We start from the raw sequence: 57,671 nt of genomic DNA on the forward strand, positions 1-57,671 counted from the left end.
CGTGATTTCCATACTCACTCGTTGTTCAGTTTTCAAAGATCAAGCTCGTTGTCAGTGTCGATTATCTCGTCACCAGCAACTCTTATAATATATCACATCCAGCCGATCAATGCAAGCTCTTTTTTCAACTTCTTTTTCGAGCCCGGCGTTGATGTTTCGCGGCCAGAAATAGAATATATCATGTATTTCAGAACAATGCAACACTTTATTTATATTCCCCCTTTTCAGCTTTATTATTCTGAAGATTCGCTGATTAGCAGTTCGTGCACATCTCTTCTCAAGCTTAAAGGCGCTCCCTTTACTGGAATACCGATACGTACGAGCATTTGAATGGTCTCTCCATCCGCTGCATAACTGCGGTGAATATCGCTGTATAGCCGGCTCATTTCGGGATATTCCTCCAACGCCTGGCTTAAGGGCTGTATGGCAAGGCCCAAACGGTGAGCGGACAGAACCAGCCTGCTGTATAACATTCCGCTGCGGACCTGGCTCAAACGGCTGTTGTCGGCAGAACGAATCATGGCAAAGGCAGGCGTATTGTTTACGGAAGTTTCAGTCGATGTGATGAATTGCTTGGAAGCAGCCTCTCCCTTGTTCAGCGAAGGAAACAGTGTAACCAGACCTTGCAGCATATGACGCATAAGCCCATCCGTTCCCTGCCCCTCTACGGAGAAGCCATAACGATATTTATTCTTCTCTTTTTCATTAGATCTGAATATCCTTGCAGACTCTTCCATGACAGGCTCGACGCCCGCCTCAACAATAGATGCTTCTGTTATGTATTTTGCGAGCCGCTTCTTATTATCCGGATCTTGAACAATTTTTATGGAAATATCCTTATTCTCTTGAAGACCCTGCAGCTCATCCACCTGCTCGGCACGCAGTGCATCCGATCGGTAAGCCCCTCTGTTGGTGTCCGAAAGGAATAAATACGTGTAGAGCGGATGGCTCACGGAGTTCATTCTGGTGAGAGTGATGACCGCTACAGGTTTGGTACGCATACTCTGCACAAGTCTCTTCTCATCATAGTCACCTTCCGGAAACAGCTCAATCGTTGTCTCATAACCCAGTTCTTCTCCAGCAACCCTGACATATTCTAAAAAAGTTCCCTGCGAAACCATTAACTGCCGCGCATATGGATCAACTGCAGGCGATAAACGTTCACTATCCGCATACAGAGCAAACTTCAGCGGATTGCCGCTGTCCAATTTGATCTTCCAAGGCTGCATGTTGTGGCTGCTGGCAGCCAAAAGCCCAAGTGCCGCCAATTGCACCCTCGGGTCCGTGATTGCAGCAGAGTAGCTTGGCTTCCAAGGCTGCAGATACTTCTGCTCCCGGAAGAATCCGCTAATGAACATTAATGAAGCAAAAGTTATGACAAGCAAAACGCCAATCGCTGAAAGAATGAGAATCACCCCTCTTCTCCACCTTATCCCTTTCACGTTCTCTCCCCCTTTAGTTACGGATAGACTCAAGCATGAGAGTAAATGCTGCCGAAACCAGCTCATCCGGTGTTGTAGAATGCATGTGGCGGATGTATTTTTCCTTCTTATGTGCAGTATTCAGCACACCAATTACACAAGACCAAAGTACAAGCGCTGTTTTTACCACATCCAGGTCCTTTCGGATCTCCCCCTCATCCATTCCCTGACGCAAAAGTCCAACCAAATATTCCGTCATTTCTTCACCCAGGGCATAACATTCATCCCTCGCCTCGTCCGTCACCCCACTCTCAAAATCGATCTCTGCGGTCTCATATTCAATAATGGCTTTGAAGTATTCCGGATGCTGCCTGCTGAAGCTGTAAAAAACATCTCCCGTTTGCCTCAGACTCTCTATAGCTGTAACTGTAACTGCGCCTGCATTCTGGATCTTCTGCTTCAGCAAACCGATCATCAGCCTATAGCCCCGAATCATAATTTCAAAATAGATTTGCTCCTTGCTGTTGAAATACACGTATACGGTTCTTTTGCTGAACTCAGCCGCTTTAGCCACATCGTCCATGGTCGCCTGATTGTATCCTTTGGCAAAAAAGACATGCTCCGCCGCTTCCAGGATGTCATTTCGGCGGATCTGTTTTTCCTTCTCCCTGCGTTGATCGATTCCCAATGGTTTTTCCGCCCCCATATTACACTGCAGTGTTGTTAAGTAAACTATTAGTTTACTTTGCTCCATTTTAAATGTTTTGTCAACCATTGGATTGCTCCAGAAAAGACCAACTGCATGTTGAACAGACACTTACCGCTCAACGTGAATGATTTGACGCCTATATGGTTACAGTAACAAACAGCAGGTTGGTTAAGGCCTATGCTTCCGAAGCAAGTTATGTACGAAGTGGACCCGAGAAGCGGATGCTCACAATACTTTTAGGAGGTTCAGCATGAATACTCACGAATTTGTGGAGAAGTTTCAGGAGAATCAGCGGAAGGCGGAGAAGAACAAACGCCGGGGGAAAGGGTCACCCGAATCGAAGCTGCCCAATATACAACATAGTACGAATAAATAGACAAGAGGATGTCTGCAAAGCGAGTGGCTTTGACAGACATCCTCTTTTTTTGCCGAAGACCTTTATTGACCTTAGATCCGAAGTACTGGTGCTTACTTGCTCAGTTTCGCCACGCTTACGGCTACATTCTCCAACTGTGCTTTACTCAACGATTTATCCGGGGAACTGATGGTGACATAGCGGTCAGCTACTTTGAAGGTCATCATCGCAAGATCACTAGGTGTGTACCATTTGCCTTCCGTTCCGTTCGACAGCTTCACTGTAGTTCCATCATACGAATCAGAGTAATCACGGGGAGAAATAACCACTCTCATATGTTTGAACAGGAAGCTTACCCCATCCCCGCTGCCGTCAACTTTCTGGAAAGTATCTCCGCTGGTCATTTTGAGTGGAGCATAAGCAGTCTCAAAACCCTGGAAGTTTGCGAATGCCTTGGTGATCTCCTGTTTTTGCTCAGCGCTGTATGGAACGGCGGCCAACGTAACAGCTGAGCTGTTATTGGTACCCAGGATCACCTGGTTGGATGAGGCGTCGAAGGCCACCGGCACCTTCAGCACATCCGCCATCGCACGTACAGGCAAGTAAGTCGTATTATTATAAGTAATAGGAGCCAGTGTTTTGCCATTACCGTCTACCGGCGTATAAGCCGCTCCGTTTACCTGGAAGCCAATGCTGTGGTTCAGATAGGCACTAATCTTTTGCAGATTTGTTCCTGCGTACACACCTGCCGAGCCCGTAACCGCCATACCGAATACCATCGTTGCTATGATCATTTTTTTGCTTTTCATTGAATATCGTCTCCCTTGCGAGTTGGTTTGTTATGTCCTTTGCTATAGTTCAATTTAATCATGAACTTGTTTCTAACTTGTATCCGGATTGTAAAGAAGGATTTCCAAGCAGAACAGCCCGCCTATCTTAGCGATAGCGCGGGCTGTTTATGGGAAGAATCAGTATGGACGGCTGCCTGGTGCTGTAACTTTATACACCTCAGTGTACAGGATTTCCCTGTACCGATGGAATTCCTCCCGGTTTATCGGGCGGGGATACGTCATAATGCGCAGCGGCAGAACAGCCTGTCCTGTACGGAGCGGCGGCTGGTTATACTCATAGGCATTGAGGTGAAAGCCAAGCCGCTCATAAAACCCGATTCTCCGCTGCTCCAGTTCCCCGCTTGGCGGCTCTACCTCCAGCAGAATAGGAATGTCCGAACGGCCGATATAATTGAGCATCAGCTTTTTGCCGAGTCCTCCTCCCCTGATGCCGGGATCTACCGCTATATGCTCGACAAAACGCAGAGCCGGAAACTCCCACGCCGCCAAAAAGGCGAGCGTCCTCCCCTTGGCATCCTGCTCAGTGAACAGGCGGTAGTTAGGGTTATGCAGCAAAGATCGCTGCCCGCTGTAGGTTCTGATTTCATTCACTGGAAAAGAAGATTTCATAATACCAAATATCTCATCAAAGGTTGTAGGGCCCATAATCAACTGCCTGCTTTCTAATAAAGTGTGTATCTAACATAAACTGTTTCATTTGCGTCTTCCGTTCCTGTTCAAAGGAATATACATATACCTCATATTCATAGCTGCCATCGCCGTCAGGACGCTGGCTCACCGATACATATAGCTTGTCCTGTTCCTCGATTCCCCAACTATAGAAGTAACCGCCTGCGGCACGAAAGGAGAGAATCTCAATATTATCCGCCGGACCGCTAAGATAAATGGTGAAAGGCTCCAGCGGAATACCAGCCGGATCAGTACCTTCCCCCTCCATTGGGGGAGCAGGTGACCAGACGATCCCGGTTGAGGTTGCCGCCGCAAAATTATAACGCTTCGTCGCAACATTGTGGCCTGGGAAGAAATAAGTTGTTCCTTTTAATTGAATAGAAAGTGCATTTGATTCCGCCGCTGAGTTAGACGGTCCGGGAACAGCCGGTATGACGGAAGCGCCAGGATTAGCTTGGGCCACCGTGAAACGAAAGGTGACGAAATGGACGAAGAATCAGCTGAAAGATTACCGGCAGCCGCTGGCTGGCTACTGCAGGCTGACAATAAGCAGGACATTGTTAAGAATCCCGTTATAAGAGGGATCGGTTTAAAAAGCATGCTGGAGTCTCCTTATCTTTCGTGAAGTTCTTTAATCTATATATTATAAGTCTTACAAAGCTTGAATAGTCTCAATTTTGATAATTTTCCTCAAATTATGACTATAAATTACATTTTTCTCCTCTCAGATGTCTTTGTAATGCAACTGCAGATGGCGATACACCTAAATCCAGGCTTCCGCTTCGCTCAGGAGGGGATAACCAGAGCACGGATCTGCGAATAACTCTCAAGCCTGCGCAAATGCCGAGCATATTCTGCTGGCCCCAAGCGAATCATAATCCTGCTCACCCTGCCCCAAGGTACTATACACAAACATTAATTCTATGATCGTTTCTCTCAGGCCGTCATCCTTTTTATAGGCATTATAACAAAATAGTCACAGAACCTTCTCTTACCCACCTTCTCATTACCTCTAATTAGCATCTGGTACTAAGTAAAGTGCTATACTATAGAGTATGGATATACCATTACGTTTATATAGGAGAGGTTCATTTGGACAATCAGCATTGGATCGCACCGGAATTCTACAATCTGACTTCGGAAATGGAACAGCATCCTTCCGATAAGATTGCGCTTAAATGGTTGCATGAGGACGGCGGGTACGAGGAAATTACCTACGGGGAGCTGCTAGGACAAGCTAACCGGCTTGCCGGCGGCCTTAAAGAACTCGGACTTCAACAAGGTGACCGCGTGCTGGTCATGGTTCCGCGCCGCATTATTGCCTACGCAATCTATCTCGCCTGCCTGAAGCTCGGGCTCGCCGTTATCCCTTCCTCCGAGATGCTCCGGGCGAAGGATTTATCCTACCGCCTGCGCCATTCGGAAGCGAGAGCTGTAATCGTCTGGTCTGAAGTTACCGCAGAAGTTAACAAAATCGCCGAAGATCTGCCGGCCTTGGATTACCGTCTCTCCGTATCCGGAAATGAAGATGACCTTGGTGAAGGCTGGATCAGTTTGGAGAGCCTTATGGCGGACAAGCCGGATACTTTCCCGGCCGTAGCCAGCCGCCGCGACGATATTGCCATCCTTGCTTATACCTCCGGCACTACCGGCAACCCTAAAGCCGTAGTTCATACACATGGCTGGGGATATGCGCATCTGCGGATCACCTCGTCCCTCTGGCTGGACATCCGCGAATCAGATACCGTCTGGGCAACTGCAGCACCGGGCTGGCAAAAATGGATCTGGAGTCCGTTCTTAAGTGTGCTCGGCAATGGAGCCACTGGTTTTGTCTACAATGGTCCATTCCATCCGGACCGGTATCTGCAGCTGCTTCAGGATCAAGCCATTCAGGTATTATGCTGCACTCCGACGGAATACCGTTTAATGGCCAAAACGGAAGGGCTGCCGCAATATGACCTGTCCAAACTGCGTTGTGCCGTATCCGCCGGCGAACCTCTGAACGAGGAGGTCATCCGCACCTTCCAACAGCATTTCGACATTACCATCCGCGACGGCTATGGCCAGACGGAAAGCACGCTGATCATCGCTGCGCTGAAGGATCAGCCTATCCGTGTCGGGTCCATGGGCCAATCCATCGCGCCGGGCATTGTCGAGGTGATTAACGAGGAAGGGCAGCCGGTTCCTGCGGGTGTTGTCGGCGATATCGCCGTGCATTTGAGCATGCCTGCCCTGTTCAAGAACTATTACAAAGACCCTGAACGCAAGGCGAATTGCTCCCACGGGGAGTATTTTGTCACCGGAGACCGGGCGCGCAAAGATGAGGATGGCTATTTCTGGTTTGAAGGCCGGGGAGACGATATCATCATCAGCTCAGGCTATACCATCGGCCCTTTTGAAGTAGAAGAAGCCCTGATGAAGCATGCCATGGTTAAAGAATGCGCAGTTGTGGCCAGCCCTGACGAGATCCGCGGCTCGATCGTAAAAGCCTTTGTCGTACTGAAGGACAATAGCGCAGGCACACCAGAGCTGATTAAGGAATTGCAGAGTCATGTCAAGGAAATGACAGCCCCTTATAAATATCCGCGCAAAATTGAGTTCATCACAGATCTTCCGAAGACTACTTCCGGCAAAATACGGAGAATTGAGCTGCGGGAGCAGGAGAAGCGGTCTGTGCAGGGGTAATGGATTTAAGTATCGTATCAGTGTGTAAACCTAACAAAGAGCAGCCCGGATCCGGGCTGCTCTTTGTTGCAGGTACAGTATCTTTTTTATCATTCGCACCGCTTAACTCACTGCGACATCAACGATTAACTGAACCGAAACCCTTGCCCATCGTATTCCTCATCCCCGCTCCGCGTTTGACAGCCAATAGCATAAAAACAAAAACCAACCCAAGCACAAGCGTTGTTACAATACTTCCCTCTACTCCAAAATCTCCTCCGGTCATCCAATCGGCACCCGTTAATTTCAGCGAATACAACCCATGTGGTGTATTTCCGCTGACTGCGATGCCCAGTACATACCCTTGAAACAGATTCCACGAGATGTGCAGGGCTATCGCAAAATATAAGTTTCCTGTCCGGATGACCATCGTTGAGAAGATAAGGGCTATCAACACAATATTAAGAAAGCATATCCCGTTGTAGCCCGGATTGGCCATATGCGCCAGTGAGAACAGTACTGAGGTGATGGCTACGGCCCAATAAAGGCCCACGCGACTAGCCAGCAGATGCTGAATAAATCCTCTGAACAGAATTTCTTCGCAGATTCCAGCTATGACTGCGGTGATGACCAGATCAACCATATCTAGCCGCATAAATTGAGGGTTGGCCCACTCCCCCTGAAAGGTTGCTGAGCCGAACCCCCACAGCAGCAGAGAAATACATGTCAAGAGTAGCATTCCGCTAATGAATCCTTGAATGAATCTGGCTCCGTCAGGCCGCGGGAGTCCAATAGAGATTAAGGGAAGTTTATGCAGGACACGTACCGTAAACCATACGGTGATCAACATATAAAGACCATTTGATTTGAATATCCGCACCCAGCCGTCCTGGTCGAACCATTGCCGGGAATCCACCCGCAGCGAGACCCCAAATGAGACAATCATTGTAATAGCAAATATTGCCGCTGTCAGCAGCAGTATCTCCCATCCTGCTCTGATTTGGCGGTTTTTATTTCTAAATAGATTATGCATCTAACCTGCACCTTCCCTTTACCAGTCTGTCCATTAGACGGTAAAAAAGGAAGAAAACCTGCAACAGATTTGGATTATTCCGCCCAATATTCCGCAGCCGGATTGAGGGCTGCACCTACCTCGCCTTCTTTGACCAAATCGCAGTCGAGATAACCTTCCTCATCTAAAAAATAAACTTCCTGCTTATAGAATTCGCATAACGTCTCCAGAAATTTCTGCGGTGAATCATACATCACAACCAGGTCGCCGTAGTCATGCAGCAGGTCGCAAATCCGCTCCGTTCCGTCAGTGGACCGGTAGTAGCAAATAAAGTCGCTGCCGTAATTGGTCAAGATCGGAAGAATCACTCCGTCTGTCCGGTGGCCCTTCTCCTCCAGAATGCCTGCCAGCACCTGCATTTCCTGCTTATATTCCTTGATATGAATCAGCCTGTATCCCGGTATGAACTCAATCAGGCTCGGTTCTTCCTCATCGCTGCCAGTACCGGAAACCGTGCTGTAGATTACTTTTAGAAGCTCCGGCACTTCGGGTACGATACTGCTGATTGAAGAGTTACCGTCTTCCGGACGGCTTCCCAGGCTGGCAATATAATTGGGGCGCAATTCCCCGGAGAGCTTAAGAAATTCCTGAAATTGCTCAAAGAGCGGTTCGGTTGATGGGTTAGTGTTCATGTTGTCATCCTTTGTGTAATTGATATAGGAAAAGATTGCTGCTGCAATGTTCCGTTCTCTTCCTCTTGCCACCTTACTATATATCCGCCGGGCTTAGCAATGGAGTGAGCGGCTGGAACTAAAAACGAAAGAGCCAAGGACTTGTCCAGTCCTTGGCTCCCCGCTATATTACTGCTAACTATTTCGTCGCTGAAATCCACAACTTCTCCAGCCATTGATCGAAATCCTCGCCCTTCTCACCTTCGTAAGCATCGTAGACATCGATTCTCATCTTCTTCAGCTTTTCCTTGAACTCTTCATACGAATGGTCTTTAGGGAGACTCTTCTTGATGCGCAGCGCAATCTTGGATACGCCTCTGAACAGCTCTGCCTTATTCTTCGACGGCACCTTCACATCTTCGCCGAAGGCTTTCAGCTTCTCATACGCAGCTTCTTGAACGGTATATACAGGATCGCTAATCATCAGGCGATTCAGAATATCGATAATTTGTTTGTGCTTCGTCTGTCCCAGCTCTTCCACTGCAGCAAGACGCGCTCTCCAATCCGCCGAACGGCCGGCGGCTTTCTTCAGCTCCTCGTAATTCTCGGGCAGCTCTTGGTTCACTTCTTCATTATTCAAACGATACAATCCCCTTCTTGGTTAAATCTGCTGATAGTGCAATTCTACCGTACTGCACTCCTTGATTTCAATCTTTTGGCCAAACATTAATACGCCGTAAAAAAAAATCCTGCAGAATCGCCTTCGTCTTCTATAGATTGCAGGCATCTTCGATGTGCCTTATGCCTGATACCAGCGCGGAATGACTCTACTGCAATAATCATAATCCTCCAGCGCCATCCTGCCGCGGGTCATCATGCTTTCAATGTCGGCTGCCCCAAAGGGGATCGACCACTTAATCGAAAAAAGCGAGCTGTAGGCCACGTACAGCGCCTGCCTATTCCAAAATTCCTCTGGAGGCGTCCCTTCGAAATATCCTTCAAGCTTGCCTACGGCAAACGGAACGCTCCGGTCTCTGTCAAAAAACTGCAGCTTATAGAACTCTTCAACATAATCACCGTTATCCCAGCGGTTGAAGTCAATTACTCCAATCCCGCCTTCAGGAGTGTAGATGAGATTGCCCATGTGAAAGTCCCCGTGCTGGTAGACCTTTTTCACATTATGGATAAGCCTGATATTTCCTTTCACATAAGCAATAGCTTGCTCATCGCCCTCCAAATGATACGGGCAGTCTTCGTATTCTTTGATCCGGGCCAGAATCTTCGCCTGCATCTGTACTTCCCATTGAGGAAGGTCATTGCTATTCGGGATGGAGTGCATCAGCTTCAATATCTTTCCCGCCTCCACGCCAAGCTCATACTGTTCCTTAGCCGTTAGCGTAAGCAGACAGTCCTCCAGAGGACGACCCTCTACCCACGTCAGCAGCATATAGGTATACCTGCCTTGGCCGCATGTTCCGAAGTCAATCACCCGCGACATCGGAAAATCAAGCTCATTAAACAGCTTAACAACCTGATGCTCTGCCTGCTTCCGTTGGAAGGCTTCAATGTCTGAGATCCTCAGCAGCAGCTTGCGCCCGGCCTCATCCTCGACATAATACTTTTTATCCTTCGACCAGCCCTTAAGTACCGGTTCAACGATTGTCCACGATTCCGCCCCGTGAATTCCGCTTAGTTCCTCATGCAATTCCCTCTCCCCCTTAAGCATTAATGTTCCTCTCCAAGAACCCAGTTTACACATAAGCAGCCTAATCCGGCTCAACCTTTTTTAACCGCTAAGATAATAAGATAAATCTAGAAGACAGAGATTCCCCAAACAAGCTTCTACTTATAACTATTTTTTTCGCCAGTTCAGGCAACATCAGTGTCGCTCTCCTCTTCTTGTGGCATCGGATAAATATCTTAACATAAATGGACGCTACTGGAAATGCAGTATTAACTGGCCAAAATCAGAATTACCCACTCGAAAAGTAGAGGATCTCATTCCCCTGTAATGGATGAAAGTGGTAAAATATTTGCGCAGACGGATTCACTTCAGCCCTAATCTGTTCGAAATAAGAAATAGGAGAAGGTGATACTCATTCCGGCAGTTATTGCAGCAGGTTGCATTGCGGTCCTTGCATTGGTCGGACTAGTCTTGAGATTCCTACAGGTACGGAAGCAGATGAGCGCCTGTGAGATCATATTTTCTGAGCGTTTAGCTAACTTCTATGGTCTTTCTTCCCTAGGCCCAGGTCAATTCCGCGGAAACGGCTGGCTGGCCTTGACCAAAGATTCCCTCATCTTCAAGATGTATTTTCCGGCCAAAAGCTTAACCATTCCTCTCGAAACGATAAACAGGGTGGAGGCCGTACGTACCCATCTGGGCAAAACCGGAAAAGCGGGTTCCTCCCTGCTCCGTATCAGCTATCTCTCTGGAGAGCACGAAGAAGCTGCCGCCTGGAACGTGGAGCATACCGCACAATGGATCGAAGGAATTATGGCAAACGGTAGAACAGACCTCTTTTCCCGGGAAGGATATCGGCAGCCATAAAGAGGCAACCGTGTGCTCTATTACGAGATGAAGAATGGCAAATACGTCCGACAGACCGCTTCCAGTGTTTGAATTTTCATTGTGGATTTGGGCAATCATAGAGTTTCTTACATGCTTCTATTGCACATTGTATGTTTAATTAATGACATGTCCAATGCAAGAACAATACACATCATCCACATAAAAATTGACAAATTTCGGATGACGGTGTTACGCTCACAATGCGTTCTTTAAATAGAACAAATCCGCCAACGGATCTGTTCACATTCCACTAAGGAGAGTCTCTATGACTGACCGGTATACCCTTGATAAAAGGAGCTTATCTAAGGAAGTATTACTTCTTCTTGCACTGCTTACAGCTGACAGCATCGATGATATGGCGGAGCGGAATCCGGAGCGGTTCGCGGATATCGACTGGGAGCTGATGATCCGGCTATCGCTGCATCACCGCGTTTATCCTTTTTTATATCCCAAGCTTAGCCGCATGCAAGGTGAATCTGTACCGTCGTTGGTTACCCAGCGTTTGAAATGGGAGTACCGTAGAAATACCGTCCAGATGCTTCAGCTCAGCGGTGAGATGGGGAATATCGGCGAATCGCTTGCCCGGCTGAATATCCGTTCTCTGTTTCTGAAGGGTCCGGTGCTTGCACAGGATTTATACGGTGATATCTCGCTGCGCACCTCGCGTGACCTCGATTTTATTGTGCCGATGGAACAGCTGACTGAGACAGAAGCATTGCTGGTCTCTCTCGGTTACGTGAAAGAAGAGGAATTCGAGAGCATATTGGGAGACTGGAAGTGGCGCGAACATCACAACACCTTCAATCACCCCGCCAAAAACATCAAGGTTGAGGTTCATTGGCGATTAAGTCCAGGGCCTTCTAAGGAGCCGGATTTTGATGAGCTTTGGAAACATGCACGGACAAGCAGCCAGCTCGGACAAAACGTCCATTACTTGGGCAGGGAGGATTTATTCCTGTTTCTGGCTGCGCATGGGGCAAGGCATGGCTGGTCGAGGCTGAGATGGCTGCTGGATATCAAACAGCTGCTTCTGCAAGAGCCTGACGCCGGCGTGTTGACCGGGCTGCTCCGGCGTTATAATTACGACAGCGTTGGCGGACAAGCCTTGATCCTCGCGGCGGATTTGCTGGAAGCGCCGATTGCTCCTGGTCTGTCCGGGTTGACGGACAAGCCGAAGGCTCGCCGGTTGGCACAGCTTGCACTTTTCTATGTGGCACGTATGGTTAACCTGCACAATCCGCCCCTGGAGCCCGAGGTGGAGCGGCATTACAAATATTATCAGCCGGCGATACTTACGCCATGGCATCAGTTCCTGTATGCAGCGGGCTTCCTTTATCCTTATGCGGTGGATAAGAACACGCTGCCCCTGCCGAAGCCACTGCATTTTCTTTATTTCCCCCTACGCCCCTTCTTATGGACTTGGCGGAAACTAACCGGCAAAGAGAATTAACTTTTTACATAAGTGTGATAAGGCAGCTGCTACAGGGCGGGCCAAATACAATTGTACAACGTGGACGGAGATACACGCCTGTGGTTTGGGTTTGGGTTTGGGTTCATAGTGCGGGTTCGAGTTCATAGTGCGGATTCGAGTTCATAGTGCGGTTCGAGTTCATAGTGCGGTTCGAGTGCGAGTACAGGTGGGAGTTCGGGTTCCACCCTTTGTTTGGTTAGTTGTATTTCGTGCAGTTATAATACAGCTTTTCGTGTTCGATATGGATATAATTGCACTCCTTACATCTATTTTGAGGAATTCAGCTAAAAGTGAGCAAATTCCTGTTTTTAGTTGCACAGACTACATCTAACTCCTAAAAACGGCCGCCGCGGCACCAAATAGCTGCAGTAACTACATCTAACTCGGCTGCTGTCCAAATCAAACCTTCATCTATATAAGCTAACCTTGGGATTGCGGCGGAGTGATGATTTCGCGTGCTTAATCGGAGGACGGCACAAGAGAAGTATGTGTGTGGCGATGGGTGAGCAGGGTATCGCGTGTGTGAGGCGTTGGGTGAACTGAGTTTTGAGTGAGCGGAGTACCGCGTGTGCGGGGCGTTGGGTAAACCGATACATAAGTGCCGAGCATTGGGTGAGTAAGCATTGCGCGTGCCCCAAATTGTGTGTGTCGAACACCCAGTGCCCATATGCGGAAGCTGAGCTCTGTTATAGCGTCGATGGGCTTAGAGAGCATTTTCACTATTTATAGTAAGAACTATCAAGGAATCTGGTGTACTTCATACACTAGATGTCAGGAGAAAATAAAGTTCTATATAGATTGAACTTATAATTCTTCTATTTTGGGATTGGCCGTGACTATAGAGAATGTTTGGACTTCCGGCCGCTGTCACTCCTCCAATTCCATACTTCCCCTCCGCCGCTTTTCCCTAAATGTATATTCTCAAGTTCAATCTATATAGACTGAAAAATAAAGTATTGGACTGACGATGCTTCATTAAGCTAACCGGCAGTTTGAAGTAACAAGAGGCGAACACAATGATAAGTATTTCAGATACATCCCTCTTGGCAGCATCGAAAATATCCTTTGCATCTAAAGTCCACAGATCTGATGACAACGGAAGTCGAAGATGATGAATAGCTTCGTCTATCACTCTACGGAGGGGTATTAAGCAAACTCGCTTATCAAGCTTTATGAGAGGGATATGCGAGTGCGTGGATTAGGAGTTAGGCGAAACCGCTTGAAATAATAAATAATCATGGAGGGACACACTGATGATTGTTCAACAATTCAGATCACATATATATGAATTATTTGGTCAATTGCTTATAGACTTTAAAGAAGATGAAGAGTATGGTTTTTGTAATTTTTCATTGAATAATTATGAAAGAATTGGTTATGCAACAAATATTACTCCTGAGATAGTCTTGCAGGCTGCTGAGAAGAATGTCCATTTAATAGTTACCCATCATGATGCATGGGATTTTGTTTATGGGATGAAGGAGCAGTGCATAGAGTTATTAAAAGAACATAATATTGCACACTTCTATATTCATTTGCCATTGGATTATATTGATTTTGGAACATGCAATTCATTACTTAAACTGCTAGGAGTCAGTAAAGTCGTCCAACAATCTCGTCATTTCGAAGGTCATAGTGCAATAGGTATTGGGGAGTTTGACTCTCCAATACCATTAGAGAAATTGGTAGAAAAAATGACTTGTTTATTGGGTGAAAAAATATATTTTCAAAAGAATAATAACAAAGAAATTAAGAGAATAGGTATGGTCACAGGTGCAGGTAATGGAACAAATCAGTTGAGAGATGCTATGAATAGTAATTGTGATGTTTACATAACTGGTGAAAAGACACTCTACACAATTCAATATGCTAAGTTCATAGATATGAATATTATTGTTGGAAGCCATACCTTTACTGAGATATTCGGAGTAAAGTCTTTTGCTCAAAAACTTCAAGAGAAATTTAAGGATATAGAAATATTACAACTACATGAAGAACATTTCGAAGTGACGGGATAATAAATAGAAGTGCAAGTTAAAGAAAACATGATCGTAATTCAAGGAGCTTGTCCATGCTGTGGATATAAAACTTTAGAACTTAAACCACCAGGAACTTATGATATTTGCGAAATATGTTTTTGGGAAGATGATGGCGTTCAACTAGATTCCTTTCTTTTGGAGCTCAAATAGCATTCTACTGTATTTCGTACATTAGATTTCTCAAATATAGCTGCATATAGGCGGTTCTTCGAAATTTGACTGCACAAAGTGCAGTAGAACCGAAATATACCTGCTTTCGGTGGAATTCTGCTGCACAAAGTGCAATCATTTTCAAGCTTCATGCCAAATTGGCTGATAAATGTGACACCAAAAGCCCCTCCCTGCCGATTTCGGTAGAGAGGGGCCATGCTATTTGTCTATTTGTCTATTCGTTCATTCGTTCATTCGTCCAATTCGTTCTTTCATCCATTCGTTCATTCATCCATTCGTCATTCATCCATTTGTCCATTCGCCCTGTCATCTATCTATCCCTCTAAGATATCCAGTCGTCAACAGGCCTCGCCAGCTTCAACCCGAAACTGTGCGTCGCCTACATCGCCTCTTCCTGACTGCTGAGCAACCGGCTGAACATGCCCCCTTTTTCTGAGGCCAGCCCGCCGAACACGCCCTGCTGGATGACCCGCCCCTGGTCGATGACCAGAATCTGATCGGCTCCCCGGATGGTGGACAACCGGTGGGCGATCACGATTACCGTCACGGAATGCTTTAGCCGCTCGAGCGCTTCCTGAATCCGCTTCTCGTTTTCGGTATCGAGCGCGCTTGTTGCCTCATCCAGGACCAGGATGGAAGGCTTGCGGATAATCGCTCGTGCCAGCACCAGACGCTGCCGTTCGCCGCCGGACAGGCGGATGCCCCGGTCACCGATCAGCGTATCCAGTCCTTCCGGCAGCTTGCGGACAAAATCGGCCGAAGAAGCAAACTCCAGCGCTTCCCACAGTTCTTCCTCGCTGGCATCCGGTTTGATCATCGTCAGATTATCGCGGATCGTCGCGTTGTACAGAAAAGGATCCTGCGCTACATAACCGATGGAGCGCCGGTAAGACAGGAGGTTGTCTCCTGAAATGGACTGACCGTCGGCCCAGATCTCGCCCGATTCCGGCTGCATCAAGCCCATGAGCAGATCGACTAGCGTGCTTTTTCCTGCGCCCGAACGTCCGACAATCGCCGTCATCTTGTTAGCCGGAATCACCACATTTACCCCCTGGAGCGAATATTGCGGCTCCTGCGGATCATAACGGAAGTTCACGTTCCGGGCTTCCAGGCTTTGCTTCAAAGCCATAGGTGTAACTTGCTTCGCACTTTCCCCTTCCGTACCGTGTTCAGCAGCCTGCAGGCATTCTTCCTGTAGCGCCTGAAGCTGCTTGAAGGAAGGCAGTACAGAGGCGAGCTGCTCCATCAGCGACTGAAGGGCAGCAAAGGTCGGCCACAGCCGGGCAAACACGAGGATAACCAGCAGGAAAGATGGGCCTTCCGCGTGCAGAAACCGGAATGACACGAAGATAAACGCAGCGATCAGGAGCGTCGACGACATTTTGTACAGCAGCTGGGAATTCGAGCGCAGTCTTGTATAGTCCAGCTGCTCGTTTTTGACCTCAGCGGTAAACCTATGCAGCCAATCCAACCGGGAATGCTCCAGATTATTGCTTTTGATATCCTTGATTCCGTTCAGTTGGTCCGTGATTCCGGCTAGATACATCTGGCCGAGCTGGGAGCTGCGACTGCCCAGCCTCTTGGCTTTGCGGATGAATCTGCGGGAGAACAAGGACAGCAGGACCGCACATACCAGTACAGAGAGAGTCATCTTAGGGGACAGCCAGAAGGCGAAGCCGATCTGCACTAGTGTGAACAGGAGCGAGGTGAGAAACTGCAGAAAACAGCTGATTCCAGCGAGCACCCTCGCCATTTCCGTGGTCATTACGTTGATAAGGTCCGAGGTGCGCTTTTTGAGGAAAAAGGCCCACTCTGACCGCAAAAGTGCGCTGTAAACATCATACCGCAGCTGCCGGCTGTAGCTCTGCTGAATCTCCACATTACGGACCGCGACGAAACGCGAAATCAAATTTTGACAGAGTACGATAAAGACATACCCGCCGAGCACAATCCCAAGCGCCGTCGTCTGCGGCAGCTCTGACAGAAAACCGAGCATAGGTATACTGTACCCCGCTCCTGTTCCGCCTAGCTGAATCCCGGCCATTCCCAGCATCGGTACAAGCAGCAGAATGGCTGAGCTCTCCAGCAGTCCGCTGATGACCATGCCAAGCAGGTTAAGGTACAGTTTAACTCCGGACAAGCGCTGAAGCTGCCGGATGTAATAGATTATGGCTTGCATGGTCCCACCTCGATTACTCGGCTTGTAACACTTTGGCAAACTTCTCCACAACTACAAAACCCTGCATGGCATCATCGCCGGAGACATAATAAGCTCCGCTGCGCAGCCAGGCATGGGCGATCATTTGACCTTGCTTATCTCTGGCAACCCCCATATAGAGTGTGCTTTCGATCCCGCGTCTCTCTAACATCTGTAGTCCAGCCACTGCACGGACCATACAGGTACTCTTCCAGGGAGTATAACGGCTGATGACACGAATCGCTTTCGTAATATGCTTAATCCGGGGAATATCGGCCGCATTGGACACCTCGGAAGTCTCCTGAGACTGTATCCCCAGCCGTGGAGCCGTTCTTGCAAACGGAAAAAGCAGCTGGATTCTCACCAGAAAAAGCCTCCATAATGCCTCTGGAATCAGCGCCACAGCAGCCTTGTCAACGGTCAGCAACAGGCGGATGCGACGGAGGGTTGTCATGATCCGCTAACATTTACGACGAGATCCTCATCCAGCAGACTTTGCACAAAAGCAACCACATCCTGCTCGGCAAGCTCCGCCGAAACTTCAAAAATCTCCTGAATAGTCTCCACAATCCGTCTTACGGTAACCGGTGATGCCAGGGCCGACCAAATCTCTCCGCCAACCTCGCCCAAATTGTAATACTTGCCGTTCTTCACATTCAGCATGACTTTCTCGCCATCCATGTCGCTGGCGATATTGCCCTCACGCTGCACAAGGACCGTTTCGAGGGACAAAATATTTGTAGTATTCATAGGTTCATCTCTCCTCCACTTGATGCTGGATCGTTTCATATATAAGCGAAGCTTGTGCCGGGGCACTGAAGCCTGCTTCAGGACGGGTAAGCCGGTACATCGGCAGCCGGTTAACAAAAGAGGCCAACATGCCAAAATGCCATTCTCGGATCCCAATCCGGTCAATCATTGCCTTTTGATAAGTGTGATTAAATAGAGTATGAAACCGTTCCAGGCCGCTGATGGTCTGCAGGGTTACCGGACTTTCTCCGGCCGCCGACAATTCAAACACACCTGCGAGCGGCAGCGGTTCAGCCTGGAAACGGTCATGCACGGGAACGGCAAATTTAGTTTCACGTTCGAATAACGGGCGGTAAGAGGACGAATTCATTCCCAAATAGTCCAAGCTCTGCTGCCATAACTTTTGCTGCGGATAGCCTGGAACTGCTAATGGATGTCCATTTTGCACCATAACGGGAATAACGTCGTCGCTGATCAGCAGGTGGCCCTGATCCATCAAATAGGAGGCGAGTGTCGATTTACCTGCCCCTGAACGCCCAACCAGCGCGTAAGCCTTGTTGTCCAGTACAAGCGCACTGCCGTGAAGAGGGAGAATTTTTTTTTGCATCAGCAGAACGCCCATGCAGCTTCCCAGAATAAAGAGCCGTACACAGTCGCCGTCCGCACCTGGTGCAGGTGACACTGTAATCGTACTGCCGTCCCGAATGGAGAAAATAGCGGTGTCCTTGGCTTCAAACATAACTTCGTTCCCTGATACACCCAGGCTGGGTGTGATCTTCGGAATGGCCTGCCAACGCTCCGACAAGTCTTCTTGAATGACCGACACACTGCCGATCAACCCCGGCTGGTCAGTAAGAGGAAGCTCCGGCAAGGGAAATTCACTATGAATTTGCAGGCCAAATGCTTTATAAGCCAAGCCTTGAACGATACTCGCCATACGATTCACTCCATCCTGTAAATTCACATGTTCTAAAAGGTGATGATGAAAAGATAGCCCTTCTCCCCCTTCAGCAAGCATAGGGGGATGAGGGCCGCACGACTAAAAGCAGTCTTAGGAGTAGTGCACGATCTCATCCGGATCATCTTGGAAGGAGTCGGCGAGTTTAAATCCTGGTCCAGCCATAGTCATTTTAACGTCGAGCACTTCCAAAGCAGGCTTGCTGTATTCCTTTTTCATATTCTTTCACCCCCTTTCAGGCGTCTTGCTATCAGGATAATGATTTCAGAAAGCGGTAAAATACAAGTCCCCGTGTAAGGAGGCGGAACTCCGAATTGTAAATCATCTCCGGTTTAGGCTCACTAATCCGGTCCAAACATCCCGCAAGCACATTGTTGTTCAAGTAGGCTGAAGTCCGGGGGTCCTTAATCATTTCCCGAAGCTCTCCGAGGAAGCTGTCCCACTGCGGCTGCATCCGGAGAATCCCGTCTGCTCCCTGCACCCCGCGCTGCTTCCGGTTCATTCTGACTCCATCCGGCAGACGTCCCTCCATGGCTCTGCGAATCAGGGAACGGTCCACACCATTCTGGACAAACTGTCCCTCCGGCACGGACAGGCAGAAGCGGATCACGCGCAGATCATTCGTGGGATCGCGGTCCCATACCCGGTACTTCAGCGACATCTTGGTAGCCACTGTTCCATTGACATTCCAGATATGCGGCTGCTCAAAATGCTTCTGGCGGATATCATAAACCGTCTGCGAGGAGGGTCTACGATCCATATTGAATTCCCGAAGACGTTCATGGACCTCCGTTCGTTTGGCAAAATCGGGATGAATCAGCTCAAGCTGCATCTCCCGTTTGCGCGGCAGCAGCCGTTCAAGCGACGGAAAGGCCTTTTTGCTGACGATCTGCAGCACCTTTCTGCGGTTCGCTTCCATCGACTGATTGTATTGCTTATTCTCACGGTAGAAAGAGAGCCACCGGAATTCACGAATCAGCTTGGCCTGATAATCCAGCGCAGGTCCCCAGGAAACACTCCAATTGCCTCTTTGTCCACTCAGCAGAACACCAAGTCCCTGCTGTTGTGCCTGTTCAAATATGCCTTTAAGCCAGTAAGAATTTTCAATGAACTTGTAGGGCATCTCCAGAATATCCAGCCATTCGTCAATCTCGGTATAAGGACTCTGCTCGGGAAAGTTCAGAAAGCTCGGCTCAATATTCCCTACATAATCAATCGTCTCCTGAATAAAGGGACGCTCATCTGCCACCCTTTTGCCCAGATTAAAACCGGTAAAGCTGTCTACAGGATAATAACTGAAGGTATGCAATGGTTTCCCGCGGCGACGGAGTTCTTCAGCAGCGAAGCTGACTACCGAGCCGGAGTCAAGTCCCCCGCTCAGGTTGGCACCGGCGGCAAGATGGGTCCGAAGCCTGTCTTTGACCGCCTGTCCGAATACTTCGCGGAAGGCTTCCTCGTATTCCCCGTTGGAGCCAAGACGCAGTTTAGGCGGTGCCTGCAATATAAAGTAACGGGAGAATGTAATTTTCTCCCCGGTGATGGTCATGGAATGTGAAGGAGGCAGCTGTTCAATAGCTTGATAAACCGTTGAAAAGCAGTCCGTGGCATCGACTCTATTCTGAATAGCCAGAAACTCTGAGACCCATTCTTCATTCAGCTTATGGCTTACACCCGGCATAGAAAGCAGCGGATGAATAACTGTGCAAAAAGCGAAACTTTCAGTGGATCTATGAAAATAGAGCGTCCGGTTGCCGGAGAAGTCTCTGGCTCCGAAAAGAGATCGCTTGCGCTCGTCCCAGATCATGAAGGCAAAGTCTCCTACCAGATGAACGGGTGTCTGATCTCCCCACTTCTCGTAGGCGAGCAGGATGAGCAAGCTATCGGGTATGGTGTCCCGGTCTTCATAGGGCACCTGAAGCTGCCCAAACAGCTCGCTGCGGTTGTCGATAATGGCATCCGCTGTAATTGCCAGCCTCCGCTCGGGATCATAAAACGGCAGCTTTTCGTTCAAGGATTGTGGAGTAATCCACTGCGCACGGCAACCAAGGAAAATCCCCTGACCCTGCCAGCCCCTGGCATCATCCGCAGGATAACGGCTCAGCTGCTGCATAAGACTCGGTCCCTGATCAGGATTCAGATTATGGCGCTGCAATTGGCAGATACCGGCGATTGCGCTCATTTTGTGGCCTCCACCTGTATAAAAAATCTCCACTCGGCTCTTAAAACCCGGCAGGAGTTTTCCAGCGTTTATATTTTAATAGTTCTTAATAAAGAACACTTCTTAATATATAAGATAACGGTATTGCCATTCATTGTGAATAGCACCTAAGACTACTTTTAGGTATCCTTTAGCGTATTGACCTCAGTAGACTTTTGTGGTAGGACAAAATAACACTTTTGACCGACCGGGTTCTCGATTGCTTGTCAGAGGGAAGACAGGATATTATTTTCACACAGAAAAAACCGTCCAGGAGAGATCCTTGGACGGTGAGAGTACATGTCTCTGTCGGTAGTCAGTTCGATATTACTGCTTCCGGGAATAGTTAGTGCCGTCGGTTGATTGTTGTTCGGCCATTGCTTACTATAATTAATAGTATCGGCAACCTGATCAGTCAGCCACAGACAAGCAATCATCCTAAATATAACGATTAAGGAGTGTCTATTGTGTCAAATAAACTGATCGGCGCGGCAGCAGTCATCCTGAATCTGGAAGGGCATGTCCTTCTGGTTAAACACAGCTACGGGAAATACAATTGGGAACTGCCCGGAGGGTTATCCGAGGCACAAGAGTCGGCAGAGGAAAGCGCGCGGCGCGAAGTGCTGGAGGAAACAGGTCTTAAGGTCACTCCAGAGTCTTTAACCGGGGTCTACTATGACCCGGGTAATGACATGCACCATTTTGTTTTCACTTGTAAAGAAGACTCATATCAAGCACCTAAGCCCTGCTCGCCGGAGATTGTGGAGTGCAAATATTGTGCTGTAGACGATCTGCCCCGGCCCATTAGCGATTTCACAGTGCAAAGAATCCTGCACGCGCTGAATCCCGCCAGCCAGCAACTTTTCCATGTGATCGGACCCAGACAATGGACCGAGTAAAACCAAACAGGATTCATATCATTGGTCCCGTCGGCAGCGGCAAATCCACCTTAGCAAGAAATCTGTCCTCCTCATTTAGATATCCCTTATTACGAGCTCGACAACATCGTATGGAGGCAGACAGAAGGCGGTGATGTCAGGAACAGCGTGGAAGACAGAGACCAGATACTGAATAATATCCTTGCCTCTGACAAGTGGATCATTGAAGGCGTGCATCATAAATGGGTAATGCAATCCTTCGAAATGCTGAAAAAAATGTACATATGGAATTACGGACATCAGCAGAAAGAGCGGCCTGACATTTTTGCAGCCTTGAAGCCGTATCAGGATAAGCTGCTTGTGTTACGGGACAACAGCAAGCTTCACAAGCACATTAAGCTATAAATCCGCCTGTATTATTGCTGGAATCGTCCCGTAACCCTATAGTTCGGTATATCAAGTGATACATTAATGTTGAACGCAAAGTCGATTTTGTTGTCATGGAAGGCTATTGTATAGGTGACCACATATGGCGTTTCGATGTAGAACAGGATGAGTTGAAGCTTGCTGGCATTTTCCCAGAGCGCATACGTGACCACCTCCTGCCGCTCTTGGGATAAGTCTTTAGGGAATACATCTACCCCATGAAGCGGCTTGGAAAAATGAAACAGAATGACCTTATCCCGCTCATCCCCATAGAACATATGAAGTTCAAGTTGTTCGTCTTTCCACTCGAAAATGATTTTTTGGAGACCGTGGGGATTTTCATTGATTAAATAACCTCTGTTGACCAGATTCGGTATATTTTCCGGTATAGGCTTGAAGGCAGGAACAGGATAAGCCATAGCCCCCAACCGGTGCTGGAGCTTGAGCATATCCTCAGAGTGACTGGAAATCCGTTTGACCTCCCCTTGCTCAAATCGATCGATAATGTATTTATAAATCAAGTCTAAAAGATGCTGCAGCTTCGTCATATTCTCAAAGGCCGAGGTGGCGGCAATGACTATTTGCTGTTCAGGAGCCACAAAACAGAGCTGGCCAAACGAGCCGTCCCCCCGATACGCCCCACGCCGGCACAGATGAAATTGGTACCCGTAGCCTTGTGCCGAGTCGACCCGGTCTGCTCTGGGGAGGCGGCGGTTGTCACTTTGTTCCGTAGTAGCTAATTCGATATACTGCTCAGACACAATTCTTTTTCCCGCATAAAGTCCTTTATTCAGCAGCAACTGGCCAAATTTCGCGATACTTTCAATCGATAAGCTTAATCCCATCCCGCCTGCTGTAGTGCCCAGCGGACAAGTTTCCCATGATGGGCGGGGTATGCCCAAAGGCTCAAACAATCTTGGCATCAAATAATCGACCAGACCCTGTCCCGCAACCTGCTCCATAATGGCAGACAGCATATAGGTAGAATGCGTGCTGTACACATAATAACTTCCCGGCTTATGCGGAACGTCCTGTGCCAGAAATGCCCGCACAAAGTCCTGCTCCCTGGCCACAGCAGCATAGATATTATCATGGTGGCCTGCGTTCATGGATAAAAGATGGTGCACCGTCATTTTCGCCAAGTTGGCAGAGATCCGCTGTGGCAGCTTGTCCGGAAAGAAGGAGATCACCGGGGCCTCCAGTTCCATGAGTCCCTCGTCACAGGCGATGCCTACAGCTATGGAGGTGACGCTTTTGCTCAGCGAATACAGCAATTGCGGGCAATCCGGACGATACGGTGTCCGCGAGAACTCAGCCGTTACCACTCCGTTCTGCAGCAGCATAAACTGGTTCACCTCAAGCTTCCGTTGTTCGATCGCAGTGAAGAAATCTAAGAGGTTTCTGGAAGATATCCCGTGATGATCGGGAATACCTCTGGATAATCTCATGATTTACGCCTCCTAATCTAAAAAATCAGTTATTTTATCGTTACTATTTGTTTTCTGAGTGCATTAATTCATAGTATAGAACAATTACGATAGAATATAGTCTAGTGAAATCTAATTAAGGAGTTGGACCTATGGGCACCGCAGATAGCAGCCTTATTATGTTATCCATACCTGAAAGCTTTGAAAGTGAACGGCTGCTGATCCGCGCCCCACATTGGGGAGATGGTCTTGCTGTAAACGAGGCCGTCAAAGAAAGCATTGAGGAATTGCGTCCGTGGATGCCTTGGGCAAACAAAGTGCCTACGGTTGAGGAATCCGAAGCAAGCATCCGCCGCTCGCGGCTGGAATTCCTGGAGCGTACAGATCTGAGGCTGCTCTTATTCCGGAAGGAAACGGGGGAATTGATCGGCAGCAGCGGCCTGCACCGGATCGATTGGCAATCACGCAAGTTCGAGATCGGATATTGGGTTCATTCCTCTTTCGCCAGGCAGGGGTACATCACAGAAGCCGTAGATGCCATTACGAAATACGCTATTCAGGAGCTGCAGGCGAACCGGATTGAAATCCGCTGTGATTCCCGCAATGTGCAGAGTGCAAGAATTGCTGAGCGTTCAGGCTTTACCTTGGAAGGGACGCTGCGCAACGACAAATGTGATGTAACGGGTACTTTAAGACATACTATGATATTTGCCAAGGTACGGGGTGTAGAGTACGGACGGAAGTGAATCCCCCCATTGTTCCTAGCTATAATAACGAAAAAAGCAGACGCCGTTTGCATAACGGCGTCTGCTTTTTGGACTATCCTGATTACGGCGTCGGCATCCCGCCATTGGCATTCAGCGTTTCACCACTGATGTAGCTGGATTCCTGGCTGGCCAGGAATACATAGGCCGGAGCCATCTCGGCGGGCTGGCCCGGACGGTTCAGCGGCGTCTTCGCCCCGAAGTCCTTCAGCACCTCTTCCGGCTGGCCGCCGCTGACCTGAAGCGGGGTCCACACCGGGCCGGGAGCCACAACGTTCACCCGGATTCCCTTGCCCGCCACCTGCTGGGCGAGTGATTTGCTGAACGTATTAATCGCAGCCTTGGTGGTTGCGTAGTCCAGCAAAATCGGTGCAGGCTGATACGCCTGAATCGAAGAAGTATTGATGATCGTGCTGCCCGGCTTCATGTGCTTGATCGCCGCCTTGCAGAGCCAGAACAGCGAGTACACATTCGTCTTGAAGGTGGCGTCGAACTGCTCCGTGGTGAGATCGGCGATATCCGGGACGAATTGCTGCTTGCCCGCAATATTGGCCAGGATATCGACTCCGCCCAGTTGTTCGACCGCTGCGGCAATTACCTGCTCGCAGTAGCCCTCATCCTTGAGATCGCCCGGCAGGGCGACGGCCTTGCGGCCCGCTTCCTCTACAAGCTTGACCACTTCCTTCGCGTCAGCCTCTTCCTCCGGCATGTAGGACAGGACTATATCAGCACCTTCGCGGGCAAAAGCAATCGCCACCGCGCGGCCAATCCCGCTGTCTGCTCCGGTAACAATCGCTTTGCGTCCGGTAAGCCGTCCGCTGCCGCGGTAGGTTTCCGCACCGTCATCCGGCTTCGGATGCATCGCCTTCTCCAGTCCCGGAGCGGGCTGCTGCTGCTGGAACTCCGCCGTGGCTTTCTGATATTGTTTCACAGGATCCTGAATCGTATATTGATCACTCATCGTAAATCCTCCTCAGTCCAAAATGATTCAACTCTTATCTCTTTATGTAACCAGAACTGGGCTCTCTAAACGGAAGATTATTTCCTTTCCAATGCAAAAGGCACAGCAAAAAGGCCGCCCTTACGAATAAGGATGCGGCCTGATGCTGTTAGGGTCGGGAGAGAGTGCCGCTATAATTTGCTGCCTAGTTCACCGGAATCGTATAGAACAGCCGCGAACCATTGCTATTGGTGTACCAGACAATGTTGCCCCCGCTGACGACCGGATTGCATTCGGATAATACAAAATGCTTAATCGTCTGGATCGCACCTGCAGCTTGCCCCGAACCATCGATGAATACATATTTCAAATCACCCGGATGATTGTCCTTATCAAATTCCTGCCACAGCACCATGAATTTGTCATCCGTTATCTTCACCAGTTTCGGTATGGAGGCAATACGATCGGTGCCTACATACTTAGCCAGGGTGATATGGTTAACGGAAGCGCTGGCAAGGCTGTTCTTGGGCAATACATTCAGTATAACATCCCGCTGATCCTTCTCCAGCCCAACCATCTCATAAGAGGTGTAGTCTTTAACCAAGGAATGGTCGATGCTGTTCATAGCAACAATATAATTGCCTGCGGACATTTCGAATCCGCCAACCGAAACCCCGGTGGCATTCGCCCCGGTTCTCCCCGGAATCTGGAACAGGTCCACCTCGCTGTAACTCTTGCCGTCCCCTTTATTCAGGACAATTGAACGGGGATAGGCATCGCCATGATCCACAAGCACATGGCTGCTTCCATCGAACAGCACATATTGATCGAAGGAGTGGCTGACATGATTTTTCTGAAATCTTCCCATATCATTGGTCACGGTCATAGTGCCGGTGTTCACGATAATTGTGAGCTGCGACTGATGGTTTAATCCGTCTTCTGTTGTGTATCTTTCACGGCTGGTGTGGAAGACAAGCGTATCTCCCTGCTCGGCCATCCTTCCGGAGGCTGCATCAAAAGGTACTACCGTGTAGCTCTCCCCGCCATTAACGGACACACTGTCGATACGGTTGAAGCTTTTATCATAACGGACGATGCGAATGACCTCTTTGCTGTTATCCTCTTCACGGTTCTCTTGTCCAAACGCAATATAGTTGTACTTCACACCACTGTAGAAGCCGCCGAACAGCGGAAGCTCATATGCTACTTTTTGAGTTGCTGTCAATTCATATTTGGCATTGTACGTTTCAATCGCAACCTCCTTGCCCGCCTCAATGACGCTTACTGTCCCGTCGCTATTGTTGACAAGGTAGGACTCTACTGTACTTTTCCATCTGGGGAAATTAGACGATTCGGCATTGCTCTCCACCGGAGCCCCCGCCTTCACGCGGTACGCATGGTCCGGAACCTTAGAGAACATCGCCAGCTGGTTCAGCTTATTGTCGTATTCGAGCTCAAAGGGGATCTTGGCGGCCAAATCTCTCAACTGAAAATAATTTCTGCCGTCAATCGTGTAGGCCTTAATAGACTGCAACTGCCCGTCAAGCACCACCTTGGAATTAGACAGTGTAGCGCTATAGCTGCTGCTCTGGCTGTAATATTTGCTGCCTCCGCTCTCCTCAGGCGTATAGGCTTGTCCGGTTATGATCTCAATCGCATTGTTTTTCTTATTCCAGGTAATATCGAACTGGCTGGAGGTTCCCGAGAAATGTTCGGCGATATCACGCAAGCTGTAATAATTATTGCCGAATATTGCGAATCCGTTAGACTGCTTCTCTTCTCCATTAAAAAATGTGCTGCTCTCTGCCACCTTAGCCTTCACCGCATTGTCCGCAAAGGTTGTGCTGCCAAAGGCTGGTGTAACCATTAACAATATAAGCAGCAGACTAAATAGCTTTTTCATTCGTTGTTTCCTCCATCGACTATAATTTTGCTAAGAATACTCCTGCCTGCTCCAACATTGAACCTTACCGAATGCCCCCGTTTCCGCTTGGTCTAAGAACCGCTATACTATGTATGTTTTTGTTGCTTTGGTGCCTTATGAAATAGAATATTTACTTACTTACGCAGTTTCTCCCTTTTTTCTTGGCCCGGTATAAGGCGGTGTCCGCAGACTTCATGACCGTATCCGGCGTTTTGTTTTTTTCATTTTTTTGGGCAACGCCGATGCTTATCGTTATGTATATGGGCCTGGCTGATCTCGTGCTTGCAGATTTCGATTTGCGCTTTGCTTTGCCTTTTCCTCTGCTCTTCCCCCGCAGTGTAAAAGCACGCTTAGCCACTTTCTCGCGCAGCTCTTCCAGATGCGGCAAAGCATCCTGAATGCTTTTACCCGGGAACAGGATCGTAAATTCCTCACCGCCATAACGGAAGGGCCTTCCGCCTCCGGCAACCTCTCTTAAAGTAGAAGCCACCAGCCTTAGCACTTCATCCCCCGTATCATGGCCATAAGTATCATTGAATTTCTTAAAGTGATCGATGTCCAGCATGGCAATCGCATAATTCATCCCCAGCTTCATCATATCCTGCTTCAAGGCCCGCCTGGAAGGAAGTCCGGTCAGCTCATCGGAGAACGCCATCGAATACGAATCCTGAATGATCGAGGTAATCAGAATGATCCCCGACACGCCCCATAATATGGCATACCGGATAGGATCATACTCGCTATGCAGCACATATAACATTCCCGCCAGCACCGCTATGAAAGAAATATCCTGCGATGACTTCTGGGAAACTTGCCTGATGATAAGTCTTATCCCCGCCAGCACAAAAGCAATCAGCGAGGCTTGCGACAATGGGGTGAGATCACGCAGCGTTACAGGCAGCAGATCCTTGCCGATCCGGTGCAGAATGGCGCTTTGGTCCGGGTTCAACAACCATACGGCTGCTGCTGCCTGAGCCAATATAAATGCAATGCGGAGAAGTCCCCATAGACTGAATATCCCGCGCTCCTTAAAGAAAGAGAAGATCAGGACATTAACAGGAATCACCAGGCAAAGAATGGAGTGAAGATCGGACACCGACACCTCGCCACCCGCGCCGGGCAGCTCCCGCAAATATTGCAGTGAGGCCAGACTGAGCGTAAAAATAAGGAGCAGAAAAAACTCCCGGCTGCGGTTGAATTTCCAGGAGAGGACGCCTCCGATCAGAAAGATGGGATAGGGGGCAAGCCTCACAAGCTCCAGCTGCGGCTGGGACAAGGTATGTGTATTATTGGCAAAGAAATACGCCAGCACAAGCAGAGCAAACGGCAGTATGATCGTGGATGCGACTTTGAGTATATTTTTCAACGTTCAATAAATCCTCCGTGTCCATTCAACTATACTTATTTATCGGTTACATGCCCGCGCCCGCTTAATTATGAATCGCACCTTTTTACCCGCCTGCACATAAAAAAACCTATCCATTACCGCGGATAGGTTTGTCCGATCTATAGCATTTGTGAATGCACATGCGTTAAGTACGTTTAGAATTCCTCATAGGTCGCCGGATCTTGATCCGCGATACGCCCGGATGCTGAGGCTAGTCCCGAAATTATCTCCATTTCCGCTTCAGTCAGAGCGAAATCAAACACGTTCAGATTATCCCGCTGATGCTCTACAGATCCTGCTTTGGGAATCGGAACCGCTCCAAGCTGGACATGCCAGCGCAAGATGATCTGGGAGATCGACTTGTTATATCTTCCGGCAATTTCAGCAAGCTTGTCATTCTCCAGAATACTGCTGCCGCGTCCGAGCGGACTCCAGGATTCGGTCACGATTCCGTGCTCTTTATGCCATCGGCGCTGCTCTTCCTGGTTAAACAGGGGATGCAGCTCGATTTGGTTCATGCTTGGTGCTACTCCGGTTTCTTTGATCAAACGCTCTATATGCTCCGGCAAAAAGTTGCAGACCCCTATGGAGCGGATCAGCCCTTGCTTCTTGGCCTCGATCATCGCCTGCCAGGCCTCAACGTATAAATTCACATTGGGGTTCGGCCAATGGATGAGATAGAAATCATAATAGTCCAATCCGGCCCGATATAAGGATTCCTGGATCGTTTCCACCGCTTTGTCATAAGCGTGATGGCGCCCCGGCAGCTTGGACGTAATGAACAGCTGATCCCTCGGCACAGAGCTTTGGCGAACCGCTTCGCCAATCGTTCCTTCATTCTCATAATTAAAGGCGCTATCCAGCAAGCGATAGCCGGCATCAATCGCTGTTGTAAGACTTTTTACACCAGCCTCACCCTTCAAGCGGTAAGTCCCAAATCCAATCGCAGGCACCTTTAGTCCATCGTTCAATTCAATTTCCGGGATTCTTTCAGTCATCGTTACTCTTCTCCTTTGTGTCGTGCAATCCCCAAACGGGCTGCACTCTATTTATGTTGAAGACGCAAACGCGCTTGCACCCAGTTTTATTTTACCTTATTTAGTCTGGAAGTGTCGCCTCTGTAACTCTCTGCGCTTTGAGCGGATCGGGATCTTTCAGCATTTAAATGGACTCGATTCAGCCTGCTCATACATTCAGGTCTTCCTTAATTTTATAACGGACTGCAATGAACGTGAATACTGCAATAGCTGCAACCGCAACAAAAGTCGTATGCATAACTTCGCCGGTATTATTGAAGTCCTTTATGCGGACCAGCGTATTGATGAGCAGGTATTTCGACAGGTGAATTCCCTCAACAAGCGATTCCAGTGCAGCCAGCGACATTCCCACAACATTTAGGGCCAGGATAAATCCAGCGGTCAAACTTACCAGCAGGTTTTTGGCGATCATTGCAATACAGAGAATCAGGATCGAAAATGCCCAATGCAGCAAAAACTGGCCGACCAGCAGTTTAACGAAAAAACCAAGATCACCAAGGCTGGCATTACCAAAGAATAGGCTTCTTCCAATCCAGTCAGACATCAGCAGCGTGATGAACAGAAGGATTATAAACACGGCCAGGATCAACATTTTCGACAAGACAGAATAGATTCTTGCTTTTCTCATCGAGATATAATTTTTGTGGAATCCGGAGTTATATTCACTCATATAGAAATAAATACTGAAGACCGCAATGTAAATCAGCATCCAGGAGGAGGGCTGTGAAATATTATATTGGATAAACTCGCTCTCATTCATGCTGCTGACCACAACGCCTCCCTCTTCAATCGACTGTGAGTATTGCTGCATCATAAAGATGCCGAAGATTTGAAAAGCACAGAACAGCAGCAGCAGCAAATACATGATTTTATTATTTCTGAAGCGGTGAAAATCCATCTTAAGGATATTAATCATAGTGATCACCCGCACTTTCCGTCCGTTCCAGGAAGTATTGCTCCAGGCTCTGCTTATGCTTATAAATTGAATCTACCGATACCCCATGATCCACCAGCACCTTCGTAATTTGCCGGATTTCAATGTTCCGGTCATAGACATACAGCGTTTGACCGTAGGCAACCTTGTACTTTGAGATTTGCAGTTCCCGCTCCAAAACCGGAATGGCCGTTTTGGCTTCATCCACCCCGATCTCAATCCGTTCCTCACATTTCTGCAGCAGTTCTTCTCTGGAGATCACCTCAACAATCTCACCCTGATGAATAATTGCATACTTAGTCGCGATTTTGGATAACTCCTCAAGAAAATGACTCGAAATGATAATGGTTAAGCCGTCTTTGTTCAGCTCCAGGATCAACTGTCTAATCTCAACAATACCTTCCGGGTCAAGCCCGTTGATCGGCTCATCGAGTATCAGGACATCCGGACTTCCGAGTAAAGCAATTGCTATGCCGAGCCGTTGTTTCATCCCCATGGAATAGCTTTTGACTTTAGCTGTATTCTTATGATCTAGTCCAACCAGCTGCAGCAATTTCTCTATCTGCTTGTTCCTATCCTTGAGGCCATAAGCCATGGCCAATAGATTCAAGTTCTCATAGGCCGAATAATGGGGATAGAGTCCGGCATTTTCAATCAGCACGCCCATCCGCTCGAAGAAAGACTGATTCTCACCCGAAGACCGGTTAAAAAAATGAAGTTCTCCCGACGTCGGATAAATTAATCCGCCGATCATTTTCAGCAGCGTCGATTTTCCCGCCCCGTTTTTCCCGATTAATCCTACAATCTCACCTTTGAATATTTTGAGATCGGCATTCAGCACAGCGGTTTTTGATTTGTACCTTTTCGTAAGTCCACTCATTTCAATAATACAATCTGACATGGTAGCACCCTCCTTCACCATAAGTTAACAGGATGAAGGCTAAGACATCGCCAATAAAAGGTTAAGAAATGTCAAAGCGTTTCACTTACTCAGCCTGAAGCCGATTCCCCAGATCGTATCAATATAAGGTTCACTATCATAGCACTTAATTTTATTGCGGATATTGCTGATATGCACCGTTATCGTTTTGTCTTCTCCCATATAGATTTCATCCCATGCCAGCTCGTACAAATCCTGCTTCGTGAATACCCGCGTTGGGTTCCTCACCAGCAGTTCAACAATTTTATACTCCTGTCTCGTCAGACTAAGTGTCTTATCCTTTACTTTGACACTGTATGCCGTGCTGTCCAGCAGCAGGTTTTTATGCTTGTACTCCTTGGAGGATTCATCTGCCGCGTTTCTTTTGATATGGACATGGATGCGGGCAATCAGCTCTTCTATTTCAAAAGGCTTGGTGACATAATCGTCTGCTCCCAAAGCGAACAGGTTCAACTTATGATCCAACTGGTCTTTAGCCGACAGGATGATCACCGGGACCCCAGACTTTAAATCCTTCCGTAAATAATGCATGAATTCTTCCCCCGATAAACCGGGCAGCATCAGATCCAGCACAATGAGTTGGTACTCGCGGTGAGCCAGATTCATCTTCCCTTCACTGCCGGAATATGCTTGTGTGCAAAGAAACTTGTCTGCTGTAAGACCGTCATAAATAATTCCGTTAATATGTTCATCATCCTCAATAATCAGGACCCGCTGATTGTTCCCGTTCCCGCACATCTGCATTCTCCTTCGCTGTTTTCATAAATTCTGTTTTTAGGCAAAAGGTATCGCCGATACATTCGGCCTCCGTATCTCCGTTCATCTTTTCCATAAGTGATTTCACAATTGATAGACCCAAACCGGAGGAATGAACGGTACGTGAAGGATCTTCTTTATAGAAACGGGTGAAAATCCGCTCCATATTGACCTGGGTCCCTGCCTTCAGCAGATTGGTGAAATGGATACACACGGTATCCTGCTTATCCTCATAACCAATAGATAACGAACCTTCCCCATGTATAAAATAGTTGCCGACGATATTCGCAAATACCCGCTCCACGGCATTCACATTCCCCACGATAGAAACGGGCAACTCCGGAAGATTAAGCATGGGTTCATCACCGGCCCGGGAAAAATCATCAATGAAATGAAATAAGTTCCGCTTCAGCACATCCATAACGTCAACGGATTCAAGTTCAAAGCTATATTCCGGATTCTGCAGCTTGGTGTATAAAAACAACTCGTCAACCAACTTGATGATCTGCTGAATTCTGGATTGGGCTAGTGTTACATATTGTGTCTTGTCTTGAAGTTGTTCTGAGCGCAGAGCTAATTGGAGATAACCATCTAATGAAGTAAGCGGGGTTCTGATATCATGCGACAGGCTGATGATCGTAGAATTCATCTCTTCATTTTTCCGGCTGAATTGCTGATCCAGGGCTCTTTGACGGCTTAACAAAGCATTGCAGCGGTGGATTAAGCTATCGATTTCCTTAGGCTTTAATTGTGTTCCTATAAACTTAAAAGAATTATGTTCCATAATAAAAGACAGCTGATTCCCGATATCCCTAATCTGGCTTTTATAATACAGCAGGTAAATAGTTTGGGCCATTAACAAAATAATAGCTATAACCAGGACAATAATCATGGTGTCACTTCCTTCCATATGAATATCATTATATACGATTATAGATTTTTGCTATGATCCTGTTTTGGTTAAATATGACACACTGCCGTCACTGCTCTATGGTATAACTAGAATAAAAACGAGGTGCGCTGCTGTGGCAAGCTATGAATATTCGTCCAAAGAAGAATTAATCGAGACCATTCACTCCAAGTATGTGCTGCTGGATGCAGAATTTGACGGGATCGACAACAGCCGGAGGGATGCAAGAATACCTGAGGTGGATAAAACACCCGCCGAAATTATCGCCTACCAGCTTGGCTGGCTTCCGCTCATCATGGGCTGGGACAAGGATGAACGGGAAGGCCGTGAGGTCCACATGCCGTCACCCGGCTATAAATGGAACCAGCTTGGCGGACTTTACCAGTCCTTCTACGAGCAATATGCCGCATTATCCCTCGCCGAGCTGCGAGACCTATTCCGTCAGAGGGAGCAGGAGTGGCTGGAATGGATCGGTACTTTAACCGAAGAAGAGCTGTTCACCCAAGGCACCCGCAAATGGACTGGCAGCAAGGACAACTGGCCGATGGCCCGCTGGATTCACATCAATTCAGTCGCCCCGTTCACCAACTTCCGCGCCAAAATCAGAAAGTGGAAGAAATACAGTGCGGCGGGGAACCCGGGTAATGTATAAAGATACCTTTGTTATTCTTGAGCTTGTGAATCAGGCTGCAGGATTCTCCATTGCCTCACACGCTGGACTATTTGCTGAAGCCGGATTTTATATTGAAGGAAGAGCGTTAAGCTCGTTATTGGAGCAAGCCATAGAGTCCCGTTTACTCCCCCCAATCGGGTAAGTGGCTAAATGGACATTTGCATCTGACAAGCCGCCCATTATCAGCGGAACACTATCAATTTGCGGAGGATCGGATAACGGTGTGCAAATTTTTACAGTTGCACACAATCGACATTTTTCGTGATAAACTTACATACACTGCCGCGATAAAGCAGGAGTCAGGGCTTAGTTATATTTCCATATTGAAACCGGGGGGAAGTAATGAAAACAGCATTGCTCAAGTGGAACCAAGTGAGCCTGGTACAAAGAATACTTGTGGGGATTGTAGTTGGTATAATTTTGGCTGTATCCATTCCTGATGCAACAGGGGTCAGCATTTTCGGCTCTTTGTTTGTACAGGCATTAAAGGCAGTCGCACCTGTATTGGTCTTGCTCTTAGTCATGTCGGCCATATCCAAACATAAAAAAGGCCAACAAACGAATATGAAAGCGATTCTTGCTCTGTATGGTTTAAGTACATTTTTGGCAGGGCTGATTGCAGTTATCGTAAGTTTTATGTTTCCGGTACGCTTATCACTTGTAACGGGTGTGAGCGGCCTGACTCCACCTGATGGAATTGTAGAAGTACTCAAAGCTTTGCTGTTTAATGTAGCCGATAACCCGGTAAACGCCCTAATGAATGCCAACTATATCGGTATCCTGACATGGGCTATATTACTTGGCTTTGCTCTTAGAAATGCTAATGATAACACCAAAGACACGCTTACTTCTTTTTCAGATGCTGTCTCGCAAATCGTCAAGTGGGTAATCAGCTTGGCACCCTTAGGCATCATGGGTCTTGTCTTTGATTCTGTTACAGCAAAGGGACTTTCATCCCTGCTTGATTACGGTAAACTACTTCTTGTTCTCATTGGATGTATGTTATTTATGGCACTTGTGATTAATCCGTTAATTGTATATCTGAATATTCGTAGAAATCCTTACCCCCTTGTTTTCCATTGCCTGAAGGAAAGTGGGATTACCGCATTCTTCACTCGCAGCTCAGCCGCAAACATTCCCATCAACATGAGATTATGTGAAAAGCTCGATCTGGATGCAGATACGTATTCTGTGTCCATTCCCTTAGGTGCTACGATTAATATGGCGGGGGCAGCTGTTACGATTTCTGTCTTGACCCTCGCTGCTGTTCACACGGTCGGCATTGAAGTGGATTTTGGTATGGCGCTTGTTCTTAGCGTGCTGTCTGCTATATCTGCTGCAGGTGCCTCAGGTGTTGCCGGAGGATCGCTCTTACTGATTCCTCTAGCATGCAGCGTCTTCGGCATTCCGAATGATATTGCAATTCAAGTCGTTGGTGTAGGTTTCATTATCGGTGTTCTGCAGGACTCTTTCGAGACTGCGCTTAACTCATCTTCCGACTTACTATTCACAGCAACCGCTGAATATGCAAAAAATCGCAAAGAAGGCGTGGAATTTGTGATTAATACCCAATAAATAGTGTCAAGTGGAAACGGATACCGTCCTCAAAAGGACGGTATCCGTTTCAGCGAGAAATAGAAGGATAATTTATAGCGTGAAACATATAAATTCTTATCGTTAGATAAAAACAAGCAGGAGACCTTGGGCTCCTGCTTGTTTATTGTTCCCGGTTGGATTGGGTTTCTACGAGAAGCTGCTGAATGAGGAAAACGGTATTCCCAATGGATTTTATTCCTCACGGGAATCTCCATTAGTCAACGTCTTAATGTTTATCCAGCCTCCTCCTGATAATCCTGACGGCAATACTTCTTTCCCATATAAATTCGCAAGCGTGTTCGCAACTTGTATGCGGATTTCATTTAATCCCGGACGCATGGCCTTTGTGATGTCCCAGCGGTATGGCGGCCATAGGCATGTTCCTACGAATTGTCCATTGATTAGCACGGATGCCGATTCCCTTACGTCCTCAAGCTCCAGTTCGATTTGCTGCTGCGCTTCGTCAACCCTGATGTCACTCATCATAAAGTTTTGCATATAAACGGCCCTGCCCGATAAATGAGGATATCCCTGTTCACTCCAGTATCCGGTTATAGGCTGAGGACTGGCAATTAATACGCCTTCTTCATTTAGTGCGAAATCTCCTATCAGAAATAAAGGGGAGGCTACCCGAATCATAGGCTCCAGGAGTGAGATGGTTAGCAGTTCGATCAAATTTTCACCCGCATGCACATAAGGTGTCAAATTCACACTTTTAAAAAAAGGATCCTGCCAGCCCGCAGTCTCAAGCGCCGGCAGTCTATGCCCGTTGATATAAATCTCCACACTGCGGCGCCTGGATAAAAAACCGATATGTGAAGGCACATACTGATCAATATCATCGGTGACCAGTCGTATCTCCTTGCCGATTGCCGAAGCATCAATCATGAGCCGGGTTCGATAGGTGTTGGTTTGGCCGGGCATCACCGCATTCATCCGTGATTCGCGGTCATTAAATGTCACTTCCCAACGATCCAGAACCTTCACGTTGGGATCTTCCAGCTTAAAACCCCAAGATGAGGGCAGCAGGATAGTCTTCTCTAAGGAATACAACCCTTCCAGCATTTTCCCAGGATCGGAATTGACGATACGAACGATCCGCAGTTCGCCAGGCACTAGACGGAATTCATTCGACTCCCTTTGTGTAAGAAGAATTCGCTCGCCGTTTTCCAGCTTCCACTCCTCTACCCTTTCCATTGGTTGGGTCAAGCATTGGATCTCCGCCGTTTCCTCCGACCAATTCATCATCCAGAAGTATTGTTCGCCCTCTACCCACCGGCAAGTCACGATGACCCGTTCTTTCTCTGTTTCCGGTATGAACCAGCGTTCGGTAACTTGATCGACTCCTGGAAACTGCCGCAGCTGTTCACACAAATATCGCGCATCATCGGCAGTCACCTTCGGTTCGGACAGCAGCAGCGTTTTCCCTTGTCCATACACATGCCATTCTTCTTCCCCTGATTGCGGGAAAAGAGGGTTCAAATACTTATTCAGCTCCGGGTCATCTGTCTGGTTAAAGCTATCCGATGGCACTTCTCCGATCGCGATCAGCAGCCCCCCTTGGTCCACGAACTTGTTCAGCTTGGCCGCCGACGCGACAGACATAACCTTCATACGAGGCAAAATAACAGCCCGATACTTCTCCTGCGACTTCGTAAACGTTAAATGACCCTGTTCTGCAAAACTACTCTGGATTTGGCTGTCGTCGGCGTAATCGTAGTCGAGCTGGTTGCGAATTAATCGATCGGACAGTAGAGCATGCAGCACATCCGAAGCGGGCTTAAGCTCTGCCCTTCCATTGTCGAACATTTCCTGATAGACCGTATGCACGGGGCTAAGCAGCAAAATACGGGCATTATGATGACCTATGCTCCCCATGAAGCTGAGTCTGGCGATATAATCGGCAAAAGCTTTATAATGGTCCCAGTGGGGCGCATGATAAAATTCCGTCTGCGGAAAATCCGTCTTGCGGTACCCTTCGAACGAAAAATAAAATGCATGGGGAATAAACAAGTTAACGCCCAGAAACGCCATAAAATTGGCATCAAGTCTCCGTTGACGCATGGAATACCCGTGATCACTGGCTCCAAACGCCTCGCAAATGACGCGATTCTTGCCTTCAATATGGGCGACCGACGACGCGCACTTGACGGACAGAATACGATAGGGATTCTCTTTGGTGCCAATACCTGCTTGCAAATAATCGACACCGGGATAATCAAATTCCCGCAGCACCTGCGTCTGATTCCCCTGCGAACGCGCCTGACCCCAGATCGGTTCTTCCAGCGTATGACCGATATAGGCCAGCCCGCGAGCTTCGCACCATGAGCTTAATCCACGGTGATATGCATCGATATACCAGTGCGTAAGAGCCGCATAATAATCTTCACGTACTTTGTGGCTTGTATCTTCCACCTGAAAAAGCAGGGAGCCGAGATGGGAGAGAAGCGAGTATCCGCAGTGCTGCTCAAAACGCTCCGGAAGGTTTCGCGTCCATGCCAAAATCACCCCCGGCAAGCTTTCCTCCAAATGATCCACGCTTGTTTTCATCGCTTCTACTCCAGAAAATCCGTCGTGAATCATGAGCCCAGGCTCGTCGGTAAATACTCCCTGTATGTTCGTCCCAAAATGTGCAGACAACCGATCGAATGGTGCATAGCCCAGTTCGATAAATTTATTCACAGCTTCCGGATTCATCGTATCCAAGTAATAGCCTCGCGCAAACGTCACCTTCTCAGCGACCTCGCATTCCCAAAACGCGAGGATTACAAAATCCCCGTCTTCCTCCGGTTGCCAGGATCGACCGTATAAATGGGTCAAATCATGCGGTTTATCCTGCAAAACAACCGTTGCCCCATCATTCTGTTTTATGCGGTAGGCTAGAATAGAAATCAATGAATGATGATCTTCTAAGGCAAAATCTATCAAGCATTCCCTCTGCCCATCCGTTGGAGAATATCTCTTCTCTTCCACCCGCAAATAACGCATCCTGTACTCGGGGAATTGCTGGGTCAACTTGCCTCCGAAAGTTCCGCTAGGCCAATTGTCCTCATCATATAGCCAGGTTTGCATACCGAGTCTGCTGCATTCCTCGATGCAAATTTCGAGCATATCAAAGTAAGCCTCGGAGAAATACTCTTCGGTCTTGCCGTGCCTCGAGTGAAGTACAACACCGCCAATGCCTTTCTCATGCATTTCCTGTAATTGCCAGCGCAGCATTTCCGGGTTGTAGTCATGGTTTAGAAACCAGAACGGTTGCGGTCTGTAAGTTATGCCCGGATTTTGAAATAGATTTCCCAGCTCCTGTGTATCTATCATTTCGTACCTCCATGGTTTGATCAGAAACCCGTTGAATTAATTTATCGTTCTCTTGTCAACGGTTTTCCTTCCGCTCAAAGAGCCTTTTTGCCAACTAGCGCCCACGTATCCTTCAGGAGCTTGATATAAATTCCGCCTACAACGCTTCGGTGCTGAAAATTCATCTGCCTAGCGGTATTCGTGTCATACCAATCAGAAAAGGGAACGCGATCTGGCGTTTCATTTAAAGCGTCCCATAGGGGTTCAATCAAGCTTACAAAATCCTCCCGCTCGGAAGCCAGGGAGGCCGCCCAAACAAGCCAATCAGCTTTGGTATAGGCTGCTCTGCTATCCATCGGAACCCCGTATTTATCCTGCTTCTTTAAGTACCAGGAGACTTCTTTTTGAATAATGGTTTCATCAAAAATATGCGTGTCAAAGAGGATATCCCAGATCAGGTTATACTTTAGGCTCCACGTTCCATCCTGGCCGAAAGCAAGCTTATAATGATCCTGATCTCTAGCCAGCTCCTCCCATTTAATCGCCATCTCTTCAGCCGCTTTCTTATAGCGTTCAGCTTCAGCAGAATGTCCCATCATACCTTTAAGAAGGGAATAACTCGCTACGCCCATAATGGCCTTAACCGATAAATTGGCGTTTCGTGCCAGATGGCCGGCAAAGTCATCCGTGCATAACTGATTCTCAGGATCGAGCCCGTACTCAAGCAAATAATCGGCCCAAATGGACAAAAGCTCCCCCTGCTCAGTTGCGAAATCGGCGTGTCCATCCGTCAAACAAACTGCGGCTGCCATAATCAGCATATTGCCGCATTCCTCAACCGGCATTTGCCCTTCTATGGCATTCTCCGAATAAACCTGTCCGTTGGCAATTGGATATTGTCCAACGTCATGTGGAGCAAATTCGAACGGCCAGGCATCGCTGGCTGCATATTTAAAAATCGGCCTCATCATCGCTTTAACGAGTTCCGGATTATAAAGCAAGAACAACGGAATCGAGGGATAACTTACATCCACCGTAGCAATACAGCCATTGCTGTAGCATTCCTTGGACATAAATAAGAGCTTTCCATCAGAATCAGTGACCAGCTTGTGCGCAGCGATTGCCTGCCGGTAAGCCAGCACCAGAAGCTCTGCGTATTTCTCTCCGCCTGAACGTACTCCGTCTGCCCATAACTTTTGGTCGAATGCCGCACACTTCTTGATGAGATCAGGATACTCTGCGAACGCATCCCCAATCATCCCAAGGGCCGTTGTTCCGCTCTTTTTCCAGTAGGCCTGAAGCTTATCTCCGAAATATTCAATGGCATAAACATCATCATAGGCCAGCACGAACAGATTTGAAACTTCAGCAGCACCTACTTCCCCGCAATCCCAAGTGCAGGCCATAACAGGCTGGTGATCACGAACAGCTTGCGGCATATCCCCCTTAAGGCCTGGGACAATCTCATCTTTGCGCACAAATTGCTTTCTGATTTCAGCTGAAGCCAGATAGGTCCGCATTTCAGGGGATTTTTCAACTGCCAAATAGAACTGGCCCCAGTCAATTCTCAAATCGTCACCGGAACGGTTTAAGTAAGCTTGTTCCTCATGACTCATCTCAAGAACAACCAGTTGGCCCTCCTCATGCTGCTGCCATACTACCAGCTGATCACTGGAGTCGACACACCATTCTGCAGTGACATCGAAGTAGATGCGCACGTTATGGGGCTTATCATCCACCGAGCAGACGGAAAGCTGCACATAAGAGGCCGGTCGTGACAGGAGCTCCAGGTTATCCATCAATAGCGGTGTGGTAAAGCGCATCTGCAAGCGGACTCCCGATTCTTCATAACAGTAGGTGCTGGAGAGAGGTGTTAGCTGAACTTCCTGTTGCTTCATCGCCTTCGGTTCGGCATAATAGTTTTCCGCATTCGGCTCGACCCGGCCAGCAAATCGATATGGAGTACCGTCAATAATAATTAATCCCGTCATTGCATTTCTTTTGCCGGTCCAATGTCTCGTAAAGTCATCGCTCAAACGGTCAGCCATAGACCATACGCTAAAGTACGGATCAACCGTCACCAAAGGTATTGCTGGAGGGCGAATGTTTGTCTTCATCCTAATCAATCTCCAATCATTGTTTATTAATCTGAATACGAACACTCCCTGCATCATGCTCGTAACGAATGAGCAGGGTTCGGGTCTCCTCATCCCACACAAAAGGAAGCGCCGCTTCCTGTTCTTTGATATGGATCGTTGCACTCACCGGTTTAGCTGAACAATGAATTCTCGCTGCTGCGTGTACAGCTTTTGGCCCTTTGACGTAAAAAACGATTGAACTCGAATCCTCCGTGAAGCACTCCGTTCTCGAAGAGGCTGCGATAACCCCGCTGTTGCCCGCATGGTCATATTCGAGGTCATACAAGAGAGCCTGTTGGCCCGGCTCTACCTTAACATGTCTAACAATAGGCAACCCTGGATCAAACAGATCCACATAACAGCCCGCTAATTCAAGCGGATGCTCATGGACGGACTCACTCATCACTGAGGCAACAACATAAGGGCCCCGTTGAAGCATGAAGTGATTTGCAGGTTCCCAGCATATTTGAGGATCATTCAAGCCTGCCATCGCTTCCCGAACCGCATCACGGAGCTTGTTTCCCGTAGCCGTACTCTCCGCAAAGCTTTCGGGCCGAACAGGCAAGTACACCAGCAACCCCTTGCCAATCGACGTCATTCTCTCTGAAGAATCAAGAGATAGTCCCAGACCTTCAAAAAGATGCTCGCGCGGGGAATGGTAGTGACGTTTGCCTTGGTTCCACCATTCCTTAACCTGATGATATGGATCACTGTCATCGCCGATATAGATCAAGGCTCCGCCGTCTCTCACCCATTGCGCCAACGTGCTGTGAAGATCGGGGTACTCGGGCTTCATGAATTCATAGCTCAGGATCAACACCCGGTAATCATCCAAATAACCCGGAAATCGTCTTGCATTATCGAGCTGAACCGGTCTTACAGGCAGGCCATGCTTGACAAGCGGAAGCGTTAATCCGTAAAAAGAAGAGAAGTTCAGCAATTCGAGCGCATATTCGTCCGTCAGTTCAACTTCGTTCGTCCCGTCATACTTCATCATAAAGCCAGCAGTTTCAACACCCGGGCGCATGCGTTGGTACATGGCTGAATCAGCCAACAAAACCCCCACCTTGACATCGTTTCCAAAGACCCGAATATCCGGTTGATCCATGTTGCCGAGGGCATGCATAAGTGTGAGCAAAACGGTCCCATAATCCGCAGGAATTCCTTCCTTGCCTGTTCCGTCCGCGCTGGGATACTGCCCCTCGAAGATCCGCTTGGGCCATGGGGCAACCTCATAATGGGACACCCCGGGATGTAGCAGGGATGCCGTCAGCGTCTTGAAATAATTTATCCTGTAGTCCTCCCATGTACGTTTGGGATCATCTTCTATGGGGTCGTGCAGGAACCACACGCGGCGATCCGTTCCGCGTACCAACTCCTGCATAATTCCATATTCCAGAAACGCTGTTTCAAATGTTCTCTCCGCGCGGTTGCCTTCGTAAACATTGGCTGTGCGTGAGGTTCCTGTCCATACTTGGGCGATATACCCATTGATGGAGGGCAGATCAAGCAGTCTTGATTCCGGACTGACAATCCGCCACTGCGTATAATTAATCAGACTGTGTGTCGGTACGAAAAACCGCAGCGGCCGGTCATAGCGAACCAGCGAATATTCCTTGAGAGCTGAACAAAGCCGATCCAAACACCTTGTGTACAAATAGGCTTTCAGCTTGGAGGCGTGATATTGTGCATTCTCTGATTCATGAGGTGGAATCCATGGCTCGTTATAATAATTTCGCCATTCCCGTTTAAATGCCTCAGAGTACCCGCCCTCCACCCAGAATTCCGGCTCCTCCAGATGGATAGCATCAACTCCCGCATCCACAGCAGGACGAATCTGTTGAATCAGATAATCGGAGTAAGCGACTGTCGGTACCATATACGGTATATCGACCGATGTTCCATGGATAATACGCTCTCCATCCTTATATTTTTGCGCTTCGTCCCAGTGAGTGCGACCATCAAAATTACCGTTCAGGTAATCCTGATAGCCTCCCCAGGATACACCTGTCATCAAATGCACCTGATATCCCTGCGCCTTCCATTGCTGAATCCGTAACGGCATTGAGGGATTAATTCCGTAAACCATCACAAAATCCGTCTGCAGATCGTAAGCTTCTCCGTAGGCACCCCCCTCCTGAAAACCGGTACGCTCTTCCTCGCGGCCTCTCTCCTTCATTACTTCATCTCCCTTGTGCTCTGATTATGCAAGCTGAACACGTATGGTCTTAATTTCAAAGGGTGCAAAATGCAGCTCTGCCCGTGAATCGTTATTTTGCAGAACTTGGATCGGGTTTTCCATCAAATCTGCCTCTTCAATTGAAAGGCAATCCAGTCCGATGGAAATCATCCCTTGCGCCATAGTCCCCGCCGTTTCGTACAGACGGACGATCAAATGATCGCTGTCCTCAGCTTTTTTCACGGATTCTACCATTACATAAGGGTGGTCGATTTGGATCAACTGAATAGGAGCATGCTGTGCTGTATCTGCCTGAATCGCCTCCACCACCATCATAGGGGTGTTCAGTTCATAACCTTTACGATAAACACTTGCTTCAATGAAATTCCCCGCATGCGGATATAAGGCATAAGTAAATTTGTGGTTAGCCCGGTCTGCAGTTGGGTCCGGATACGCAGGACTTCTGAGCAAATTCAGGTCGAGAACATTGTGCAGGGCACTAAATCCGTACTTACAGTCATTCAGCAGCGCCACGCCATAATCCGGTTGAGAAAGGTCGATGTACTGATGAGCACAAATTTCATCTTTGGCAAATTCGATCAGGGTATTGCGGGTCGTCGGCCGCTTTAAATAGCCAAATTGGATCTCACAATTGACTTGATCGCTGGACACACTGGTCGGGAAGGACACTCGCAGCATCTTGCCCGATTCGCGCCAGTCCACCTCGGTTTCAAACTCCACCATCGAACCGCCCATGGTCAATATAATCTTCTGTAAGAGTATTGATTCACCATAGCGATATTCTTGCCGGACAACCGCTTGCGGCCCCTCTATATGGGCTGTACTTCTTACCAGCGTCATGGCTCCGGCAACCGTCTCGCGGTAATCATGCGGAAAGTCCCAGGCATCCCCGTCATCATGGTAAATCATAAAGACATTTGCTTTCGTCCCAGAGTGAAGCGCCTCCCGTCCGCAAAGCTTATCGTACACAGAAACAATACTGCCATCCTCATCGAACATGACCTTAAGCTTTTCGTTCTCAAGCTCGCGGCTGCCCGCCATCAAACCTTCAACAACGGACACCTCATGTCCAGCCTTCTCAAGGGTTCTGTAGCCCATGGCTGGGACGGTAACCCAATAGCAATTACCGTTCCATTCCACCCACTCCTGCCGATCCCATGGCAACGAGTTGAACAAGACGGGTTGGTTGGACCATCCGGCTATGCTGGCGATTCGTTCATAAGTATCTTTCGTCATCGTATGGACTTCATCGAGCAGTATGGCATAACGCTCAAGCGATTCATCATAGACTCTCGCAATCGAGGAACCGGGCAGAATGTCATGGAACTGGTACAGCAAGACTTCCTTCCAGATCTCTTCTAGCCTTGCTGCCGGATAGGCTTCACCGTGGGCGGCCCATAACAGCGATGCTGCAAACTCCAGCTCCCGCAAGGCTTTCTCCATCTTGCGGTTATACCATTTATTGCGTCCCTGCGTGGTTAACGTCCCCTGATGCTTCTCCAGGTATAGTTCCCCTTTGAACGTTTGGAAGCGGGAGGCCTCCTTGTCCAGCCGGTGGAAAAAGTTGATTGACGGCTCTTGAATAACCGGTGGGACACCCAACAGATTCTTCTCCCGGGCCAGTCGCTCCAGATGCTCTTCCCCTGGTCCGCCTCCCCCATCGCCAATGCCAAACAGCATGAGTGCATTCTCAGACACATTCCGGTCTAAATAGCTGTTCTCGATCTTGACGAGTGACCTTGGTGCGGCAGGGCTGTTATAGGTATCCTCCGGTGGAAGATGCGTCAGAACCTGAGTTCCGTCAATTCCCTCCCAGATAAAGCTGTGATGCGGGTGTGTATTATATTCGCTCCATGACAACTTTTGGGTCATCATATAATCAACCCCCGACTTTTTCAGTAACTGGGGAAGACTTCCTGTGTATCCGAAAACATCCGGCAGCCATAACACCTTCATTTCCTGACCAAATTCTTGCTTAAAGAAGCGTTTACCATATAAAATTTGCCGCACTAACGCTTCGCCGCCAGAGATATTCGTATCCGGTTCAACCCACATTGCACCCTGCGGCTCCCAACGGCCTTCCTGTATGCGTTCCTTTACCTTGTCGTACAGCTTCGGATAGTACTCCTTCATCCATTGATAAAGCTGTGGTTGACTGGCGCCAAACATGTAATCCGGATACTTTTCCATATTGTACAGCGCCGTCGAGAATGTACGCGCACCCTTGCGAACCGTTTCCCGAATCGGCCACAACCAAGCAAGATCCATATGGGCATGCCCGATTGCACTTACCGTCAAGGAAGGGTCTCCCCCGCGTTTGTTCAATTCCCCGGCAATCCGTTCGCTTGCCCGGCGCACGTTGTCAGTATTAATCTCGGACAATTGATTCGCTGCATCATATAAGCATTGATAGATACGGGTTTTTCTGATACTGGTCTCCGGTAATTGCTCAGCCAAATCGATCAACACTTCAAAGTCGTAGTACAGCCTCCGGGTTTCTTCATGACAAACGGCAATAACAGCTTCCTTTAACCTGCCACTTCGATAATTACCGAACAGATCATTGCAGCCGCCATCCGCCCATAGGTTAATAACTTCCCCGCCTTTGGCAGCCGAACTGAAGTCCACTACTCTTTTTCCGGGAAGTCCCAGGCTGTAATCGAATTGCGAGTTGATGTTGGTTAGTCCCTGGCAAGGTGTACCTTCATGATCTACCAGGCAAAGCTCTCCATTGACGTCGATCAATAGCACAATTTTGCTGCCAGCCTGTGAGTCCGGCACCATTCCTCCAAAGTGAAACCATGCACAATCCCACAAGTCTCCCCACTTATCCCCCGGCTCTAAATGGATTTGTTGCCCGGATGTTCTCTCCGCATATGCGACGGGTTCGGGGGTTACCCAAGCCGTTACAGCTAATAAGGATATTGGCTCATAAATAGATTGCTCCAACTGCGACATGGCAGCCTTCGCTTTTTTCAAAAAAATAGAATTGGTTTCATACGGCATTCTCTATCTCTCCTTTTGACCGTGCGTTTAAAAATGAAGTAAAGAGGACTGACGAAAGGCAGTCCTCCTCATCCACCTCATAGAATCGTTTTAGTTCGTTATAGCTTCTGCCTTTTTCTGAGCATCGTCCATGATGGATTTGATATCCCCATTGGTCATAACCGATTTCGTTACAGCATCACCGAATAGTTGCCAAACCTTGGAATTCTCTTTTGTGAATGTTGGCAAACCTTGCACGTTTCCTGCCATTGCCAAGTAATGCAGATACATCTCCGGATGGTTGGCTTTGTAATCATCCGACTCTGCAATCGTTTTCAGAACCGGAGATCTCACACCGGTATCCGCGATAAGAGTCTGCACTTCCTCACTGTACATAGCCCGAATATATTCAAAAGCCGCTTCTTTGTTCTTGGCTTCCTTCGGCACAGAGTGGAAAGCCGCACCTATTGTAATATTGCCTGCTTTGCCATCGGAAGACAGTGGAATTGGCGCCATTCCATATTCGATGCCAAGCGTTGAACTCTCGACTGCACGCCATGGACCGTCGATCAGATAAGCAATTTGCCCTTTCTTAAAGGCATCGAAGTAAGTACCTTCATTCGTATTCATCATTAATCCAGCAGGATGATAGCTGTTCAGTTCTTTCATGAAGGCAATCGTCTCCAGGTTGGCTTCACTGTTGAAGGCCGGTTTACCTTGATCATCTGCGAAGCCGCCGCCATTGATGACCAGCAATGTGCCAAACCGTAAATATCCGCCGGCGTTAGGTCCACCGTACACGCCTCCCCCGTAGAATTTACCCTTACCAGCTTCAGTTACCTTTTTCAGGTTGGCAGCCAGCTCATCCCACGTGGCAGGAGCCTTATTTGGATCAAGGCCTGCTTCCTTCACCAGCTTCTTGTTCCAGAACAAGCTGTTTACACCCGGTTGGGAGGCGAAACCGTAAATTTTCCCGTCATACTCCATCGGCTTCCAGGCTGCCGGAGCAATATTCTCGCGGATATATTGATCCATATCCGCCGGGAAAGGCTCCAGCAGTCCTTGCTGGGCGAAACCAGGCATCTGGGTTTCTCCAACGATAATATCGGGTATGTTTTTCGCAAGGAAGCCTGCTGTCTGCTTCTGAATCAGCGGGTCACCCCAGCCCCAGTCTTCCGTTTGCAATGTAATATTCTTGCTCTTCAACTTATCGTTGATGATGGTCTGGTAGAAGTAGCCAAATACGTTCGTATTCACTTTACCGCCTGGAGTATACGTAAAGTCAGCTTCTACAGGACGAGGACTTAGAGTTTCGTCTGCAATCAATGCTTTCTTCTTTACTCCGAGCAAATCGGACACGATGCCGGCACCCACGCCGACAGCTCCTTCATTTAAAACCGTAATCGTAACATTCCCCGTATTGGCAGCATCTGTTGCCGCTGCCTTCTCAGTTGCCTTCGCTGTTTCATTACTTGTGTCAGCAGCCCCGTTATTTCCTGAAGAGCAGGCAGCCAATCCTATTGACATCATAATGACTAGAGCAGCGTTCGTTATTTTTCTCGCTTGCATCCTTTAACCCCTCCAATATGAATAATGATTTGCAGATAGACAATATCACAACCAATTAATACATCTAACATATTTATTTATATTAAATATGTCATATATATTCATCCTTTAATGCCCGTACTGGCTAACCCTTGAACGATATACTTTTGAAAAAAGAAAAAGATCAACAGGGCAGGCAGGGTGACGCCTAGACTTAAGGTGATAATCAAAGGATAGTTAATTACAGCACCGGGACTGGCCCCAACAGAGGACAGCTTTGTTATTGCAGCCGGAAGCGTTTGCAAACTATCGCTTGAGGTATAAAAGAAAGGTGTAATAAAGTCATTCCAAGTACCCAAGGCTGTTGTTATGGCTATAAAAGCCATAATAGGGAGCTGCAAGGGGAATAGGATTTGAAATATTAATCGGATGGTTCCAGCCCCATCCATCCTCGCCGCCTCATCCAGCTCGATCGGAACCTTCTCAAGCGATTGCTTGACCAGAAAAGTTCCCATGATATTAATGGACGGCCCCCCGATTAAATAAATCCACCATGTGTTTAAAATCCCTGTTCCACCGGTAAACACATCATTGCCTCCCGAGAAGGGAAATCTGGCAAATTCCAGGTAGGTCGGGATAATGGCCAATGTCGTCGGAATCATTTGAGTAGCGAGCATGATTAAGAATAAAGTTTCTTTCCCTTTAAATTTTAAGCGGGCAAATACGTAACCGGCCAAAAAAGAAGTAGTCAGCGCCCAGAACGTATTGTAAACGGTGCGAATGATGGAGTTCCGGAAGTAAACCGTCACCGCCGCATCCATCGACCCCATAATCAATGCTTTATAGTTGGCCAGCGTTGGCGATTTGGGAATCGGAAATACCCCTAGTACCGTTCCGCTAAATTCAGTTTTATTAAAAAAACCTGCCATTACCATGAAGATGAGAGGATAGAGCAGCACCAACCCAACACCAAGGAGGACGATGTGACTGAATAGATGAACCGGACTGAACTGGCTTTTAATTTTTATGCGCAACTGTTCGGACATGACTTATTGCCCCCTTTTGATTGGTTTATTGGGAATAGTCATTCGTTTGTCCGATGCCGTAGACCAGTTATAGTAAAATACTGTAGCCACGATGACGATTGCTGCCATGATCAGCGACGACGCTCCAGCCATGCCTAGGTTGAAATCCCAGAAGCCGTCACGATAAATCCGGAATACGAGCACCTCTGTCTGTCCATAAGGTCCGCCATTGGTAATAAACAATACCTGCTCGTAGATCTGAATCGCCCCAATCAAGCTCGTAATAACAATGTAGGTTGCAATTGGCTTCAGCCCAGGCAGTGTGACAAACTTCAATTTAGCCCACCGGCCCGCACCATCGATGTCCGCAGCTTCATATAAAGTCTGATCTACCGATTGCAATCCTGCCAGCCAGATAAGCGCTGCGGCCCCGACACCCTTCCAGGCCGAGTAGATTACAATCCAGAAAATACCCCACCCGGCAGAATACTGCCAAATAATCGGTTCTTTGCCGATGGACTTCAAAAAATTATTAATGACCCCATTATTGGTATCGAGCAAAATATTAAATACCTGAGTGGTTGCCACAGTCGAAGTAACTGCCGGAATATACCACAGCGACCGATAAATGCCTTTGCCCATTAAGGGCATATTCATCAGAATAGCTGCTCCGAAGCCGGCCGTTAACGTAACCGCTGTCACTAAACCGCCTAACCAAATGGATCTCCATAGTGCTCCGGTATATACCGGGTCCTTGAAGAAACTAATAAAATTATCAAACCAAATAAAGTCCGGTGTATCATTTAACCCCACCCAATTAAAAAAACCGAGAAAAAAACCAAAAATCGTTGGAGCCCCTGAAAGAACCAACCAAAACAACAACATCGGTGTAAGGATGACCGCAGCGATGACAGCGTCTCTATGCCTTCTCATCATCCGTTTGAAAGAAGATTGCCCGCGGATCTGGGCCGTTTTATCCATATGCAGTACCCCCATTGCTATAGTTAAAACCTCATTTTCCCCTGCCCTTAACCACAACCTTCCTCATCTATGTATTTGCAAAACAAATATATAATAACATATCAATTATGTCAAGATATTTGCTATATCATTTATCTCCAATAAAAAAAAGCACTCACTGAATTTCTTCATGTAAGTACTTTTCCTTGAAACATACTTCTTATTAAACTAGGCATTCCGCAGTTGAGTCGCCTTCCTTTAGCTCCGGCTTTAAAATCACCTTGTGATACTTGTGGTCAGGGTTCGGGGCCTCCTCCAGCATACTCAACAATATCTTGGCCGCCTCTTCGCCCATAATCCCCTCTGATTGAGATATATACGTTAATGCTCCCGGCTCGTCCATACCAGGGGAGGGATCATCGAAGGTGAGAATAGAGATATCCTGCGGTACCTTAAGTCCAATTTCTTTGCAGATGGACAGGATATGTAGCCCTAATCTGCCGTTGAGAGTAATAAAGGCGGTGGCCATCCGGTTTTTGATAAATCGATAGAGCGGATGCTCCGTATCCATCCCCTTATAATCCACGTGAAAGTCTGTCAGAATAAGCGCCGGATTAATCAGTGCCTCTTTCTTCTTCAAACCATCCATGTAGCCGTTAATCCGATCCTCCACAGTGATCGTTGGAAGCGGGGAGTCTGAACAAATGGCAATATCGCGGTGACCGAGGTCCCACAGATAATCTACAGCAAGCTTTCCGCCGATCATGCCATCGCTGCGAACAATATTGGTTTCCACTCCCGGAAAATAGCGGTCAATCAGGACAAAAGGAAACTTGTTCTGCTTAAGAGACAGAATTTCCTCATTATAGGTTTCTGTATCGCAAGGAAATATAATCAAGCCTGCTGCACCATTTTTAATTAGGTCGAGGATTGCTTCTTCTTCCCGTTCGATAGAGTTGAAGGTTTGAACAATGTGTAGGCTATACTGGCTCTCCTCCAATATATTATTAATCCCCTGGATCAACCGGATGGAGAAATAATCGACCAGAACAGGCATTACTAATCCAATTATTTTTCTTCCTCCACCTGCAACTGAAATGACAGTATTTGCTGTCTTGTTGGCAGATACGACTGTCGGTCCCAATGATGTATAGGATTTATCTAATGGCAAACCCTGCAACCGGAATTCGGATTCAAGCATGTTCTTGTGATGAGATACAATTTCGTGAATCTCCTCGCTAACAAAGCTGCCTTTTCCGGGAACACGATAAATCCAGCCTTCCTTCGCCAGTTGCATAAGAGCATTAGCAACCGTTATCCTACTGACGGAAAACTGTTCCATCACTTCTTTTTCCGAAGGAATTTTATCATTCTCTTTCAATTCACTATTCAAAATAAGACTTTTAAAATACTCCTGGATTTGTACATACAGCGGCTGCCTTTCGTTATACATAAAATTGCTCACCTAACCTTCTTCAATTATTAATTATGTTATATCATTTATGTCATTTAGTCAATGTATATCATAATGTGTGGAGTCGTTAAATAATGAAGGAGCGGTATAATGCAAGGCTTGAATTGTTCGCTGTCGGCAGAAAGGGAGAACAGGGCGGAAACCCTGATTGCAGAAGACCCCCTGAATGTGAGAAAAGGCCGGTATTCTCCTTGATCAGCTCATAGCTGGCGCGGATCGCCTCTTCATCTGCAACCTTATCCTCTGTTGTGTGGAGAATACACAGTTTCATGTGATTACCTTGGATTACGCAGAAAATATCTTTAAACCGGGGAACGTCATTTATAAAATGACCGAAGAGGAAGAGCTTTAAGCTCCAATAGAAGAGATCCTATAGAACGCTGTCTGCCTGAAGGGGACGGCAATATATTGCGCTTAGCAGCAAGTGAAGGTTGCTATCTTGAGATGGCTATCGGGTGGTGAACAATTGGAGCCTTCCTATCTAATCTCCACTACAATTTGTTTGATTGCAGCTGCGCTTATAGTCAGGCTGGCAAGGGTGTCCAGCCAATGATCGCCTGCGCTGACAAATTCAATTTCCAAATCCGCCGCAGGCTGGTTAAGCGCAAGAACGGCTCCGGCGCTGTTGCCACTGTCGAAAATGAGCATACTGCGCTGGATGGCGGATATGCTGTAATGATTTTGCCTGAGCATATAGATGATGCGTAGCCTTGCAATTTCTTCATCTCCATAGACGCGGGATTGATCAGGCTGCCGCGGAACACAGATCAGCCCGTTGCGCTCCCAATTGCGCAGCACTTCCGGTGTGACTCCTAACAAAGAGGCGGCTTCCTTATGGCTATACACATTCCCTGTGCCGGGCAGCTGGCCTTTCTCGGTCCAATTCTTAAGCAGCGACGCTGTTTCCAGTGCAGAGGCATATTCCTTCTCCAATAGATGCTGATAGGCTTCAGCATTGGTTAACGCCAGCTCCACATCCCATGATTTAAGGGCAGCTGCAACCGAAAAGGCGGTGTTTCTTAGAGTGCGGTTGGTATAGGGGGTACCGAAGATCAATCGGCAAACCCGAAGCTGTGTAAGATGTCTGTATGTAAACTGCCGATAGCGGTTTTCCGTACGTTCTACCGGTGAGATCAGCCCTATTTTTTCATAAAACCTTATCGTATTGGGATGTACGCCCAGCTCCTGAGCGACTTGTCCTGTCCTATAAAATGCTTCACCGGATGTACTAAGGATCGGCTTGGGCTTCGCGGCTGATTCACCGGGGATAAACTTCATAATCTCTCCAATGTCACAAGCAAGCGCTGTGCAAATCCGGGCCAGAACGCCAAGATCGGGACGCTTGATTTCATTGGTTATATACAGATTCAGCTGACTTCGCTGAACGTGCGCAAGCTGAGCCAGCTTCCCGCTGTCAATGCCTTTCCTGCTCATGACTGACCCAAGGATAATATCGAAGTGTCCCCACTGTTCCGGCATGCAACAACCCCCTCTGGAAAAAAGATACATCTGTTATACCACAGAAAACAACAGCTATCAAATAGAACCTTCCAGTTTTGCACCACCCCTCCCCCGGCATGATAAACTCCTGTCATCAAAGGAGGATGAATCTATGGCGTATCATATCGAAGCAAATGGATTATCAAAAACATATCGTATTCCAGTCAGGGAAGCCGGCCTTCGTTCGGCGTTCGGCAGCTTGTTCCGTCCGCAGTTTAATGAAGTTAAGGCTGTAGACGAGGTGAGCTTTGCCATAGAATGCGGTGAAATGGTCGGGTTCATCGGGCCAAATGGCGCAGGCAAGACCACGACACTCAAAATGCTCTCCGGGCTGCTCTACCCGACTTCAGGCAGTGCAACGGCGGCAGGATTTACCCCCTGGCAGCGCAAACCCCAATATCTCAAGAAGATCAGCATGCTCATGGGCAATCGCAGCCAAATGCAGTGGAATAACACCGTGTATGATACGATGCACATTTTCAAAGAGATCTACGGAGTGCCCACAGCGGATTTCAAAAGACATCTTGTAGAGCTTGGGGACATGTTCGATGTAGGTAAGCTTATGCAAAAACGAGCACGCAACCTCTCGCTCGGTGAACGGTCCAAATGCGAATTTATTGTCACCCTTCTGCATAAGCCGGAAATCCTGTATCTGGATGAGCCGACACTTGGGATGGACGTGACAATGCAATTAAGGCTGCGGCAATATATGAAGGAATATAACCAGAAATTTGGTACAACGGTTATTCTGACAAGCCATTATATGTCCGATATCACTTCGCTTTGCTCCAGGGTGATGCTGATCAACGGCGGACATTTGGTCTATGACGGTAAGCTGTCCAGCCTGACGGACAAGATCACACCGTACCGGATCATCAAGCTGACCCTTGAAGAAGAGAATCCTCCGCTGAGCCCGGAGAGCCTTCAGATAGATGGAATTCCCGCAGAATGGATTGAGAATAGCGGGAATGAACACACCCTCCGGGTAAAGAAAGAGGATGTCGTGAGGGCCAGCGGGATGCTAATGAGCAGGTATATCCTCATTGATTTCGGAATCGCTGATCCCCCCATTGAATCAGTGATTGACACCATATATGCAGAGGGGATCACCGTATGAATATCCGCGGCGGAATAGCGATGATTCGGGGCCAGCTCTTCAATTTCATGTCGGAAAAAGGATTCTTCTGGACGCTTGCACTCGGCTGGATGATCGGACCTGTGATCTATATGATCGTCTGGTCGACGGCTGCGTCATCCGGCACGATCGGGGGCTATGACAGGAATGCCTTTGTTCTATACTATCTGTGCCTCATCCTCATCAATCAAATGACGTATCCGACGACACACTGGTCAACGGCTCAAGCGATACATAATGGCTCGATATCCTCAGCGCTGCTGCGTCCGTTGCCTCTTATTTATGGAGCTGTTGGACAAGAAGCGGCTGTCAAAATGGTGTGCATCCCGTTTGTTGCGGTTGTGGTTACGCTGCTCGGGTTATTGCTGGGCGTACAGGCCAGTTTTACATTTGTGTCCGTAGCTGCCGGCCTTGCGGCCCTTATGCTTGCACTCATGATTCGCTTTCTGCTCGCCTACATCCTGTCCCTTCTCGCTTTTTGGACACAGCATTCCTCGGCACTGCTCAGTGTCAACGATACCTTCATCTTTCTGTTCGGCGGACAGGTGGCTCCGCTTGCCTTGTTCCCCGGCCAGCTTAACCAGCTTACGCATTTTCTGCCCTACCGGTACATGATCTCTTTCCCGGTGGAGGCGCTTATGGGCACATTAAACCGTGAGAGCATGATCCGGGGCTTCACCATGCAGCTGCTCTGGACTGCTGTATTGATGCTTGTGTGTTATGGTGTAAACCGGTACGGCCAGCGTAAATATTCGGCAGTGGGAGGATAATCATGAGATATTTCAGACTAATCTTTACCTTCATGAAGGCGGCGTTTCAGAATGAGTCAGCATATCGGCTGAACTTTGTTATGAATTTTTTAAGTGCGGTGTTAGGTCTGGCAGGCGGTATTGGGGGAATTTATATTCTCTACGTCAACAATGAGGTCCTTAACGGCTGGACGATGCCGGAGACTCTGGCTGTGCTCGGCGTTTACATGCTGGTGCAAGCCGTAAAAAATGTTGTGATCGGCCCCAGCATGAACAAGCTTGGCGGCATGGACGGCGAGATTGAAAGCGGGACGTTTGATTATACCCTATTGAAACCTATATCGACCCAATATTATATCAGTGTGCGGGAATGGTCTCTCTGGTCGATTCTGCATATCGCCGTTGCCACAGGTGTAATCCTTTTTGCGATAGACGGCATGAACAGCGAAATAACCCTCCTAGCCGCTGCTCAGTTTCTGCTTGCACTAGTTATTTCACTCGGAATTCTGTATTCCGTGATGCTGATTCTGAGCTCTGTCGCTTTTTGGTACAGAGGGACCTACTTGTTGTGGATTATGGAAGATATCCTGCAAGCGGGACGGTATCCGATCGGTATCTATCCGCGCCCGCTCCGGTTGGTCTTGACATGGGTGCTGCCTGTCGGGTTCATTGTATCGGTTCCGGCTGAAGCACTTGTCCAGAAAGCTGAGCCCCTCATGCTTGCGGCAGGGGCCGTGCTCATGATCATCCTTTTTACAATTGCGACACTCTTCTTCAACCGCAGCCTCCACAAGTATTCCAGCGCATCCAGCTGAACAACCAATTTTGATGATCCCGACGAAAAGCTTGGCTGGAAGCACAACACTGCCTGGTTGTTCCACTTTTACATTGGCAGCTTCCTAGTTGTATAATTCGCTTTGAAGCGTAATCGTTCTAACTCTTATACGACGTAAAGAGAACGTCCATTTCAGGACGTTCCTTTTACGTATTTTAATCGATTGCATAGCCGATCGTCAGGATGAACCCGTACAGCTCATAGCCAATCTGAGTATATAGGCGAATGGCCTTCTGATTGTTTCCATGTGTGCCCAAGGTGGCGATTGATTTGCCCTGCTGCTTCAGATGCTCCAGAGCGTTGCATATCATGCTCCGGGCGACGCCTTGTTTCTGCCATTCCGGTATGACAAAAACACTTTCCGTTGCGCTCCGCTCATCCGTGATGCGCCATGTGGACGTGTTGCCGATCAATTGATTGCCAGCAAACGCACAAAAGTTGACCATTTCCGGCGATCCCTGCATCCAGCTTAAATGGTTCATACTCCAGGCGACACCGTCAAAGGAAGCGAGCTCAGCTTGATGATACTGTTCCAAAGCCTGGCTGTTATCTAGTAGAAATGGCAGCACCTGAACTCCCTCCGGTAAAGGATAGCGGGGAATGTCCTGACTGAGGTCGAATTTAAATACGACAATCGTGTCCCGGATGGTAAATCCGCGGGCCAGGTAGTAGCTCAAATCCTTGAGATTATCCGCATCTAAATATTCAGCCAGTACAATGCGTTTGTCCGGATGCTCGGCTTTAATTTCTCTGGACCGTATAATTAACGCATCCGTCAGGGCATCTTTGATCTGTTCATCCTCAACACCGTCCGCAAATAGGATTTGAAACTTTAGATATCGGATGAAATCCTTATCTTCATCATGTCCGGCCGCATGAAAGGTCTCATGCTCCATCAGGTGGGCAACCGCTATAATTTTAGCTTCCCCACTCACTGCGCATAACATATTTCTCTTATCCAGATCGCCATGATACAGATAGGTCATATTAAGAACAAAATCCAGGCTCCCGATCTGCTCCGCATCTTCTTCTTTCGGATTTCGGATTACAAAGTCCTTCATTACTAGCATCGCCCTCCAATTTTCTCGGGTACCGCTTACTTTCCTAATTCAATATTGACTGAGTACACTGCACCCGGCAAGGTAGACTTTAAATATAGTCATCTATAGCCTTCGTTTTTCTTCATTTTTGCATGGTATAGTAAAATATCTAATAGGAAATAAAACACAGTTTAGTGAGAGGTGGAAGCTAATGAAGGAGCCGTATACAGCAAGGCTTGTGCTGTTCGCACAAAACGCACAAAGTATCAAAAAGGAGTTCCCTTGGCAAAATGCGCTGGTCAGCCGGTTAGCGGCATTACTGTACACAACAGAGGATAAGGTTGCAGATGAAGGGGCGATCCGTGCCAGCTATGAGCTGATCAAGGAGAACACCGGCCTCTTCTCTTCATTCAGGGGGTCTTCTGCAATCAGCATTTCTGCCCTGCTCTCCCTTTCTGCCGACAGGGAAGGACAGCTTAGAAACACGCTGTCCGTATATGACATGTTGAAGGATATCAAATTCTATGGCTCCGATTATCTGGTCGTGGCGGCTTATCAAATTGCCGCAAACCAAGCGCCGGATCAATATCTGCGCACGGTAGAGCGGGCAAAGCGGTTTTATGACAGCATGAAGGCGAAGCACCGTTTCCTCACGGGGCAGGATGATTACATCTTCGCCGCCATGCTCGGCCTGTCCGATATCGATATCGAAAGCGGCGTGGAGCGGATGGAGCAGCTCTATGCCACGCTTAAGCCCGAATTCCGGTCCGGCAACAGCGTGCAAGCCTTGACACAAGTGCTGGTTCTTGGCAATCAAGCCAAGGAGGCGGCGGACCGTGTACTGGCCTTACGCGATGCCTTCCTTGCACAGAACATCCGCATGGACAAGCAATTCACCCTATCTTCGCTTGGCGTGCTGTCCCTGCTTCCCCTAAGCAGGGAAGACATTGTGAACGATGTCTCCGGGACCTTCGAATTTCTCCGCACGCAAAAGGGGTTCGGCAAATGGTCGATTACCGAGCAGGAGCTGCTGCTGCTGTCTGCTGCGCTGGCAGCGATCAAAGCGGTGGATGAAGTGCAAAACGGTATCCTGAACACGGTGCTCTCCACCAGCATTACCAACATCATCATTGCCCAGCAGACTGCAATCACCGCAGCTGCTGCTGCTTCGGCTGCCGCGGCGTCCTCGTCAAGCTGATGACGGGGGAAGATCGGGAACGCATACGCCGGATTACAACCAGAACGGAAGCTCTGCTATCCGGTCTATTGGGCATTTGGGAAGCATCGGTACGCCTTACCCATCATTTTCTCTCCGGACAGGATATCGCTGCTCTTCGGCCTGTGGTTCTTGAAGGACTCCGGGAAATCGGCCATTTGCTTGTGTTCACCGATGAACAGGAGCAGCCGCTGGGCTTCATAGGGGTGCAGGATCATAAGATTGAGATGCTGTTCGTAGCCCCTGAGGCGATGGGGCTAGGCATCGGCA

49 protein-coding genes and 1 pseudogene (1 of these 50 running past the window's edge) are annotated in these 57,671 nt (G+C 48.1%); 16 read left to right on the plus strand and 34 right to left on the minus strand.

Going from position 1 to position 57,671, the window contains the following annotated elements; all coding sequences use genetic code 11:
- Positions 1-233 precede the first annotated feature (233 nt).
- Together ACAN56_RS24855 and ACAN56_RS24860 are read right to left on the minus strand one after the other, a co-directional pair.
- Positions 234-1,442: an Acg family FMN-binding oxidoreductase gene (locus ACAN56_RS24855; protein WP_379146130.1), complete on the minus strand. Its 1,209-nt coding sequence runs from the start codon at positions 1,440-1,442 to the stop codon at positions 234-236.
- A 13-nt stretch (positions 1,443-1,455) separates the two neighbouring features.
- Positions 1,456-2,109 (minus strand): TetR/AcrR family transcriptional regulator, encoded by a 654-nt coding sequence (locus tag ACAN56_RS24860; RefSeq protein WP_379146131.1) that lies wholly within the window; start codon positions 2,107-2,109, stop codon positions 1,456-1,458.
- Between the two features lie 271 nt (positions 2,110-2,380).
- Between ACAN56_RS24860 and ACAN56_RS24865 the strand changes: the two genes are divergently transcribed.
- Positions 2,381-2,506, plus strand: coding sequence for a DUF4023 family protein (locus tag ACAN56_RS24865; protein ID WP_076114486.1), 126 nt, complete (start codon positions 2,381-2,383; stop codon positions 2,504-2,506).
- A gap of 92 nt (positions 2,507-2,598) precedes the next feature.
- On the opposite strand, the gene ACAN56_RS24870 is transcribed toward ACAN56_RS24865, so the two are convergent.
- From ACAN56_RS24870 to ACAN56_RS24880, 3 genes are all read right to left on the minus strand, one after another.
- Positions 2,599-3,294: a stalk domain-containing protein gene (locus ACAN56_RS24870; RefSeq protein WP_379146132.1), complete on the minus strand. Its 696-nt coding sequence runs from the start codon at positions 3,292-3,294 to the stop codon at positions 2,599-2,601.
- 159 nt (positions 3,295-3,453) lie between these two features.
- Entirely contained in the window at positions 3,454-3,981 is a 528-nt protein-coding gene (locus tag ACAN56_RS24875; RefSeq protein ID WP_379146133.1) for a GNAT family N-acetyltransferase, read from the minus strand.
- Positions 3,962-4,468, minus strand: a complete 507-nt coding sequence (locus ACAN56_RS24880; protein ID WP_379146134.1) for a hypothetical protein — start codon at positions 4,466-4,468, stop codon at positions 3,962-3,964. Before ACAN56_RS24880 ends, ACAN56_RS24875 begins: the two co-directional genes overlap by 20 nt.
- Before the next feature lie 680 nt (positions 4,469-5,148).
- Here ACAN56_RS24880 and ACAN56_RS24885 point away from each other — a divergent pair.
- Entirely contained in the window at positions 5,149-6,690 is a 1,542-nt protein-coding gene (locus ACAN56_RS24885) for an acetate--CoA ligase (RefSeq protein WP_379146346.1), read from the plus strand.
- Between the two features lie 118 nt (positions 6,691-6,808).
- Here the strand turns inward: ACAN56_RS24885 and ACAN56_RS24890 are convergent, their stop codons facing one another.
- The 4 genes from ACAN56_RS24890 to ACAN56_RS24905 all read right to left on the minus strand — a co-directional run bounded on the left by ACAN56_RS24890 (position 6,809) and on the right by ACAN56_RS24905 (position 10,057).
- Positions 6,809-7,702 carry a CPBP family intramembrane glutamic endopeptidase gene (locus tag ACAN56_RS24890; RefSeq protein ID WP_379146135.1) on the minus strand — a complete coding sequence of 298 codons (894 nt, stop codon included), beginning with the start codon at positions 7,700-7,702 and terminating at the stop codon, positions 6,809-6,811.
- A 74-nt stretch (positions 7,703-7,776) separates the two neighbouring features.
- Entirely contained in the window at positions 7,777-8,373 is a 597-nt protein-coding gene (locus ACAN56_RS24895; RefSeq protein ID WP_379146136.1) for a hypothetical protein, read from the minus strand.
- A gap of 178 nt (positions 8,374-8,551) precedes the next feature.
- Entirely contained in the window at positions 8,552-8,992 is a 441-nt protein-coding gene (locus ACAN56_RS24900) for a HEAT repeat domain-containing protein (protein WP_038586039.1), read from the minus strand.
- 159 nt (positions 8,993-9,151) lie between these two features.
- A complete protein-coding gene (locus ACAN56_RS24905) occupies positions 9,152-10,057 on the minus strand; it encodes an aminoglycoside phosphotransferase family protein (RefSeq protein ID WP_379146138.1) in 906 nt (301 codons plus the stop codon).
- A 576-nt stretch (positions 10,058-10,633) separates the two neighbouring features.
- On the opposite strand from ACAN56_RS24905, the gene ACAN56_RS24910 reads away from it, so the two are divergent.
- From ACAN56_RS24910 to ACAN56_RS24925, 4 genes and pseudogenes are all read left to right on the plus strand, one after another.
- On the plus strand, positions 10,634-10,903 hold the full coding sequence (locus tag ACAN56_RS24910; RefSeq protein ID WP_379146139.1) for a hypothetical protein: 270 nt from the start codon (positions 10,634-10,636) through the stop codon (positions 10,901-10,903).
- A 286-nt stretch (positions 10,904-11,189) separates the two neighbouring features.
- The gene (locus ACAN56_RS24915; protein ID WP_379146140.1) at positions 11,190-12,374 is read left to right on the plus strand and encodes a nucleotidyltransferase domain-containing protein; all 1,185 of its coding nucleotides are present in this window, start codon (positions 11,190-11,192) and stop codon (positions 12,372-12,374) included.
- A 1,274-nt stretch (positions 12,375-13,648) separates the two neighbouring features.
- Positions 13,649-14,413 (plus strand): Nif3-like dinuclear metal center hexameric protein, encoded by a 765-nt coding sequence (locus ACAN56_RS24920; RefSeq protein WP_038586032.1) that lies wholly within the window; start codon positions 13,649-13,651, stop codon positions 14,411-14,413.
- Between the two features lie 27 nt (positions 14,414-14,440).
- Positions 14,441-14,560 (plus strand): annotated as a pseudogene (locus ACAN56_RS24925) (CPCC family cysteine-rich protein); the annotation flags it as partial.
- Positions 14,561-14,984: 424 nt separating this feature from the next.
- Here the strand turns inward: ACAN56_RS24925 and ACAN56_RS24930 are convergent.
- The 6 genes from ACAN56_RS24930 to ACAN56_RS24955 all read right to left on the minus strand — a co-directional run bounded on the left by ACAN56_RS24930 (position 14,985) and on the right by ACAN56_RS24955 (position 20,689).
- On the minus strand, positions 14,985-16,784 hold the full coding sequence (locus tag ACAN56_RS24930; protein WP_379146141.1) for an ABC transporter ATP-binding protein: 1,800 nt from the start codon (positions 16,782-16,784) through the stop codon (positions 14,985-14,987).
- A 13-nt stretch (positions 16,785-16,797) separates the two neighbouring features.
- The gene (locus ACAN56_RS24935) at positions 16,798-17,256 is read right to left on the minus strand and encodes a lasso peptide biosynthesis B2 protein (RefSeq protein ID WP_038586029.1); all 459 of its coding nucleotides are present in this window, start codon (positions 17,254-17,256) and stop codon (positions 16,798-16,800) included.
- The gene (locus ACAN56_RS24940; protein WP_038586027.1) at positions 17,253-17,552 is read right to left on the minus strand and encodes a lasso peptide biosynthesis PqqD family chaperone; all 300 of its coding nucleotides are present in this window, start codon (positions 17,550-17,552) and stop codon (positions 17,253-17,255) included. The genes ACAN56_RS24935 and ACAN56_RS24940 overlap by 4 nt, the downstream gene beginning before the upstream one ends.
- Positions 17,553-17,556: 4 nt before the next feature.
- Entirely contained in the window at positions 17,557-18,489 is a 933-nt protein-coding gene (locus tag ACAN56_RS24945; protein ID WP_379146142.1) for an aldolase, read from the minus strand.
- A 114-nt stretch (positions 18,490-18,603) separates the two neighbouring features.
- Positions 18,604-18,729: a paeninodin family lasso peptide gene (locus ACAN56_RS24950; protein WP_038586022.1), complete on the minus strand. Its 126-nt coding sequence runs from the start codon at positions 18,727-18,729 to the stop codon at positions 18,604-18,606.
- A gap of 31 nt (positions 18,730-18,760) precedes the next feature.
- Positions 18,761-20,689 carry an asparagine synthase-related protein gene (locus ACAN56_RS24955; protein WP_379146144.1) on the minus strand — a complete coding sequence of 643 codons (1,929 nt, stop codon included), beginning with the start codon at positions 20,687-20,689 and terminating at the stop codon, positions 18,761-18,763.
- A 485-nt stretch (positions 20,690-21,174) separates the two neighbouring features.
- On the opposite strand from ACAN56_RS24955, the gene ACAN56_RS24960 reads away from it, so the two are divergent.
- Both ACAN56_RS24960 and ACAN56_RS24965 read left to right on the plus strand, forming a co-directional pair.
- On the plus strand, positions 21,175-21,606 hold the full coding sequence (locus ACAN56_RS24960; RefSeq protein WP_052091810.1) for an NUDIX domain-containing protein: 432 nt from the start codon (positions 21,175-21,177) through the stop codon (positions 21,604-21,606).
- A gap of 147 nt (positions 21,607-21,753) precedes the next feature.
- Positions 21,754-21,990: a hypothetical protein gene (locus ACAN56_RS24965; RefSeq protein WP_379146145.1), complete on the plus strand. Its 237-nt coding sequence runs from the start codon at positions 21,754-21,756 to the stop codon at positions 21,988-21,990.
- An 11-nt stretch (positions 21,991-22,001) separates the two neighbouring features.
- On the opposite strand, the gene ACAN56_RS24970 is transcribed toward ACAN56_RS24965, so the two are convergent.
- The gene (locus ACAN56_RS24970; protein WP_379146146.1) at positions 22,002-23,459 is read right to left on the minus strand and encodes a serine hydrolase domain-containing protein; all 1,458 of its coding nucleotides are present in this window, start codon (positions 23,457-23,459) and stop codon (positions 22,002-22,004) included.
- A 131-nt stretch (positions 23,460-23,590) separates the two neighbouring features.
- Between ACAN56_RS24970 and ACAN56_RS24975 the strand changes: the two genes are divergently transcribed.
- The gene (locus ACAN56_RS24975) at positions 23,591-24,184 is read left to right on the plus strand and encodes a GNAT family N-acetyltransferase (RefSeq protein WP_379146148.1); all 594 of its coding nucleotides are present in this window, start codon (positions 23,591-23,593) and stop codon (positions 24,182-24,184) included.
- Positions 24,185-24,266: 82 nt separating this feature from the next.
- Here ACAN56_RS24975 and ACAN56_RS24980 read toward each other — a convergent pair whose 3' ends face one another.
- The 8 genes from ACAN56_RS24980 to ACAN56_RS25015 form a co-directional block, all read right to left on the minus strand.
- Positions 24,267-25,163: an SDR family oxidoreductase gene (locus tag ACAN56_RS24980; protein ID WP_038586007.1), complete on the minus strand. Its 897-nt coding sequence runs from the start codon at positions 25,161-25,163 to the stop codon at positions 24,267-24,269.
- A gap of 184 nt (positions 25,164-25,347) precedes the next feature.
- Positions 25,348-27,045 carry a hypothetical protein gene (locus tag ACAN56_RS24985; RefSeq protein ID WP_379146149.1) on the minus strand — a complete coding sequence of 566 codons (1,698 nt, stop codon included), beginning with the start codon at positions 27,043-27,045 and terminating at the stop codon, positions 25,348-25,350.
- Between the two features lie 151 nt (positions 27,046-27,196).
- Positions 27,197-28,432, minus strand: coding sequence for a GGDEF domain-containing protein (locus tag ACAN56_RS24990; RefSeq protein ID WP_379146150.1), 1,236 nt, complete (start codon positions 28,430-28,432; stop codon positions 27,197-27,199).
- A 176-nt stretch (positions 28,433-28,608) separates the two neighbouring features.
- Complete coding sequence (locus ACAN56_RS24995; RefSeq protein ID WP_379146151.1) at positions 28,609-29,451, minus strand: aldo/keto reductase; 843 nt, start codon at positions 29,449-29,451, stop codon at positions 28,609-28,611.
- A 187-nt stretch (positions 29,452-29,638) separates the two neighbouring features.
- Positions 29,639-30,406 carry an ABC transporter permease gene (locus tag ACAN56_RS25000; protein ID WP_038585999.1) on the minus strand — a complete coding sequence of 256 codons (768 nt, stop codon included), beginning with the start codon at positions 30,404-30,406 and terminating at the stop codon, positions 29,639-29,641.
- Positions 30,399-31,325, minus strand: a complete 927-nt coding sequence (locus ACAN56_RS25005; RefSeq protein WP_038585997.1) for an ABC transporter ATP-binding protein — start codon at positions 31,323-31,325, stop codon at positions 30,399-30,401. Before ACAN56_RS25005 ends, ACAN56_RS25000 begins: the two co-directional genes overlap by 8 nt.
- A gap of 81 nt (positions 31,326-31,406) precedes the next feature.
- Entirely contained in the window at positions 31,407-32,102 is a 696-nt protein-coding gene (locus ACAN56_RS25010; RefSeq protein ID WP_379146153.1) for a response regulator transcription factor, read from the minus strand.
- The gene (locus ACAN56_RS25015; RefSeq protein WP_076110289.1) at positions 32,062-33,012 is read right to left on the minus strand and encodes a sensor histidine kinase; all 951 of its coding nucleotides are present in this window, start codon (positions 33,010-33,012) and stop codon (positions 32,062-32,064) included. The genes ACAN56_RS25010 and ACAN56_RS25015 overlap by 41 nt, the downstream gene beginning before the upstream one ends.
- A gap of 133 nt (positions 33,013-33,145) precedes the next feature.
- Here ACAN56_RS25015 and ACAN56_RS25020 point away from each other — a divergent pair, with 133 nt between their 5' ends.
- Both ACAN56_RS25020 and sstT read left to right on the plus strand, forming a co-directional pair.
- Positions 33,146-33,682 (plus strand): ClbS/DfsB family four-helix bundle protein, encoded by a 537-nt coding sequence (locus ACAN56_RS25020; RefSeq protein ID WP_379146155.1) that lies wholly within the window; start codon positions 33,146-33,148, stop codon positions 33,680-33,682.
- A 363-nt stretch (positions 33,683-34,045) separates the two neighbouring features.
- A complete protein-coding gene (gene sstT, locus ACAN56_RS25025; RefSeq protein WP_379146156.1) occupies positions 34,046-35,278 on the plus strand; it encodes a serine/threonine transporter SstT in 1,233 nt (410 codons plus the stop codon).
- 213 nt (positions 35,279-35,491) lie between these two features.
- Here sstT and ACAN56_RS25030 read toward each other — a convergent pair whose 3' ends face one another.
- The 9 genes from ACAN56_RS25030 to ACAN56_RS25070 all read right to left on the minus strand — a co-directional run bounded on the left by ACAN56_RS25030 (position 35,492) and on the right by ACAN56_RS25070 (position 52,405).
- Positions 35,492-38,617 (minus strand): glycosyl hydrolase, encoded by a 3,126-nt coding sequence (locus ACAN56_RS25030; RefSeq protein WP_379146157.1) that lies wholly within the window; start codon positions 38,615-38,617, stop codon positions 35,492-35,494.
- Positions 38,618-38,691: 74 nt separating this feature from the next.
- Positions 38,692-40,713, minus strand: coding sequence for a glutaminase family protein (locus ACAN56_RS25035; RefSeq protein WP_379146158.1), 2,022 nt, complete (start codon positions 40,711-40,713; stop codon positions 38,692-38,694).
- Between the two features lie 16 nt (positions 40,714-40,729).
- Positions 40,730-42,913, minus strand: coding sequence for a hypothetical protein (locus ACAN56_RS25040; protein WP_379146159.1), 2,184 nt, complete (start codon positions 42,911-42,913; stop codon positions 40,730-40,732).
- Between the two features lie 24 nt (positions 42,914-42,937).
- Positions 42,938-45,940 (minus strand): alpha-mannosidase, encoded by a 3,003-nt coding sequence (locus ACAN56_RS25045; protein ID WP_379146160.1) that lies wholly within the window; start codon positions 45,938-45,940, stop codon positions 42,938-42,940.
- 90 nt (positions 45,941-46,030) lie between these two features.
- Positions 46,031-47,488, minus strand: coding sequence for an extracellular solute-binding protein (locus ACAN56_RS25050; protein ID WP_379146161.1), 1,458 nt, complete (start codon positions 47,486-47,488; stop codon positions 46,031-46,033).
- Between the two features lie 101 nt (positions 47,489-47,589).
- Entirely contained in the window at positions 47,590-48,513 is a 924-nt protein-coding gene (locus tag ACAN56_RS25055; protein ID WP_038585981.1) for a carbohydrate ABC transporter permease, read from the minus strand.
- A 3-nt stretch (positions 48,514-48,516) separates the two neighbouring features.
- A complete protein-coding gene (locus tag ACAN56_RS25060) occupies positions 48,517-49,473 on the minus strand; it encodes a carbohydrate ABC transporter permease (protein ID WP_052091807.1) in 957 nt (318 codons plus the stop codon).
- Between the two features lie 202 nt (positions 49,474-49,675).
- A complete protein-coding gene (locus ACAN56_RS25065; protein WP_038585979.1) occupies positions 49,676-50,905 on the minus strand; it encodes a GntR family transcriptional regulator in 1,230 nt (409 codons plus the stop codon).
- Positions 50,906-51,403: 498 nt separating this feature from the next.
- On the minus strand, positions 51,404-52,405 hold the full coding sequence (locus ACAN56_RS25070) for a MerR family transcriptional regulator (protein WP_379146162.1): 1,002 nt from the start codon (positions 52,403-52,405) through the stop codon (positions 51,404-51,406).
- Between the two features lie 133 nt (positions 52,406-52,538).
- Here ACAN56_RS25070 and ACAN56_RS25075 point away from each other — a divergent pair, with 133 nt between their 5' ends.
- The 3 genes from ACAN56_RS25075 to ACAN56_RS25085 are packed head-to-tail and all read left to right on the plus strand — an operon-like array spanning position 52,539 to position 55,125.
- Entirely contained in the window at positions 52,539-53,543 is a 1,005-nt protein-coding gene (locus tag ACAN56_RS25075; RefSeq protein ID WP_379146163.1) for an ABC transporter ATP-binding protein, read from the plus strand.
- Entirely contained in the window at positions 53,540-54,331 is a 792-nt protein-coding gene (locus tag ACAN56_RS25080) for an ABC transporter permease (RefSeq protein ID WP_038585969.1), read from the plus strand. The genes ACAN56_RS25075 and ACAN56_RS25080 overlap by 4 nt, the downstream gene beginning before the upstream one ends.
- A gap of 2 nt (positions 54,332-54,333) precedes the next feature.
- A complete protein-coding gene (locus tag ACAN56_RS25085) occupies positions 54,334-55,125 on the plus strand; it encodes an ABC transporter permease (protein WP_379146164.1) in 792 nt (263 codons plus the stop codon).
- A 175-nt stretch (positions 55,126-55,300) separates the two neighbouring features.
- Here the strand turns inward: ACAN56_RS25085 and ACAN56_RS25090 are convergent, their stop codons facing one another.
- Positions 55,301-56,206 (minus strand): GNAT family N-acetyltransferase, encoded by a 906-nt coding sequence (locus ACAN56_RS25090; protein WP_379146165.1) that lies wholly within the window; start codon positions 56,204-56,206, stop codon positions 55,301-55,303.
- A gap of 190 nt (positions 56,207-56,396) precedes the next feature.
- Between ACAN56_RS25090 and ACAN56_RS25095 the strand changes: the two genes are divergently transcribed.
- On the plus strand, positions 56,397-57,383 hold the full coding sequence (locus tag ACAN56_RS25095; protein WP_379146166.1) for a DUF4003 family protein: 987 nt from the start codon (positions 56,397-56,399) through the stop codon (positions 57,381-57,383).
- On the plus strand, positions 57,383-57,671 hold the 5' portion of the coding sequence (locus ACAN56_RS25100) for a GNAT family N-acetyltransferase (protein WP_052091805.1). 182 nt of this gene lie beyond the right edge of the window; only the first 289 of its 471 coding nucleotides appear in the window; it begins with the start codon at positions 57,383-57,385; its stop codon lies beyond the right edge, outside the window. The genes ACAN56_RS25095 and ACAN56_RS25100 overlap by 1 nt, the downstream gene beginning before the upstream one ends.

Source organism: Paenibacillus paludis, from assembly GCF_042610515.1.
GTDB lineage: Bacteria > Bacillota > Bacilli > Paenibacillales > Paenibacillaceae > Paenibacillus_AQ.

Excerpts from the sequence above, each read along its gene's own strand:
- ACAN56_RS25040 (WP_379146159.1), bottom strand. The coding sequence starts at position 42,913 with ATGAAGGAGAGAGGCCGCGAGGAAGAGCGTACCGGTTTTCAGGAGGGG.
- ACAN56_RS24995 (WP_379146151.1), bottom strand. The coding sequence starts at position 29,451 with ATGACTGAAAGAATCCCGGAAATTGAATTGAACGATGGACTAAAGGTG.
- ACAN56_RS25075 (WP_379146163.1), top strand. The coding sequence starts at position 52,539 with ATGGCGTATCATATCGAAGCAAATGGATTATCAAAAACATATCGTATT.
- ACAN56_RS24865 (WP_076114486.1), top strand. The coding sequence starts at position 2,381 with ATGAATACTCACGAATTTGTGGAGAAGTTTCAGGAGAATCAGCGGAAG.
- ACAN56_RS25090 (WP_379146165.1), bottom strand. The coding sequence starts at position 56,206 with ATGAAGGACTTTGTAATCCGAAATCCGAAAGAAGAAGATGCGGAGCAG.
- ACAN56_RS25035 (WP_379146158.1), bottom strand. The coding sequence starts at position 40,713 with ATGAAGACAAACATTCGCCCTCCAGCAATACCTTTGGTGACGGTTGAT.
- ACAN56_RS24920 (WP_038586032.1), top strand. The coding sequence starts at position 13,649 with ATGATTGTTCAACAATTCAGATCACATATATATGAATTATTTGGTCAA.
- ACAN56_RS25060 (WP_052091807.1), bottom strand. The coding sequence starts at position 49,473 with ATGGATAAAACGGCCCAGATCCGCGGGCAATCTTCTTTCAAACGGATG.
- ACAN56_RS25070 (WP_379146162.1), bottom strand. The coding sequence starts at position 52,405 with ATGCCGGAACAGTGGGGACACTTCGATATTATCCTTGGGTCAGTCATG.
- ACAN56_RS25030 (WP_379146157.1), bottom strand. The coding sequence starts at position 38,617 with ATGATAGATACACAGGAGCTGGGAAATCTATTTCAAAATCCGGGCATA.
- ACAN56_RS25055 (WP_038585981.1), bottom strand. The coding sequence starts at position 48,513 with ATGTCCGAACAGTTGCGCATAAAAATTAAAAGCCAGTTCAGTCCGGTT.
- ACAN56_RS24975 (WP_379146148.1), top strand. The coding sequence starts at position 23,591 with ATGGGCACCGCAGATAGCAGCCTTATTATGTTATCCATACCTGAAAGC.
- ACAN56_RS24885 (WP_379146346.1), top strand. The coding sequence starts at position 5,149 with ATGGAACAGCATCCTTCCGATAAGATTGCGCTTAAATGGTTGCATGAG.
- ACAN56_RS24890 (WP_379146135.1), bottom strand. The coding sequence starts at position 7,702 with ATGCATAATCTATTTAGAAATAAAAACCGCCAAATCAGAGCAGGATGG.
- ACAN56_RS24870 (WP_379146132.1), bottom strand. The coding sequence starts at position 3,294 with ATGAAAAGCAAAAAAATGATCATAGCAACGATGGTATTCGGTATGGCG.
- ACAN56_RS25005 (WP_038585997.1), bottom strand. The coding sequence starts at position 31,325 with ATGTCAGATTGTATTATTGAAATGAGTGGACTTACGAAAAGGTACAAA.
- ACAN56_RS24970 (WP_379146146.1), bottom strand. The coding sequence starts at position 23,459 with ATGAGATTATCCAGAGGTATTCCCGATCATCACGGGATATCTTCCAGA.
- ACAN56_RS24895 (WP_379146136.1), bottom strand. The coding sequence starts at position 8,373 with ATGAACACTAACCCATCAACCGAACCGCTCTTTGAGCAATTTCAGGAA.
- ACAN56_RS24940 (WP_038586027.1), bottom strand. The coding sequence starts at position 17,552 with ATGAATACTACAAATATTTTGTCCCTCGAAACGGTCCTTGTGCAGCGT.
- ACAN56_RS24980 (WP_038586007.1), bottom strand. The coding sequence starts at position 25,163 with ATGAGTGATCAATATACGATTCAGGATCCTGTGAAACAATATCAGAAA.
- ACAN56_RS24875 (WP_379146133.1), bottom strand. The coding sequence starts at position 3,981 with ATGGGCCCTACAACCTTTGATGAGATATTTGGTATTATGAAATCTTCT.
- ACAN56_RS25000 (WP_038585999.1), bottom strand. The coding sequence starts at position 30,406 with ATGATTAATATCCTTAAGATGGATTTTCACCGCTTCAGAAATAATAAA.
- ACAN56_RS25080 (WP_038585969.1), top strand. The coding sequence starts at position 53,540 with ATGAATATCCGCGGCGGAATAGCGATGATTCGGGGCCAGCTCTTCAAT.
- ACAN56_RS25015 (WP_076110289.1), bottom strand. The coding sequence starts at position 33,012 with ATGATTATTGTCCTGGTTATAGCTATTATTTTGTTAATGGCCCAAACT.
- sstT (WP_379146156.1), top strand. The coding sequence starts at position 34,046 with ATGAAAACAGCATTGCTCAAGTGGAACCAAGTGAGCCTGGTACAAAGA.
- ACAN56_RS25095 (WP_379146166.1), top strand. The coding sequence starts at position 56,397 with ATGAAGGAGCCGTATACAGCAAGGCTTGTGCTGTTCGCACAAAACGCA.
- ACAN56_RS24955 (WP_379146144.1), bottom strand. The coding sequence starts at position 20,689 with ATGAGCGCAATCGCCGGTATCTGCCAATTGCAGCGCCATAATCTGAAT.
- ACAN56_RS24915 (WP_379146140.1), top strand. The coding sequence starts at position 11,190 with ATGACTGACCGGTATACCCTTGATAAAAGGAGCTTATCTAAGGAAGTA.
- ACAN56_RS24930 (WP_379146141.1), bottom strand. The coding sequence starts at position 16,784 with ATGCAAGCCATAATCTATTACATCCGGCAGCTTCAGCGCTTGTCCGGA.
- ACAN56_RS25050 (WP_379146161.1), bottom strand. The coding sequence starts at position 47,488 with ATGCAAGCGAGAAAAATAACGAACGCTGCTCTAGTCATTATGATGTCA.
- ACAN56_RS24945 (WP_379146142.1), bottom strand. The coding sequence starts at position 18,489 with ATGGCGAGTATCGTTCAAGGCTTGGCTTATAAAGCATTTGGCCTGCAA.
- ACAN56_RS24950 (WP_038586022.1), bottom strand. The coding sequence starts at position 18,729 with ATGAAAAAGGAATACAGCAAGCCTGCTTTGGAAGTGCTCGACGTTAAA.
- ACAN56_RS25085 (WP_379146164.1), top strand. The coding sequence starts at position 54,334 with ATGAGATATTTCAGACTAATCTTTACCTTCATGAAGGCGGCGTTTCAG.
- ACAN56_RS25010 (WP_379146153.1), bottom strand. The coding sequence starts at position 32,102 with ATGTGCGGGAACGGGAACAATCAGCGGGTCCTGATTATTGAGGATGAT.
- ACAN56_RS25045 (WP_379146160.1), bottom strand. The coding sequence starts at position 45,940 with ATGCCGTATGAAACCAATTCTATTTTTTTGAAAAAAGCGAAGGCTGCC.
- ACAN56_RS24985 (WP_379146149.1), bottom strand. The coding sequence starts at position 27,045 with ATGAAAAAGCTATTTAGTCTGCTGCTTATATTGTTAATGGTTACACCA.
- ACAN56_RS24935 (WP_038586029.1), bottom strand. The coding sequence starts at position 17,256 with ATGACAACCCTCCGTCGCATCCGCCTGTTGCTGACCGTTGACAAGGCT.
- ACAN56_RS25065 (WP_038585979.1), bottom strand. The coding sequence starts at position 50,905 with ATGTATAACGAAAGGCAGCCGCTGTATGTACAAATCCAGGAGTATTTT.